The organism is Caldanaerobius polysaccharolyticus DSM 13641, assembly GCF_000427425.1.
Lineage (GTDB): Bacteria > Bacillota > Thermoanaerobacteria > Thermoanaerobacterales > Caldanaerobiaceae > Caldanaerobius > Caldanaerobius polysaccharolyticus.
Window position 1 is genome coordinate 986195 of record NZ_KE386494.1, and the last position, 57671, is coordinate 1043865.

Annotated in this window: 56 protein-coding genes and 1 riboswitch (2 of these 57 running past the window's edge); of the genes, 13 read left to right on the top strand and 43 right to left on the bottom strand. The window is 43.0% G+C overall.

Annotation, left to right across the window (positions count from 1 at the left end; translation table 11 throughout):
• The 9 genes from CALPO_RS0105695 to CALPO_RS0105735 form a co-directional block, all read right to left on the bottom strand.
• Positions 1-167 carry the 5' portion of an NAD(P)/FAD-dependent oxidoreductase gene (locus CALPO_RS0105695; RefSeq protein WP_035172369.1) on the bottom strand. The gene continues 1222 nt to the left of window position 1, outside the view, so 167 of the gene's 1389 nt are visible here — the first part of the coding sequence; it begins with the start codon at positions 165-167; the stop codon falls past the left edge of the window.
• Positions 168-429: 262 nt separating this feature from the next.
• Positions 430-1434, bottom strand: coding sequence for a galactose/methyl galactoside ABC transporter permease MglC (gene mglC / locus CALPO_RS0105700; protein ID WP_035172199.1), 1005 nt, complete (start codon positions 1432-1434; stop codon positions 430-432).
• 18 nt (positions 1435-1452) lie between these two features.
• Positions 1453-2964, bottom strand: coding sequence for a sugar ABC transporter ATP-binding protein (locus CALPO_RS0105705; protein ID WP_026486471.1), 1512 nt, complete (start codon positions 2962-2964; stop codon positions 1453-1455).
• A gap of 59 nt (positions 2965-3023) precedes the next feature.
• Complete coding sequence (locus CALPO_RS0105710; protein WP_051585850.1) at positions 3024-4112, bottom strand: galactose ABC transporter substrate-binding protein; 1089 nt, start codon at positions 4110-4112, stop codon at positions 3024-3026.
• A gap of 150 nt (positions 4113-4262) precedes the next feature.
• Positions 4263-6038 (bottom strand): cache domain-containing sensor histidine kinase, encoded by a 1776-nt coding sequence (locus CALPO_RS0105715; protein WP_051585851.1) that lies wholly within the window; start codon positions 6036-6038, stop codon positions 4263-4265.
• Positions 6035-7681: a response regulator transcription factor gene (locus tag CALPO_RS0105720; protein WP_026486474.1), complete on the bottom strand. Its 1647-nt coding sequence runs from the start codon at positions 7679-7681 to the stop codon at positions 6035-6037. The genes CALPO_RS0105715 and CALPO_RS0105720 overlap by 4 nt, the downstream gene beginning before the upstream one ends.
• Positions 7682-7817: 136 nt before the next feature.
• Positions 7818-9236: a Gmad2 immunoglobulin-like domain-containing protein gene (locus tag CALPO_RS0105725; RefSeq protein WP_026486475.1), complete on the bottom strand. Its 1419-nt coding sequence runs from the start codon at positions 9234-9236 to the stop codon at positions 7818-7820.
• 81 nt (positions 9237-9317) lie between these two features.
• A complete protein-coding gene (locus CALPO_RS0105730) occupies positions 9318-10688 on the bottom strand; it encodes a sensor histidine kinase (protein WP_026486476.1) in 1371 nt (456 codons plus the stop codon).
• A 4-nt stretch (positions 10689-10692) separates the two neighbouring features.
• Entirely contained in the window at positions 10693-11373 is a 681-nt protein-coding gene (locus CALPO_RS0105735; protein ID WP_026486477.1) for a response regulator transcription factor, read from the bottom strand.
• Positions 11374-11589: 216 nt separating this feature from the next.
• Here CALPO_RS0105735 and CALPO_RS13360 point away from each other — a divergent pair, with 216 nt between their 5' ends.
• Positions 11590-12108: an FTR1 family iron permease gene (locus CALPO_RS13360; protein WP_245589893.1), complete on the top strand. Its 519-nt coding sequence runs from the start codon at positions 11590-11592 to the stop codon at positions 12106-12108.
• 38 nt (positions 12109-12146) lie between these two features.
• Here CALPO_RS13360 and CALPO_RS0105750 read toward each other — a convergent pair whose 3' ends face one another.
• From CALPO_RS0105750 to CALPO_RS0105760, 3 genes are read right to left on the bottom strand one after another with little or no spacing between them, the layout of a single operon-like run.
• Complete coding sequence (locus CALPO_RS0105750; protein ID WP_026486479.1) at positions 12147-13247, bottom strand: DUF362 domain-containing protein; 1101 nt, start codon at positions 13245-13247, stop codon at positions 12147-12149.
• Positions 13244-14119 (bottom strand): class II fructose-bisphosphate aldolase, encoded by an 876-nt coding sequence (locus CALPO_RS0105755; RefSeq protein ID WP_026486480.1) that lies wholly within the window; start codon positions 14117-14119, stop codon positions 13244-13246. Before CALPO_RS0105755 ends, CALPO_RS0105750 begins: the two co-directional genes overlap by 4 nt.
• 15 nt (positions 14120-14134) lie before the next feature.
• Positions 14135-15328: an ROK family transcriptional regulator gene (locus CALPO_RS0105760; RefSeq protein WP_051585852.1), complete on the bottom strand. Its 1194-nt coding sequence runs from the start codon at positions 15326-15328 to the stop codon at positions 14135-14137.
• A gap of 150 nt (positions 15329-15478) precedes the next feature.
• Between CALPO_RS0105760 and CALPO_RS0105765 the strand changes: the two genes are divergently transcribed.
• The gene (locus tag CALPO_RS0105765; RefSeq protein WP_026486482.1) at positions 15479-15736 is read left to right on the top strand and encodes a DUF4160 domain-containing protein; all 258 of its coding nucleotides are present in this window, start codon (positions 15479-15481) and stop codon (positions 15734-15736) included.
• Positions 15737-15750: 14 nt separating this feature from the next.
• Complete coding sequence (locus CALPO_RS0105770; protein ID WP_035172202.1) at positions 15751-16062, top strand: DUF2442 domain-containing protein; 312 nt, start codon at positions 15751-15753, stop codon at positions 16060-16062.
• Positions 16063-16104: 42 nt separating this feature from the next.
• Here CALPO_RS0105770 and CALPO_RS14165 read toward each other — a convergent pair whose 3' ends face one another.
• The 4 genes from CALPO_RS14165 to CALPO_RS0105795 all read right to left on the bottom strand — a co-directional run bounded on the left by CALPO_RS14165 (position 16105) and on the right by CALPO_RS0105795 (position 21924).
• Complete coding sequence (locus CALPO_RS14165; RefSeq protein ID WP_051585853.1) at positions 16105-18126, bottom strand: Cgl0159 family (beta/alpha)8-fold protein; 2022 nt, start codon at positions 18124-18126, stop codon at positions 16105-16107.
• Positions 18127-18137: 11 nt separating this feature from the next.
• Positions 18138-19325 (bottom strand): pyridoxal phosphate-dependent aminotransferase, encoded by a 1188-nt coding sequence (locus CALPO_RS0105780; protein WP_026486484.1) that lies wholly within the window; start codon positions 19323-19325, stop codon positions 18138-18140.
• A gap of 598 nt (positions 19326-19923) precedes the next feature.
• Positions 19924-21021 (bottom strand): RNA-guided endonuclease InsQ/TnpB family protein, encoded by a 1098-nt coding sequence (locus CALPO_RS0105790; RefSeq protein WP_026486486.1) that lies wholly within the window; start codon positions 21019-21021, stop codon positions 19924-19926.
• Between the two features lie 153 nt (positions 21022-21174).
• Positions 21175-21924, bottom strand: a complete 750-nt coding sequence (locus CALPO_RS0105795) for an SDR family NAD(P)-dependent oxidoreductase (protein WP_026486487.1) — start codon at positions 21922-21924, stop codon at positions 21175-21177.
• A gap of 718 nt (positions 21925-22642) precedes the next feature.
• Between CALPO_RS0105795 and CALPO_RS13370 the strand changes: the two genes are divergently transcribed.
• The 3 genes from CALPO_RS13370 (at position 22643) to CALPO_RS0105810 (ending at position 24278) form a co-directional block, all read left to right on the top strand.
• Positions 22643-23182, top strand: coding sequence for an amidase domain-containing protein (locus tag CALPO_RS13370; protein ID WP_051585854.1), 540 nt, complete (start codon positions 22643-22645; stop codon positions 23180-23182).
• Positions 23183-23286: 104 nt separating this feature from the next.
• Positions 23287-23862 carry a hypothetical protein gene (locus CALPO_RS0105805; protein ID WP_026486488.1) on the top strand — a complete coding sequence of 192 codons (576 nt, stop codon included), beginning with the start codon at positions 23287-23289 and terminating at the stop codon, positions 23860-23862.
• A gap of 53 nt (positions 23863-23915) precedes the next feature.
• A complete protein-coding gene (locus tag CALPO_RS0105810) occupies positions 23916-24278 on the top strand; it encodes a hypothetical protein (protein ID WP_026486489.1) in 363 nt (120 codons plus the stop codon).
• Between the two features lie 65 nt (positions 24279-24343).
• Here the strand turns inward: CALPO_RS0105810 and CALPO_RS0105815 are convergent, their stop codons facing one another.
• The 3 genes from CALPO_RS0105815 to CALPO_RS0105825 are packed head-to-tail and all read right to left on the bottom strand — an operon-like array spanning position 24344 to position 25945.
• Positions 24344-24844 (bottom strand): nitroreductase family protein, encoded by a 501-nt coding sequence (locus CALPO_RS0105815; protein ID WP_026486490.1) that lies wholly within the window; start codon positions 24842-24844, stop codon positions 24344-24346.
• Positions 24845-24893: 49 nt separating this feature from the next.
• On the bottom strand, positions 24894-25364 hold the full coding sequence (gene trmL, locus CALPO_RS0105820; RefSeq protein WP_026486491.1) for a tRNA (uridine(34)/cytosine(34)/5-carboxymethylaminomethyluridine(34)-2'-O)-methyltransferase TrmL: 471 nt from the start codon (positions 25362-25364) through the stop codon (positions 24894-24896).
• A gap of 11 nt (positions 25365-25375) precedes the next feature.
• Positions 25376-25945, bottom strand: a complete 570-nt coding sequence (locus tag CALPO_RS0105825) for a Uma2 family endonuclease (RefSeq protein ID WP_026486492.1) — start codon at positions 25943-25945, stop codon at positions 25376-25378.
• Between the two features lie 153 nt (positions 25946-26098).
• Here CALPO_RS0105825 and CALPO_RS0105830 point away from each other — a divergent pair, with 153 nt between their 5' ends.
• From CALPO_RS0105830 to ptsP, 6 genes are all read left to right on the top strand, one after another.
• Positions 26099-27853 (top strand): ABC transporter ATP-binding protein, encoded by a 1755-nt coding sequence (locus CALPO_RS0105830; RefSeq protein ID WP_026486493.1) that lies wholly within the window; start codon positions 26099-26101, stop codon positions 27851-27853.
• 66 nt (positions 27854-27919) lie between these two features.
• Entirely contained in the window at positions 27920-28747 is an 828-nt protein-coding gene (locus CALPO_RS0105835) for a BglG family transcription antiterminator (protein WP_084295180.1), read from the top strand.
• Between the two features lie 140 nt (positions 28748-28887).
• On the top strand, positions 28888-30360 hold the full coding sequence (locus CALPO_RS0105840; protein WP_026486495.1) for a PTS transporter subunit EIIC: 1473 nt from the start codon (positions 28888-28890) through the stop codon (positions 30358-30360).
• Between the two features lie 20 nt (positions 30361-30380).
• Entirely contained in the window at positions 30381-30881 is a 501-nt protein-coding gene (locus CALPO_RS14830; protein WP_026486496.1) for a PTS sugar transporter subunit IIA, read from the top strand.
• Positions 30882-30893: 12 nt separating this feature from the next.
• Positions 30894-31154 (top strand): HPr family phosphocarrier protein, encoded by a 261-nt coding sequence (locus CALPO_RS0105850; RefSeq protein WP_026486497.1) that lies wholly within the window; start codon positions 30894-30896, stop codon positions 31152-31154.
• Between the two features lie 14 nt (positions 31155-31168).
• Positions 31169-32890 carry a phosphoenolpyruvate--protein phosphotransferase gene (ptsP, locus tag CALPO_RS0105855; RefSeq protein WP_026486498.1) on the top strand — a complete coding sequence of 574 codons (1722 nt, stop codon included), beginning with the start codon at positions 31169-31171 and terminating at the stop codon, positions 32888-32890.
• A gap of 23 nt (positions 32891-32913) precedes the next feature.
• On the opposite strand, the gene larE is transcribed toward ptsP, so the two are convergent.
• From larE to CALPO_RS0105885, 6 genes are all read right to left on the bottom strand, one after another.
• Entirely contained in the window at positions 32914-33738 is an 825-nt protein-coding gene (gene larE, locus CALPO_RS0105860) for an ATP-dependent sacrificial sulfur transferase LarE (RefSeq protein WP_026486499.1), read from the bottom strand.
• Positions 33739-33828: 90 nt separating this feature from the next.
• The gene (locus tag CALPO_RS0105865; RefSeq protein WP_026486500.1) at positions 33829-35214 is read right to left on the bottom strand and encodes a methanol--corrinoid methyltransferase; all 1386 of its coding nucleotides are present in this window, start codon (positions 35212-35214) and stop codon (positions 33829-33831) included.
• A gap of 115 nt (positions 35215-35329) precedes the next feature.
• Complete coding sequence (gene arsC, locus CALPO_RS0105870) at positions 35330-35758, bottom strand: arsenate reductase (thioredoxin) (protein WP_026486501.1); 429 nt, start codon at positions 35756-35758, stop codon at positions 35330-35332.
• Position 35759: 1 nt separating this feature from the next.
• Positions 35760-36833 (bottom strand): ACR3 family arsenite efflux transporter, encoded by a 1074-nt coding sequence (arsB, locus tag CALPO_RS0105875; protein ID WP_026486502.1) that lies wholly within the window; start codon positions 36831-36833, stop codon positions 35760-35762.
• A 14-nt stretch (positions 36834-36847) separates the two neighbouring features.
• On the bottom strand, positions 36848-37180 hold the full coding sequence (locus tag CALPO_RS0105880; protein ID WP_218915164.1) for an ArsR/SmtB family transcription factor: 333 nt from the start codon (positions 37178-37180) through the stop codon (positions 36848-36850).
• Positions 37181-37245: 65 nt separating this feature from the next.
• A complete protein-coding gene (locus tag CALPO_RS0105885) occupies positions 37246-38061 on the bottom strand; it encodes a histidinol-phosphatase (RefSeq protein ID WP_026486504.1) in 816 nt (271 codons plus the stop codon).
• A gap of 156 nt (positions 38062-38217) precedes the next feature.
• Positions 38218-38361, top strand: a riboswitch (cyclic di-AMP (ydaO/yuaA leader).
• A 5-nt stretch (positions 38362-38366) separates the two neighbouring features.
• On the opposite strand from CALPO_RS0105885, the gene CALPO_RS14620 reads away from it, so the two are divergent.
• On the top strand, positions 38367-39323 hold the full coding sequence (locus CALPO_RS14620; protein ID WP_051585855.1) for a C40 family peptidase: 957 nt from the start codon (positions 38367-38369) through the stop codon (positions 39321-39323).
• Positions 39324-39378: 55 nt separating this feature from the next.
• Here CALPO_RS14620 and CALPO_RS0105895 read toward each other — a convergent pair whose 3' ends face one another.
• From CALPO_RS0105895 to CALPO_RS0105985, 18 genes are all read right to left on the bottom strand, one after another.
• The gene (locus tag CALPO_RS0105895) at positions 39379-40623 is read right to left on the bottom strand and encodes a glucuronate isomerase (protein WP_035172208.1); all 1245 of its coding nucleotides are present in this window, start codon (positions 40621-40623) and stop codon (positions 39379-39381) included.
• Positions 40624-40769: 146 nt separating this feature from the next.
• Positions 40770-41939 carry an iron-containing alcohol dehydrogenase gene (locus CALPO_RS0105900; protein ID WP_026486506.1) on the bottom strand — a complete coding sequence of 390 codons (1170 nt, stop codon included), beginning with the start codon at positions 41937-41939 and terminating at the stop codon, positions 40770-40772.
• Positions 41940-42065: 126 nt separating this feature from the next.
• On the bottom strand, positions 42066-42476 hold the full coding sequence (locus CALPO_RS0105910) for an Hsp20/alpha crystallin family protein (protein WP_026486507.1): 411 nt from the start codon (positions 42474-42476) through the stop codon (positions 42066-42068).
• Positions 42477-42539: 63 nt separating this feature from the next.
• Positions 42540-43166, bottom strand: coding sequence for an SGNH/GDSL hydrolase family protein (locus CALPO_RS0105915; protein WP_026486508.1), 627 nt, complete (start codon positions 43164-43166; stop codon positions 42540-42542).
• 43 nt (positions 43167-43209) lie between these two features.
• Positions 43210-44100 carry a ribokinase gene (rbsK, locus tag CALPO_RS0105920; protein WP_026486509.1) on the bottom strand — a complete coding sequence of 297 codons (891 nt, stop codon included), beginning with the start codon at positions 44098-44100 and terminating at the stop codon, positions 43210-43212.
• Positions 44101-44129: 29 nt separating this feature from the next.
• On the bottom strand, positions 44130-44513 hold the full coding sequence (locus CALPO_RS0105925; RefSeq protein WP_026486510.1) for a PspC domain-containing protein: 384 nt from the start codon (positions 44511-44513) through the stop codon (positions 44130-44132).
• Positions 44514-44548: 35 nt separating this feature from the next.
• Positions 44549-44890: a hypothetical protein gene (locus CALPO_RS0105930; RefSeq protein WP_026486511.1), complete on the bottom strand. Its 342-nt coding sequence runs from the start codon at positions 44888-44890 to the stop codon at positions 44549-44551.
• Between the two features lie 61 nt (positions 44891-44951).
• Positions 44952-45848 carry an ABC transporter ATP-binding protein gene (locus CALPO_RS0105935; protein WP_026486512.1) on the bottom strand — a complete coding sequence of 299 codons (897 nt, stop codon included), beginning with the start codon at positions 45846-45848 and terminating at the stop codon, positions 44952-44954.
• 9 nt (positions 45849-45857) lie between these two features.
• Entirely contained in the window at positions 45858-48725 is a 2868-nt protein-coding gene (locus CALPO_RS0105940; protein WP_026486513.1) for an ABC transporter permease, read from the bottom strand.
• Between the two features lie 16 nt (positions 48726-48741).
• A complete protein-coding gene (locus CALPO_RS0105945) occupies positions 48742-49782 on the bottom strand; it encodes an efflux RND transporter periplasmic adaptor subunit (protein ID WP_169736184.1) in 1041 nt (346 codons plus the stop codon).
• Positions 49745-50419, bottom strand: coding sequence for an ABC transporter ATP-binding protein (locus CALPO_RS0105950; protein WP_026486515.1), 675 nt, complete (start codon positions 50417-50419; stop codon positions 49745-49747). Before CALPO_RS0105950 ends, CALPO_RS0105945 begins: the two co-directional genes overlap by 38 nt.
• 143 nt (positions 50420-50562) lie before the next feature.
• Complete coding sequence (locus tag CALPO_RS0105955) at positions 50563-52473, bottom strand: ATP-binding protein (protein ID WP_026486516.1); 1911 nt, start codon at positions 52471-52473, stop codon at positions 50563-50565.
• Positions 52470-53582: a metallophosphoesterase family protein gene (locus tag CALPO_RS0105960; protein ID WP_156940139.1), complete on the bottom strand. Its 1113-nt coding sequence runs from the start codon at positions 53580-53582 to the stop codon at positions 52470-52472. Before CALPO_RS0105960 ends, CALPO_RS0105955 begins: the two co-directional genes overlap by 4 nt.
• Positions 53583-53671: 89 nt before the next feature.
• Positions 53672-53923: a HEPN domain-containing protein gene (locus CALPO_RS13380; RefSeq protein ID WP_245589895.1), complete on the bottom strand. Its 252-nt coding sequence runs from the start codon at positions 53921-53923 to the stop codon at positions 53672-53674.
• Positions 53924-54060: 137 nt separating this feature from the next.
• Positions 54061-54417, bottom strand: a complete 357-nt coding sequence (locus CALPO_RS0105970; RefSeq protein WP_051585856.1) for a nucleotidyltransferase domain-containing protein — start codon at positions 54415-54417, stop codon at positions 54061-54063.
• Between the two features lie 87 nt (positions 54418-54504).
• Positions 54505-55191, bottom strand: coding sequence for an anaerobic ribonucleoside-triphosphate reductase activating protein (locus CALPO_RS0105975; protein ID WP_026486519.1), 687 nt, complete (start codon positions 55189-55191; stop codon positions 54505-54507).
• Positions 55188-57263, bottom strand: coding sequence for a ribonucleoside triphosphate reductase (locus CALPO_RS0105980; RefSeq protein WP_026486520.1), 2076 nt, complete (start codon positions 57261-57263; stop codon positions 55188-55190). Before CALPO_RS0105980 ends, CALPO_RS0105975 begins: the two co-directional genes overlap by 4 nt.
• Before the next feature lie 165 nt (positions 57264-57428).
• A protein-coding gene (locus CALPO_RS0105985) for a YveK family protein (protein ID WP_026486521.1) crosses the window boundary here: on the bottom strand, positions 57429-57671 show its 3' portion. It continues 702 nt past the right edge of the window; the window shows 243 of its 945 coding nt (coding positions 703-945); its start codon lies off the right edge, out of view; its stop codon occupies positions 57429-57431.

A 57671-nucleotide genomic window follows, 5' to 3' on the forward strand; every position in this document is an offset into this window, starting at 1 on the left:
CAGTTAATGCACTTAACCCCCTTATTGTTTACAGGGCAGTTCCTTTTTTCGATCGCCTTGCCTTTTTCCAGCATCAAAATATTAAGGTCGCTGTTTTTTGTAAGTTCTAGCGCGGTAAAAATACCCGCCGGACCAGCCCCCACTATGATTACATCGTACTTCAAGATTCTCACTCCTTTTTACTGAACCTTCCATAGGTCATATTGGTTCAGTCGTCCCATGTGAGGACTCAAAATCCCTTGTTTATGATACCAGAAGTTTATAGGGATTTCAAGTGTAAATTGTTCGTGTTCTGGACATGCTATTAGGTATATAATTTAAAAATGAATTGTATATTGCGAACTTTATTGCGATAAAAACAGGCTTTCATTTTTCACGTCAACCCAGAAAAATGAAAGCCTGTTTTTTAAAAGCTATTCAAAATGTGTATTACCTCTTAGCAAGATACTTTCTAATATCAAAAGCTATAGCTGCAATAATGATAATGCCTTTTACAACCTGCTGCCAGTATGCAGACAAACCCAATATAACAAGTCCATTATTGAGCACCTCAAAGATAAGAACGCCTGTAATTATACCGGATACCTTTCCAATACCACCCGAGGTCGATACCCCTCCTATTGTAGCAGCAGCTATTGCATCAAGTTCGTACATTAGACCATAGTTGTTGGTCGCTCCTCCAGTTCTTGCCGCAAGCAATGCTCCAGCCAAGCCATAAAGAGCGCCCCCAAGTCCATAAACTGTTATTAATGTGCGGTTTACGTCAACCCCGGAAACCTCGGCAGCATTAGGGTTGCCACCTATAGCGTATATATACTTACCTAATCGCGTCTTATTTAAGATAAACCATATCAGAATCGACACTATTAAAGCAATCATAACTATATTAGGGATAAAAAATACAGAACCTGAAGCGAGATTCATAAAGTCATCCCTAAGGCCACCTATAGGTTGGGCATTTGTGTATATACTCGCTACCCCGTAGGCTATTACCATCATTCCAAGCGTCGCAATAAAAGGAGGTATTTTCAAGTAGGCAGTAATCATGCCATTGATTACGCCTATAATCAACCCTATAAGTATAACTAAAAGAATGGGCACAAAAACCGGCATGTAAGGCAGACTTTTAAACATCTTATAAGCGTAATCTGGCCTTTGAAGAAGGCTGGCGGCAATACAAGCAGTAAGCCCTACGACACGCCCCGCAGAAAGGTCGACTCCGCGGGTGATCAGAATACCGCCTTCACCCAGAGCGATAATAACGCGCACAGATGCTATTATAAGTACATTTCTAAGATTTGCAATAGAGAGGAAACTTTTATCCAAAAAGCCTATCCCTAGAATCAACCCTATTAGCACAAGGTAAATTGCGTTTTTATTTATAAACTCTCGAAGGTCAAAACGGCTTTCTCTTTTAAATACAGCGTCTATCATTTTATCAAACCTCCTGGCTTACATAAATTGCGTAGCATATTTCATGATAAGTTCTTGATTGGCTTCTCTTCCATCCACTATACCGCTAACCCTTCCTGCACACATAACCATTATCCTGTCTGACATGCCTAAAAGTTCGGGCATTTCTGAAGAAATCATTATTATGCTCTTACCTTGTTTAGCCAGGTCAGCGATAATCTTGTATATCTCGTATTTGGCGCCTACGTCAATTCCTCGGGTAGGCTCATCGAGGATCAAAATGTCAGGATCGGTCAATAACCATCGAGCAAAAATTACTTTTTGTTGATTTCCTCCAGATAAAAATTGAATAAGCGTTTTTAACGACGGAGTCTTTACCTGAAGCATATCTATATGTTTTTTTACATCGCTCTTACCCCGCTTCCCATCAACGACAAAGTTGAATTTTGTATAATTATCGATACCAGAAATCAACGCATTATCCTCTACCGACAAAACCGGGAATATACCTGTTGACCTGCGATCTTCAGTTAGCAAAGCAATGCCGTGGCGTTTAGCCTCTATAGGGCTGTGGATTTTTACTTCTTTCCCCGATATAAACAATCTTCCTTTAGATATACTGCGTAATCCAAAAATGGCTTCCACCAATTCCGTGCGCTGTGCTCCCACAAGGCCACCTATTCCAAGTATTTCTCCACGCCTTAGTTCAAATGAAACATTTTTAAATGATTTAGGATCCGTCGACGTAAAGTCCTCTACCCTCATTATCACATCGCCGGGAGTATTCTCCCGAGGCGGAAAGCGGTCGGTTAAATCTCGACCTACCATCTTTGAGATGAGCATGTCTATAGAAACCTGATTTGTCGGCCAGGTCCCAATATACTTTCCATCCCTCATTACAGTTACTTCATCCGATATTTCAAGTATTTCCTCTATTTTGTGAGAGATATATATAATAGCAATTCCCTGTCTTCGGAGGCTTTTTATAATCTTAAATAGGTGTTCCACTTCATTTTCTGTCAACGATGACGTAGGCTCGTCCATGACTATAACCTTGGCTTTACATGAAATTGCTTTAGCAATTTCCACCATCTGTATCTGCGATACCGAAAGTCTGGCCACCAGTGTATCCGGTTTAATATCTATCTGAAGTTCTTGCATTAAAGATTTTGTGTCATTGTACATCTTTTTATGGTCCACCACTTTGATGCCCATGACATCTTTAACCGGAAATCTACCAAGCCATATATTCTCCATAACAGTTCTGTATGGAACAGGGTTGAGTTCCTGATGGATCATAGAAATACCATGATCCAATGCTTCTCTAGGATTTTTAAATTGCACTTTATTTCCTTCTAAAATTATTTCTCCGGAATCAGGTACATATATACCAAAAAGGCATTTCATCAATGTGGATTTACCTGCCCCATTTTCACCCATAAGGGCGTGAACCGTTCCCGGCCTTATCTTTAACGTAACGTTGTCAAGGGCTTTTACACCAGGAAAGTTCTTGCAAATATTGCGCATCTCCAAAACGTATTCTTGTGCCATAGCTCACACCTCTCAACCAGATTCAGGGAGCCATAAAACTCCCTGAATCATATCCTCTTTTATTTGCTGAATTCGCTTAGATTGTCCTTTGTAACAGGTCTATATGGAATCCACACGTATTTCCCGTCTGTTAGATTTTTCACAGACTTGGTAACATCTTCACCTTTCGCCAGACTATACGCCAGATCAAAAATAGCTTGAGCCTGGCCTTTTGCATCGTTTAACACGGTGCCAAGCAATTGTCCTGCTTTTATAGCATCAAGCGCAGGCGCAGTAGCATCTACCCCGATAACAGGCATGTATTTACCACCTTGAAAATAGCCTGCTGCTTTCAGGGCTTCAATAGCTCCCAATGCCATATCGTCGTTATTGGCAAGTACAGCTTCAATTCTGTCTCCAAATGCCGATAACCACGCTGCCATTTTTTCCTGCCCCTGTGCCCTTTGCCAGTTTGCGGTATCACTAGCCAGCTTCACTGCCTTTATACCTGCCTCCTCAAGGGCTTGTATAGAATACTGGGTACGCAAAATAGCATCTTGATGTCCCGGCTCTCCTTCTAACATCACGTACTCTAATTTCCCATCCTTATTCTTATCAGCCTCAGGGTGTTTCTTCCAATAATCAGCGAGGATTTGCCCTTGTAGTTTACCAGACTCTTCAGCCTTAGCTCCTACATAATACAATTTATCCCATTTATTCATGTCTTCTTTTAGCGGCTCTCTATTGAAAAAGACCACAGGTATACCTGCTTGTTTGGCCTTTTGAATAATTACAGAAGCTGAGGTACGATCCACCATATTTACAGCGAGTACATTGTAACCCTGGGTTATAAATGTATCAATCTGATCATTTTGGGTCGCTTGTTGCCCTTGACCATCTGCAGCGTTTATAACGATCTTTTCACCCGTAGCTTTACTTTTTTCCTGTGCCGCTTTTTCAAGGGCATCACGCACATTAGAAATAAAGGTGTCATCAAACTTGTAAAGCGCAACACCAATCTTTATCTCTTTGCCACCGGACGCCTTAGTCGCACCATCAGACCCACTTTCCTTGCTGCTTTGCTTTGCACTACAACCAGCCAATATAGTTGCTACCAACATTGCAGCAACAAGCAGAGAAATAAGTTTCGCTATTTTCTTCCTTGTCATTAATTTAACCCTCCCTTTAAATCTCATGATTTACGTTTTCGATGATAATGTTATCATTTGATCATGTAGAAATTAATATAAAATCCTACGTTTTTTTATAGAAATCCTACTATATTTTCGATAAACAAAAAAAGGCTTTCAAAAGCCCTCTTATTCTTTTACAATGGGAAGCCATATCTCAACAGTCGTACCGACCTCCAGCTCGCTCTCTATATGCAAGCCGTATTCTTTGCCAAAAAACAACTGTATCCTCTCATGGACATTTTTTATCCCTATACCAGAACCCCGTTTGCCTTCTGTCTGGTATTCTAAGATATTTTTTAAAATCTCAGGCTTTATGCCAAGGCCATTGTCACGGACTACGTATAATAGTTTATTATCCACAATTTGGGCAGATACTTTTATAAAGCCTTCATCTACCATGTTTTCGATGCCATGATATATAGAATTCTCAATTATTGGCTGTAAAATCAATTTTAAAGTTCTACACTCAAGGGCCTCGGGCTGGGCTTGGATTTCAAACCTGAACTTGTCTTTATACCTTATCTTCTGAATGGTCAGGTAGCTTCTGGCGTATTCAAGTTCTTCTCTTACGGTAATTATATTTTTGCCTTTGCTTATACTTATCCTAAAAAACCTGGCCAGTGCTGTCACCATTTGTATGACTTCATCCATCTTCCCATTCTCTGCCATCCAAACGATTGAGTCCAATGTGTTGTACAAAAAGTGAGGATTTATCTGCGCCTGAAGCGCGCTCAACTCGCTTTTCCTTTTTTGTTCTTCCTCAAGCACTATTTGGCTCATAAGGTGCTTGATCTTTGAAACCATCAAATTAAAAGCTCTCGACAGCTGCGCTATTTCATTTTCACCTTTAACCTCAAGATGTACATCAAAATTTTCTTTTTCAATCATTTTCATGCAGTCTTCTAAGCGCTTCATGGGGCGAAATATTTTTTTAAAGATCAGGACAGAGCTAAGAATCACAAAAAATAAGGCTAAAACTACCGCAAAAACAATAAATCTGCTAACTTCTTTTTTGGTCGTTATCAATTCATCCATGTACGATACACCTATTATTTTCCACCTGGTGTACGCAACCGTTCTTACAATAACCAGGCGTTTTTCACCGTTTATTCTTTCTAAATAGCTACCATCAGGATGACTTGCAAAGTTCATATTATTTTTTCTGCTCAATTCTAAATGATTTAATTGTTGCGGAGGTTTGTAAATCATGTTGCCACCAGAGTCTATTATATAAATATAGCTTCTTTTGCCGAGATTCACCATCTGGCATAAACGGTCTATTGTTCTAAAATTCATATCCAGCAACAGGACTCCATTCATCCTCCGCCCTTTTCTTTCAAAGGTGACACCTCTGCTCAGCGATATCACCCAGCTGCGCTGCCCTTCAAAAAGGTCCTGAACATGCGGTGGAGAAAAATAGTAGTTGCCAAAATTCTCTAGAGCCAGATTAAACCAATTTTGATTTTGCACATTGGATCCCGCTTTAAGCTTGGAAAACGGCGTTGCCAATAAAAGTTCTCCTTTATCCGAAAAAACCGCAATGGTAACTATGTCATCTTTTGAATTCAGTATCACATTCATCTGGTCTAACAATTTGCTATTAGGGAAATCCTCTCCTACACTTAGCTGATTACTTATGGTGTTGGATATATATATCATGTCTTTAATGTAATACTCAAAATTTAAATTAACTTCTTCCAAAACCTGTCTGAAATTAAATATCATATCTTGCTCTGTTACCTGCAAAAATTTATCATATAGCACAAATCCCACGAACAACATACCCATAAACGCAATTAAAGCGAATGAAAATGTAATTATAAATTGCATACTTCTTACTTTAATTTCTTTAAATACATTCACAAATACGCTTTTAATGTATTCAAAAACCCTATCTCTCAATTTTCAACACCTGCAATTTCCCCATTAGCTGAATTTCTGTACTCTGTTGGAGACATACCCACGTATTTTTTAAAACTATAGCTAAAATAATTGGGCTCAGGATAGCCGACTTTTTCGGCAATTTCAAACACCTTCATATTTGTGGTTTTTAAAAGCTCTTTTGCAACGTTCATTCTAATTTGTAATAAATAATTCATATATGTCATTTTTGTCTCTTTTTTGAATATAAAACTGAAATAGGTAGGACTTATGTGGAGAAATTTACAGATTTTATCAATAGTTATATCGCTTTCACTGTAATGATTTTGCGCGTATTCTTTCGCTTTTTCTACCAGGAGCTTATACGTGCTCTTTCTATCGTTAGAAATGCAATTCATTATTTTAACACAAATATTTTTAAGCCATTCTTTAACTCCTCGAATACTGTCAAATTTATACATCTCATTAAAAACACCAAAGTTCGATCCAAAGACCTCCTCTGTGTTTAAATTTAAAGCCGCCGCAGTCTTTAATATCGCCGTCATAATTTCCATCAAATATACCTTGTAATCGTCGATAGAAACCTTTGTCCAATCAATACCATCAAACAATTTTTCAATTATGCCCTCAACTTCTTCGTGAGTTCCAACTCTTATGCAGCTTGTAAGCATACGCTCTTTCTCATCGTCAAAAACCACTTTGTTTTCACAATGGGGCTCTATATCCTCTATCCATATGACCCTGTTATTTCCGAGAACCAACTTGTAATCCAGTGCAGAAAGCGCTTGTCGATAGGAATCGCTTATTCCCTCAGTGTTACCGCAAACAGTCCCTACTCCAATGGTTACAGTGAATTTGAGAAATTTTTCAACGCTTTTCTTTATCTCTTCCAAAGCCGAAAATGTCCTGTCCATAACCGCATACTTGTCATTTTGATCGCTAACTGTTATTATCACGATTTTTTCATCGTTTAAAAATACTATACCCAGACCGTATTTATCCACCACCTCTTCGCATATATTCAGCAAAGCAAAGCTCAACAATTCACTATCTTCGGGCAAAACAAAACCCAAATTCTCTGCTGATTCTACCATGTTATCAATGCTTACAACCGATACCACAAATAAACTCCCATTTAAATCCACGCCGTAATTATGAGATCTTTCCAATATCTCATTTTTGCCCAATTTGCCCATAACCAATGACGTCAAAAACTTTTCTCTTAATACAGGTAAACTCTTTCTATAATGTTCCCTTAAAGCTTGAATATCTTGCTTCTGAGCAATTTCGTCGTCAATTTGAGCCTTTACTTTTACGAGCACATCAACTAACTCCTTAGAAGAAACAGGTTTTAAAACGTAATCCATTACGTTTAACTTTATCGCCTTTTGAGCATATTCAAATTCGTCGTAACCAGTCAATATAATGATTTTAGCAGTAGGGTACTTATCGCGCAAGAGTTCCGCGAGCTTTATCCCATCCATAAATGGCATTTTTATATCCGTAATAACCACATCTGGTACAATTTTCTCAGCGACGTCCAGTGCATCCCAGCCGTTTTCGGCCTCGGCTACCACGTCAAAGCCGTACTTTTCCCACTGAATCTTGTTTATAATGCCCTTTCTAACCTCTTCTTCGTCGTCCACAAGCAACAATTTATACATACTCTAACATCCCCCATTGCAAATATCGTCAACCCTACGTGGACAATACTATTATAGCTGATTTTGTAAAACTGTTAAAGAAAAAATAAAAAAGGCTTGACTCGTTAGTCTAAGCCTTTTCAAAATTCAAACTTATTTATTTAAGCCTAACCGGTATAACCACCATATCCTGCCTGGAGCCGTCTTTAGGGCTCTGGGAATACACCCTCAACAACCCGTCAACAGGCTTATCTAGAGGTTGATAGGATACCATCGCTTCAAAGTCCCCCCATGAGGGTGCTCCCGCCGTAGCCTGAGCAGCGGTCTGATCCAAAAGTTTGCCATCAGACGTCACCAGTTCGATGTTGACAGTACCTTCAAAAACCCTGGCTGTGCCTACAACTTTAAAAGGGCTCTCCAGCACCTGTTTTTGCGTGGGTTGGATGACCTTTATATTAGGCTCTTTTAGTATCTGAACCGGATCTGATACAATAATAGCACGGGCTTTTTTATCCTTGGTCAAAATTATGCCCAGCTCAGAGCCCAACTTTATATCCTCAAACTTCATGTCCTGTTCCTCGTATTTATACCCGTTATCGCTTATCCCGATTTTTTTCTGAAAATGTATAACCGCATCTTGCAAAACAGGGATGTCAGATCCCACATTGTTTTTTACATCCGCTGAATCCTGATATTCTCTCTCAATCTTTATAACCCTGTTTTGAACGTCAATACTCAAAAGCTTGCCGTATATAAACGTCTCGCCTTTTAGAGGATCTGCCTCAGCTATTTGAGTAAACTTAGCAGCCACGCTGTCAATAACCCATATCCCGCTATCTCCCTTTTTGATAGGCTGCTTGAGGTCAACAGTATACCCTTTCCCCATAGATACCACATCTACCTGTGCCGATCCGTCCTGTTGCCTCACCACGCTGAGCTCATCGTCGGAGTTGAAACCTACGATACCTCCTTCGGTCCTGACCACGGAAAGAGGATCAGTTCGCCACAGCTCTTTTCCCTCATCCACCCGGTCTTGTATTTCCTCAAGCCAACCTGACTGGTAATTTACTTTACCTACAATCACCTCTCTGCTCATGGGGTCCATGCCGATGCTTTTTTGCTTCTGACCTTCAACCAGTAACTGTACGCTATTTACATTGGGAAGCTCTGTAAGGGTAGTCACCAGAGCTCTTACCTGTTCTCTGGTGGCCCGTGAGTACTCGGAAGAAAAGTTGACGTATAACACCCCTTGTTTTAGATCGTAGGATATCACCTGAGTCCCGTCGGGAACCCCTTGCTCTTCAAAGCGGCTTTTAGGCCCTTTTAAAAACTCGTCCAGTACCTGTTTTACACTGTCGCTTTTTTCCGTTACGTTTCTCAATTCTAAAACCAAGCCACCGGCAGTAGAAGGGAAGTACAGCTTTATTTCTCCCATATCATTCTCAGTCGCCACCGGCTTGGGGTCTATGCTTACGGTTCCGCCACTGGATTTTTTAGATCTTTGAAATGGCGCACACCCTGACGAAATCAACGCAACCAACACTATTGACAATATAACAGCCAAAAACCTCTTCATCCCTTCACCTCCTGTTTTATTAAATATTAACACATATATATAAATTTATACTTACATTACATTTACAATAGTGTTACAAAATCAAAAGGTCACTGTAAACCTGGTACCTTTACCTACATCGCTTTGCACGCTTATACTGGCATCGTGCAAATCGGCTATCTCTTTTACAATAGCCAGCCCCAAGCCAAATCCTCCGCTTTTTCTGCTTCTGGCTTTATCGCCCCTGGTAAACCTCTCAAAAATATGGGGCAAGATCTCCGGTTCAATCCCTTCTCCGTGATCTTCCACGATTACAGCCGGCATTCCTCCTACGTAGCCGGCAGCCGCATAAACCTCACTTTTTTCAGGGGAGTACTTTATACTGTTTTCTATTAAATTGTACACCATCCTGTATATAAGGTCCTCGTTGACTCTAACTATCACAGGCCGGTCATCGCCGCGAAGTGATATGCCTTTGGCATCGGCCAGAGGCTTTATGTCAGAAATCACATTGCTTATGATTTTATTCAAGTCCGCTTCCCGCTTTTCCACCTTGATGGCCTTCTCCAGCCGTGTCAGATCTAAAAGCTGATTCACAAGCCTGGCCATGCGGTCCAGCTCGTCATTGATGTCGCAGAGAAATTCCCTGTACGTCTCCTTATCTGCGTCCCCGTATATCAAAGGCTCAACCATAGCCTTGATCGCCGCTATAGGAGTCTTAAGCTCGTGAGATGCATCAGATACGAATTTTTTTCTGGCTTCATCTATAATTTTTAACTTAACGCTCATATCGTTAAAAGCCCTGGCCAGATGGCCTACCTCATCTTTTCTCTTTATGTTAACCACATACCCCAGATTCCCCGCCGACATCTGGTTGGCCGCCTTGGTGAGCTCTTTAAGGGGTCTTGTGATAAAGTTGGCCATCATAAGCCCAATTAGCGTTATAAAAATGCCTGTAGCGGTAAACAGGTAAATCAGTTTGTACTTGATGTTTGCGGCCATAGCAATTACATCTTCGATGCTGGTGGATAACAAAATAGCCCCTACGCTTTTGCCCGATACCACTACAGGAACAGCAGTATACATGACATGGCCTATTCCCTTTAAATAATAAATATTTGCCTGACTTATCCCCTTTAAAGCATTACTCACTTCTTTTATCCAAAGCCTTTGACCTTCAAGGCTTTTTACAGAAGAGGAATCGATAGCCACAATTCCATCTCTATTTAAAAAGAGAACCCTGGAGTTAACCTGTTTTGAAAAAGTTTCTATAGTGGGCTTTAACATATAAGAGTTGCGCCCTATATAGCCTGCCATTATATTCGCTATTATATTGGCCTGGGTGAGATTGGATATCCTCTCAGAAGTCATGTAATCGCTGGTAATGCTATGGTAAAGATAAATGTCCATAGCTGAAAGGGAAACGCACAGAATAATAACGTATATGAGGAAAATCCTCCACCTTAAACTCATGTGATCACCCTTTAAAATAATATCCTGAGCCCCACTTAGTCACGATATACTTTGGGTCAGACGTGCTGTCACCTAATTTTTCTCTGAGTTTGCTAATATAGACATTCAATGTCTTGATGTCTCCATTGAAATCGTATCCCCAGATCCTATCCAGTATCTGGTCTTTTGAAAATACCTTCCCCGGATTAGACGCCAGCAAATAAAGCACATCATACTCCCTGGCCGTAAGTTCCACTTCCTTCCCCTTTAAAAACACCCTTCTGCTGCGCGCGTCTATTTTTAAATCGCCGTATTCCAGCACATCCTGTTTCCTCTCATAGCCATTTCGACTTCGCCTCAAAAGCGCATTTATCCGCGCTATCAACTCTCTCGTGTTAAAAGGCTTTGTAACGTAATCATCTGCTCCCATCTCAATTCCCACGATCTTATCCACATCATCCCCTTTTGCCGTGAGCATAATAAGGGGCACGTTGGAAACCTCCCTGATTTTCCTGCACACGCTTAAACCATCTATCTCCGGAAGCATCAAATCCAGTATTACCACATCGTGTTGATTTCTCCTGGCCATCTCAAGACCTGACCTGCCATCATAGGCCACATCTACCGCAAAACCGTTTTGCATTAAAGATAACCTCAAGCCCTTTACCAGCAATTCATCGTCATCGATTATAAGCACCTTGTCCACTTTAAATCCCCCCGAGAAAAACACCCTATTGTGTATATTCTAATATATATGTCTAAAATGATCAACATTTAAAAAAACATTGACAACTCAATAAATCTATAGTAAATTTATAAACGATAATGACAATCATTATCATAACTATGAATAAAAGGAGGCTTTTTATGTTAGCAGGTATATTAATTACTATCCGCGAAGGACTTGAAGCGTTTCTAATCGTTGGTATACTCCTGGGATACCTCACAAAAATCAACCAAGCAAAAACAAAGCAAGAACATCAAAGGTGAACTTCAAGCAAAAATCGATGAAGCATTATCAAATAACCAGGTATGGGGTATATCAATTTTAGCATTTGCAGCAGTGACAAGAGAAGGAATAGAAACAGCTCTATTCTTAAGCGCCTTAAAAGATGAAAGCTTGTTATTAGGCTCATTTATCGGGTTATTTATAGCTGCAATAATATCTGCTCTATTATACAAAACAACCATAAAATTAAATTTAAGTAAATTCTTTACGATAACAGGGTGGCTTTTAATACTCATTGCAGCAGGTTTAGCATCCCATATGATTGCTGGATTAGGGAAATTGGGTATAATACCTCCGATAATTGAAAAAGTATGGAACCTAGAGTGGTTAAGATACGAGAGTTCACCATCTTTAACGCAGGTCATCGCGTATAGCGCATATGTATTAATCGTAGGAAAAATGTTTATGAACAACTCGAAGGCAACAGCTTAACAACCAGCATGCCTACGCATATGACGGCCTAAAGCACTTTATGCGTTCACATACTCCTTTAAAAATTCCAGAATGTCTTTGGCTTTTGGTGGGCATCCTTTCACACACCGGGAAAAGCCACCAGTACATTTACCTACGCCTATACCCTCTATGGCTTTTCCTTTAAAGCCCTGGCCTATATACACCTTTTCTCTTAGTCTCCCCAGCAATCCCTGTTCATCCAATCTTGCCAGAGCGTGGACAAGGCTGCCGTAACACGCTGAACAGGCATCCTGTTCTATAATCCATTGAGAAAGCCTCTTTACCTTTCTGCCGGCATCAGTGAACTTTTTTTGTACTGCTGTATCTTTGTTTAATTCCACGATTTCGGCCTTTTTAAGATCAGCGCAACCTATCCCAAGCTCTTCAGCCAGCTTTATATAACCTATATCATAAGGATCATAGCCCATAAGCTCTGCGGCGTAAGCATCTATCAACACAGGGTCCTTTCCAGCAATTATCCTGTTCATCTCCACGGGGTTACCTCCCTCTTCAAAATCCAGGTCCCCTATAAGCCCATCCACGATATTAAAAGAAGGCTTTACGATTTTGTTTAAATAGGCAATAGGTCTGTGCAGTCCCATAGTATGAAAACGCCGCTTTTCGCTGTCAGGTATGCATCCTTTCATGTTTTTAAGCGCGCATGTTATTTCCGTCTGACAATGGCCCTTTAATACAGGCAAATTTATAAGGTAATCCACCTCCATGACCTTATCGCAGACGTTTATCTTCATACCGCCGGCATCGTAGGCCTTAAATCCATCCTTTTTGGTATCAAAAAGCTCCACACCGTATTCCCTTGATATCCTATCATATCCACACACTTTAAAAGCCCTCTGGGTGCTGTCCCCTACCCATGAGCCCTCTAGAATGATTATGCGATTAAAGCCGCAATCTTTAAGGTACTCTATTATGCCACAGACCATATCGGTTGAGGTAGTCGCGCCGGACTCAGGAGGTTTGGCAACCACCATGTTGGGCTTTAAACCTATCAGCATATCACCTGTGATCTCGTTTTCTATTTTCACAGCGTGCAAAAGCTCCTTGACCATTCTCTTTCCGTCATTCCCGTATATGACGTAAATACTTTGTCTATTCATATACGCTTCACCTCAGCAGATCCCTTGCCTTGGCTAAAGCACAAACCGATCTTGTGCTTTACTACCCGGGTAACCGCATCCATAGCAGGGGCAAAATACCTTCTGGGATCATCCTCTTCAGGTCTTTCTTTAAACACCCGCTTTAAGGCATCAGCAAAGGGCATTTTAAGCTCTGTAGCTATGTTGATCTTATTGATACCCGTTTTTACCGCTTTTATGATGGATTCATCAGGGACACAGGAAGCACCGTGAAGTACCAGAGGCACGTCTACCCTGCTCCTTATAGCGCTCAACCTCTCAAAATCCAGCTTGGGCTCACCCCTGTAAACGCCATGGGCTGTACCTATAGCAACAGCCAGGGAATCCACGCCGGTTTTTTTCACAAAATCCACAGCCAGATCAGGATCTGTGTACAGCGACATCTCATCTTCTACAGACAGGTCGTCCTCCACCCCTGCTACCCTGCCCAGCTCCGCTTCCACAGTTACATCCCTGAGGTGAGCGTATTCCACAGCCTTTTTTGTCAGCGCCACGTTGTCCTCATAGGATAGCATGGATCCATCAACCATAACAGACGTATAGCCAGCATCTATACACCTTCTGGCCAGTTCCCAATCGGTACAATGGTCCAGGTGAAGTACCACAGGGATATCCGATAACCTGGCAGCAGCACTGGCCAGCGCCACCATGTACTCTATGCCAGCGTACTTAACCGTGCTCTGAGATGTCTGAATTATCACAGGGGAGTCCATCTCTACAGCGCCTTTAATCACAGCTTTTAAGGTCTCCATGTTGTGTACGTTGAATGCGGCAATAGCGTAATTACCCCTTACCGCATCCACAAGTATTTTTCTGGACGAAACCAATTTCACCTTTAATATCCCCCTTTACGCGCCAAAGAGGCGGTTTAATATAAGGGCGTACGCCCCTTTTATCGTAGCATCGTCACCCAAAAGGGATATATCCAGCCTGCAGCCTTTATAGGTGTTCTCTAATGCCCTCCTCTCTACCACATCTCCCAGAATCGGCCTTATAATATCTTTAACCTTGATGATATTGCCTCCCAGCACCACCAGTTCTGGGTTAAATAGGTTTATAAGGTTGGCAATGCCTATTCCTAGGTAGATAGCCACGTGCTTTATGACGTCCACAGCCAGTTTATCACCGGCGTTAGCGGCACTATACACGTCTTCGATGTCCAGATCGTCCACGTTCTCTATAGAGCTCTCCTCGCCCATCTTCAGCCTCTTAGCGACAATATCGCATATCGCCCTCTCCGACGCCATAGCCTCAAGACAACCGTAATTGCCGCAACCGCACCTAGGGCCATTGATATCCACAGTGGTATGACCTATTTCCCCCGAAGAATGGGTTACACCCGTGTAAAGCCTGCCATCCATCACCACGCTGGCCCCAATGCCGTCTCCCACCCTAACCGCCACAAAGTTGTCCACGCCCTTTGCGGCGCCGTACCATTTTTCTCCCATAGCCATTGCCCTTACATCGTTTTCTACGTATACTTCTGTCTTTAATTCATCACTTATAATCTCTCTCAACCTGACATTTTTCCATCCCAGGTTAGGAGCGTATATAGAAATCCCTCTGTCAGAATCCACGAGGCCATGTAAAGCGACCCCTATACCGGCTATCTTTTCCACCGGTACCCCTGCCTGGTCTACCATCTGACCATAGAGCTCAAATAAATTTTTTAGCACCCCTTCCAGCGATTTGTCCTTTAACTTCATCCTCTTGGATGCCAGTACGCGGTTATCCAGATCAGACACATCCAGGCGCAGGTGATTGGAGCTTATATGCACTAAAACCACATAAAAATAGCTGGGGTTAAGCTTTAGCAGCACCGGCCTGCGTCCACCTTTAGACTCTCCTATGGTAGCCTCTACGACAACTCCCTCTTTTATCAATTTTTTAGTGATATTGGTAACTGTAGGCGGCGTCAAACTGGTATATCTGGCTATATCCGCTCTGGATATAGTCCCTTTTTCCCTGATTATCCTTATGACGAGAGATTCATTCATCCCCTTTAAGAGCTTGTAACTTACAGGAATCAAATCAGCCAACATTCATCACCACTAATATCTATTCTACAACTTTTTCATTTTTCCTGCACTTTGTTAACATTATAAAATAATTGATTCTTATTAAATGATAATGTATAATGACTTATGATAAAATAGTGATAAAGGACATCAAAATGAAAGGATGTCGAGAATATGCCTACAATATGCATGTTTTATGGAATAAAGATATCAATGAATTGGAATGATCATATGCCCCCCCATTTTCATGCAGAGTTTAATGATAATAAGGCTATTATAGATATAATAAACGTTAAAGTATTAAAAGGCTATCTTCCGAAAAGACAGTTACGGCTCGTACTAGCGTGGGCCGAACTTCACAAAGATGAATTGATGCAAAATTGGGAACTGGCACGTGAAGGAAAAGAATTAAACGAAATAAAAGGGCTATAAAAAGGGGTGAGATAATGGATCCAAGGTATTTCCCTGAAGTTGATCAAGTCATACCCACAAAAGATTTCAAAGTATATATATACTTTGATGATGGAAGTATAAAGTTGTTTGACGCAAAAGATTTAGTAAAAAAGGGAGTTTTTAAAAAATTACAGGACATAGACACATTCATAAACACGTGTACCGTTATAAACGGAACGCTTGCATGGGATTTAAAAGGCAACTTCAGCGAAACCGACTGTCTTGATCTCGACCCTATTGAGCTGTACAATACGTGTCCTGATGTAGAAGAACCCGAATGGTTATTTAATAAAAATAAACAATAAGGCTGCGCTATGCATAGCAGAATAACGCAGCCTTTTGTGCATCTATTTTATTAATTTTATTAAATAATCCATATCAGATCCCCTGTTTTTTCTTATATGCCTTACAGCCTCCTCTGTAGAGTAATCCCGGTGTATAAGCAGACTTATGGCTTCCGCTATGGCCTTGGGGTCATCGTTTCCAGGATATAACACGTTTCTTCCCACCATGGCGCCTCTTACGTTTTTGCCCGCGCCCAATCCCTTTTCAAATTGCTTTATGGTATCCACGGGGTTACCTGTAGATTCGCCTCCCAGCATGAGTATGGGAAGGGTAGTAGCTCTTACGACCCTATCATATCCATCCACATAGGGTATTTTGAGCCACAGGTTTCTTGAAGAATCCCCTATGGCCGATGCCACGCCAATTACTTTAATCATCTCATCGGCATCCATCTTGACAGGATACCCTTTTTCTGTCTTCTGCACAGGCAGCGCCTCCAAAAATACGGTAAGGCCGTATTTATTGCACTTCGTTACAGCCTCAGCGCAATATACCATTGTCCTGCCTGAATACTTTTCATTTTGCTCCAACCTGAACATCATCTTAGCGCCATCCAGTTTCATCTCACACATAGTTTCAGGAGTATACGCCGTCATCCTGTCATCCATTTCAAAGGAGAAACCTGCAAGGCCTGCCCTGTTCATGCAGCCCACCAGAACCTTCTCGTCCAGAAAGCTCTTGTTGCCTTTTTCTTTCACGATGTAGTTGATTATAAACAAATCTTCCATGATGTCAGGAGTGGTCATAACCCCATCCACCAGATCCGAGGATACAACCCTGATTATCCTGCTTAAGTAGTCCAATCTGTTGCCCATCTTTACCGGATCCGACCCTACATTGGTTACGTATCTGGCAGGATGGTCACAGGCCAAAAGCAGCAATCTACCGTCTTTTGTAAGGGTCTCTCTCCGCCGTCGTGACTTGGCTTCATCTATGACCACATGGGGCTTATTGACCCTTATGTCTGTTATCATGTCAAAGATGTACTCCGGCAGAAATCGCCTTGGAACGTAAACATAGGAGCCCAACGCATAATTGACATCTATCCTGCTGCTGGCCTCGTCAAAATAAGCCTTGGTCATGGATACCAGCGCATCGCTTTGCTCGTCGCCGTGGGGCATTACCTCAAACCCTATACCCTTTTCGTACTTTACCTCATTTAAGACCTTTAGAAACTCCGCAAGCAAATCTTTTGAGACAGCCCCATTGGGGTAATCAAAGCCCACATGGGTATCGCCGTAAAGGGGATCGTCTTTGACAAGTACGCAGTTGCCCACGTGCACGTGATTTAAATATGGCGCCAGCGCTTTAAGCACATCAGGCGTCTCTCCGTCAAAGGAATTGTCCTTTAGCAATGGCATGTGGCTTAAATCGTACATAAGACCGAAGCTCTCGCATCCATAAGTAAACCTGAGCTCTTCCGCCAACTCGATGGCTTCAGTAGTCGGACCTATCAACTGGTTTTTGCATCCCTTGTCATCAAGCCTGTCGAACATCTCTAGCGTCAAAATGAGAGGCTTTACCCCCAGTTTTTGTGCCTTTTCCAGCGAGTAACGGTATAGTTCCATTATAGAGCGCACAAGGGCTGTTTTAGCCTGCTTTCTAAGCTTCAAGCCCGCTGACGTCCCCACGTCTTTTCCGCTTACAAAAGCAAACTGTGTGGCGCCAAAGGCATAGGCATCGTCTATGTGTTCAAAAAGCCTCTGAACTGCCCGCTTTCTGTCCACTTCATCGATGCTGGATATGTCAGTAGGCGGTATCATGTCATCCTTCCAGTTTAGCTGCACAGGTTGAGCGCTGTATATCACGTCCTTTCCGCTGGCCTTTAAAAGCTCTGCAGCCTTCGCTTTCAACACAGGGTCTTTTAATGCCGTTACTTCTACGCCACTGAAATAATCGTCCTTAAGTATTTTTTTAAGAGTTGTCATAAAGTATTTCTCATCAGGCTCGCCCCTGAGCACCGAACTGGTATTCCTCGGCCCGGGATAAGCCATATGATATACTATGCTTATCTTGTTATCCATCAAAATTCCCCCTATCCCTCAATGGTTTTTTTGATTCGCTTTAACCCCTCAACAATATTCTCCTTTGAAGTGGCATAGGAAAGCCTCAGGTATTCCTCCTTCTCCCCTACATTTTTGACTCCAAAAGACGTCCTCGGCAACACCGCCACATCGCCGTGGTACAATAGATACTGCTGCAAGGCTTTTGAATCCTTCAAACCCAGACTGCGACATGCCTCAGTTACATTGGGGAAGACGTAAAATGAACCGCGGGGTTTAAGGCACTTAATCCCTTTGATGTCGTTTAATCCCTCCACTATGAGGTCCCGTCTCTCTTTAAATTCCTTTACCATCCTGTCCACGACATCCTGTGGCCCGTTTAAGGCCTCTACCCCTGCGTACTGCACAAAAGTAGCTGTACAGGATTCGCAGTTGGTCTCAAGGCGCGCTATCTGTTGAGCAAGCGTCGGGTTCATGACCCCATAGCCCAGCCTCCAGCCTGTCATAGCATAGGTCTTGGAAAAGCCGTCTAACAAGACGGTGCGCTCTTTCATACCTGGAATAGACGCTATGCTGCAAAACTCGCCGTCGTATACGATCCTGCTGTAAACCTCATCAGACAATACCCATATATCGTTTTCTATGGCGATCTCGGCTATAGCCTCCAGGTCTTGTTTTGATAACATTCCCCCTGTGGGGTTTTGAGGTGAATTCAATATGATCAGTTTGGTTTTGTCTGTGATTAAAGACCTCAAATAATCTACATCCACGCTGAAATCTTTTTCTTCCAGAAGCGGTAGCGGAATAGGTTTTGCTCCCACAAAGCTTATAACCGATTCGTAGATGGGAAACCCCGGATTAGGGTATATGACCTCATCTCCCGGGTTAACCAAGGCGTGAATGGTGTAAAATATGATAGGCTTTGCCCCTGGCGTTATGACCACTTCCTCAGGAGACACGTCAATACCCCTGGTGCGGGAAATATAACCTGCTACAGCCTCTTTTAGCTCAGGTATACCGGCAGAAGGGCCGTAATGGGTCTTGTTTTCCATTATAGCCCTGATGCCCGCCTGCTTTATATTCTCAGGGGTGTCAAAATCCGGCTCCCCCAGTGCAAAGCTAATTATATGCCTTCCCGCCGCAGCCAATTTATTCACTTCTGCCAGGACCTCAAAAGCGTTTTCTGTTCCCAGCCGCCACAGGCGTTCTGCCATCAGCATTTAAAATCCCCCCTTGTTTATAATATAAATATACAACAATTCACACAAAATCACAACACCTCAAATAAATAAAAATCGAGGTGTTCATCACCTCGACAAAAGCAACTTATTTAATGAGCGATTTTAATGAATTTATAAGGGATCTAACTTCTTCAGCTTTTTTATCATCCATATATATCTCTGAACGCTTCTTTCTCTCTTCTGGTGCCAACGTTCCCATTTTTAAATAAATTTTATCCAATATGTCGAAATATCTGTCAATATACGGCGGTACGTTGTTTTTAAATATAGTCAATTTCATTTGGCCTATTTGAGCAATTACTTCATCAAATTATCCAATTCCATTATTGCGTTGTGGTATTGTACCCTGTCAACTTCATAAATATGTGAAGAATAACTGTAATTAAGAAAAAGTTCATATATCAAAGTTACGATAATCAGTATATGGGCATTTCTTTGTGAACCTACTCCATCCTATAGAGGATGGAGCTTCCTACTTCATTGACCGCTGCCTGCTGTTATTCACAGCAGGTCTTACACAATCTCCATAGGCGTAACTTCGGGAGGAACCTTCCCTACGAAAAATATCATCACGTTTTTATGCAGCTATCCCCAATTGTCTTAATCCTTCATGAAGTACATTTATCGCTGCATTTATATCTCTATCTATTTCTAACCCGCATTCACATCCGTGTACTCTTACTGATAAGTCTTTTTCTACTATTTTCCCGCATCTTGAGCATCTCTGCGATGTATACGCTGGATTTACTTTTATGAATATTTTTCCTTCTCTTTCCGCTTTATACTGTAAATACTTATCTAACATTCCCCATCCTACATTTGCTATTGATTTTGCAAGTTTATGATTTTTCATCATATTTTTCACTTGCAAATCCTCAACACATATGATGTCATTGTTTTTGACTATGTTATAGCTTATCTTGTGCAGATAGTCCCTTCTCTGATTTGCTACTTTTTCATGAAGCTTCGCTAACCTCTTCTTTTGCTTTTCTCTATTTTTGCTTCCTTTCTTTTTCCTTGACAGCTGCCTTTGCAGTCTTTTTAGTCTCTTTTCTGCTTTCTGCAGCCATCTCGGGTTTAAGTACAATTTTCCTTCTGATGTCGCAGCTATTGAGTTTATCCCTTTATCTATTCCTATAGCTTTTTTTCCTGTGGATACTTTCTCTTTTTCTTCTTCTATTTCGACTGACAAGTTTATATACCATTTCCCAGCATGGTATTTTATGTTTATTGTTTTTACCTTTTTCGGATCAAAGTCTCTGTGTGCTTTTATTTTTATATGCCCTATATTTTTTATATACACATATCCTTCTTTGCTGAAATTTCTTTTTGCTTCGCATTGAGGAAGTGTTATCGATGTGTAGTGATATTTGTCTTTGAATTTGGGATAATTTGCTCGTCCTTCAAAGAAGTTTTTATATGCTCTGTCCAACCTTCTCAATACATCCTGAAGTATTTGCGAATGTACTTCTTTGTATTCCGGATGTTCTTTCTTAAATTCTGGAAGCATGTTCTGCTGATCTGTGTATGTGAGTCCTTTGCCGTATTCTTTGTAATGTTTTATCTTCTGTTCCAGTGAATAGTTGTATAATTTGCGGCACAAATACAGTGTATAAAACAGTTTTTCTTCCTGCTCTTTTGTCGGCTCTATGAGAAAATGTTGACATATCATCATCTTTTCTCACCCTGGCTTTCTAATGATAAAATCCGCTATATTTATTATGACATATTATTCTATTGCATACAATAGAAATTCGTCTCCCACCTGTAGAGGATGGGAGACGAATTTCAAGTCTTTGTTAAAAAATCGCGTATTTTAATCACCTTTCTATGCCATGGTCCAGCCGCCATCTACCGGAAGGGCCACGCCTGTTATATATGAAGACATATCCGAAGCCAAAAAGAGGGCTGCATGGGCCACATCTACGGGCTGTGCGAACCTCTTTAATGGTATGGGTGCCAGGAACATCTCCCTTATTTCCTTATTTTCCAGCACCTCTCTGGTCATGCCTGTCTCTCCAGTGCCAGGGCATATGCAATTGGCTCTTATGTTGTCTTTGGCGTGATCTACAGCTATCGCTTTGGTCAACGACAGCACACCGCCTTTGGATGCTGCATACGCTACAGCATCAGGAAATCCTATTAAGCCTGCGGCCGATGCAGTGTTTATAATTACCCCACCGCCGTTTTTCTTCAAATACGGAATAGCATATTTGCACCCTAGGAATACTCCTTTGAGGTTGATATTGATCACCTTATCCCAATCTTCTGACGCCAACGCTTCTGCATTGCCCGGTATGTATATACCTGCATTGTTAAATATAATGTCCAGTTTACCAAAAGCCTTAATTGCTTCGTCTACAAACCTCTTGACATCCTCTTCCTTTGATACATCGGCTTTCACGAAGATAGCCTCTCCATTGCCAGCCTTTATATCATCGACGGTTTTTTGCCCGCTCTCGCTGTTGTAGTCTACTGCAACGATTTTTGCTCCTTCTCGAGCAAACAGCAGTGATGTCTCTCTGCCAAATCCGGAACCTGCGCCTGTTACTATGGCGACTTTGTCTTTTAAAAGCATATTAAAACCTCCTATCTGATTTAAATTTTGCCTTCATTTGCTATTATTATATCATGATTACAACTTATACCCAACGTAACTCAAAGAGGAAAAATAGTTGCTTCAAACCTTGTTAATACCTCCATTGAAATAGTATGGATTTTTTTGTATAATGTGGATAAAGATTGGAGGTGATAAAATAAAAACAGGAAATATACAAATATTTAAATTATGCACCTTTTATTCGTCGCTTGTGTAATCTATCACTGTTCCCGTTCAAAAATATTATAGCGATACTGTTACTGATATTACATCGATTAGTTTATCAAACTGCCATCAACTACCCTCTACCAGTTTGGAATACATTAACTTCTTTCCAAGATACTCTCATGCAGTATTAAAGTATTGTCATACAGTATTGAATGCTACAGTAAATGAGTAAAAAATTATATATTTAAAGGAATTTAGATTAATGATTTTGATCAGTATATTGTTAAGAATGACTCACTTCGTAGGTAGACAAAAGACATTTTTGGGCTGATTTCACATCGTATACGTTGTAAAAAATTAATAGATAAAATACTGTTTCTTCTTATTTCACTAACGCATTTATACATAGTAATGGGAACAAGTTCGTATTACCGATTTGACAAAGGTTTAATGAAAGCACAAGCAGTAATATTTTACCATGATTTTTTCATCTACAATAATAAATTTTTATGATTGGGGGAAAATGTATATGTTAAAATTAAAATTGTTTTTATCATTTCTGCTCTTGTTTATATTTTGTTTAAATTTTAATACGTATGCATCTGTTTTTGATAGATCCGCTGCTATTTCTTATGCTGAAAAATATGTCTACTCATATAATCCAAATTACCCTTCATTTAGTAGTGATTGTGCAAATTACGTATCGCAATGTTTACATGCTGGTGGTATTCCAATGTCAACGAAGCTTAATAATGAATGGTACTGTATGTATATAGGTGGCTCACAAATATGGAATTATTCGCATAGTTGGACGGTTGCTGAAGATCTTTATAACTGGTTAGAAAATAGCAATATAGGAAGTTGGATAGATGTATATGATTATGACATATATACAGCTTCAATACCAGAGCCTACAGATTCAAATTATAAATTATGGCCAGCGGATGTAATATTCTATGACTGGGATAGTAACGGCATAATTAATCATTCAAGTATTGTTGTTGGTTCTGGAACAGATAGATCCCGATTCAGGCAAAACTGGAATATTAGTAAATCAACATACATCTGATCGCAAACATGCTATTTGGACATTAAGACCATATAATTCTAGGTGGCCTACTACAACTATTTATGCCGAAAGAATTAATTATTAAAAAAGGGGGACGGATCAAGATGACAAAAATAAGAAAAACACTTTTATTTTTAATTTTAATAACTATAATAATATCAGCAACTGCCATATATGTTAATAAAGCATCTGCAAACACTGCTGATAATATAACACAAATTGAAAAAGCTAAAATTGAAAAAACTATACGATTAAGTATCGATTTGGAACAAAAAGGATTTGTCGTACATCAAAAAAATACATCAAATAATTTGTTTACTCTAGACGAAAAAAACAATGTCAAAAAAGAAATCTTGGAGAAATGTAAAAATGTCTTTAGTAATAAGAAACAACTATTATCAAAAAGGCTAGGTCAATTATCAGGAATAGTCGATATGCAAAATGATAAGTTTATAGTATTAGACGGAGGAGCAAGATGGGTAAAAATTAATGATATAACCATTAATGGTGATAATGCTACAGTAATAGCAGAAGTAAGATTTTGGTCAAAGTTTATAGAAGATGGCAAAGTATATACGCCAGAAAATACAATGAAATTAACATATATATTAAATAAAGAAGGAGACTTATGGAAGATCGTAGAATATGATGGCGATTTTTTACCTGATGATGAACCATGATAAGAATTGCAAAAGTTATTGAAAAAACAATTATTATGAATAGAGGGCTCAAAATGGTTAAAAAGGAAAATTTAATTGTTTTTATTGTAGTTTTAATATTGATATCCTTTCTGCTGTTTACCTTTTTCTACCCAGGAATTAACGCAGTAGCAAAAAAGGTATCCATAATTTATGGCGAGCGCAATCCGCAAATCGTAAGAATAATAAAAACAACCGATGACGCTACCAGAATGCCTATGTATATAGTCACATTGAAGGGAAACTTTTGTAAAGGCAACGTAAAAGCACCCAACCTTATATTCTCAATGACAGCATTTGGATTAAAAAAACAGGTCTGGAGTATAAGGTTATATAATGCCCAAAGCAAAAACAATATAATAGAAGAAAATAAGAATTTATATTTTAATCCATTTTAAAAGGCTGTAAGGGGTTTTAGTTTAATCAATAAACCCCTTACAGCCTTTTAATACCATACCGGAAATCAGTACCTCTCCCAGTGGATGACCTCGTCAAGGGACCTCTTCTGCGGCATACGAGGTTCTGCAGCAGGATAGCCCATGGGGATTATGGATATCATCCTGAGATTTTCAGGTATCCCCAGGTATTTGTTTATGGCCTGCTCATAAGTCCTATCGTAGCCTGCCACCCAGCACGTCCCTATACCGTACGCCTTTGCGGCTATTATTATATTTTCCGTGGCCGCCGCTCCATCTTCCAGGTGGTGGTTGTTGTCTTTCTCGCAGTACACTATTATACAGGCAGCAGCGTCCTTTATGAACTTGCCGTAAGTGGCTTGCTCAGATATATACCTTAAGGCATCCTTATCAGTAATGACCACGAAATGCCACGGTTGACCGTTTCTCCCCGATGGGGCCAGCCTGCCGCAGTCTACTATATCCTCCAACACCTCTTTGGGTATTGGCTTATCTATAAAAGCCCTTACGCTCCTCCTGGTCTTCAAAAGCTCAATAAATTCTTTCATAAATATCACCTCCTAGAATATTATATCACCGTTACATTTTATATCCAAATCAGCACAAGCTGGGAAAACCCAGCTGCCTTAAAGCCTCGTACACGATGATAGCTACAGAATTAGATAGGTTTAAGGACCTATCCGGTATTTTTTCGCTCATGGGTATCCTTATAGCGTCTTGCTCACGCTGCTGTATAAGCCACCGAGGCAATCCTGCCGATTCCTTGCCAAACAGGATAAATGAATCCTCCTCATATCGAACATCTGTATAATACTTTTTCCCTTTGGTTGTTGCAAGATACAGCTTTTTATCTCCGTACTGCTCTAAAAATTTATCAAGGCTGTCGTGAACGGTAAGGTCCAGGTACGGCCAGTAATCCAGTCCCGCCCTTTTTATGCGCTTCTCGTCCAGTATAAAACCAAAGGGCCTAACCAGGTGCAGCCTGCTGCCCGTAAGCACACACGTCCTGGCTATATTCCCTGTATTTTGGGGTATCTCGGGCTCTACCAAAACTACGTTTAGCGGCATGTCCTTCACCTCTAATACAAAAATACGCTTTTTAAATCGATTTCCAGATCCTCAAATATACTTACTTTTATCTTATCTTCTTCTGAGTAGGTGTGGGGCCGCCCATACCTGCCATCTTCCAGAAGAAAAACCATTACTACTCTTTGGTCGGGTTCTACAATCCAGTACTCTTTAACCCCGGCAGCTTCATACATATTGAATTTCTGGATCTTATCCTTTCTGGCAGTAGCAGGAGAAGTAATTTCTATGATTAACGTAGGAACACCATAAAAGCCTGTACCTTTCAACCTTTTTTTATCGCATATCACAACGATATCTGGTTGCACCACATTTTTAGTATCTTCATCTTTCTCGCCTTCACAAGGGATTCGCAAATCAAAAGGGGCAGCAAAAACCTCACAAGGCTTATCCTTAAGATAGCTTCCAAACTGGACCATCAGCTCCCTGGATACCGCCTGATGCTGCCACGAAGGCGCTGCCAGCATATACGGAACACCGTCTATAATCTCCCATCTTTCATCCTCAGGCCATGTTAGATAATCTGCGTAAGTGTATTTTTTCTTTAAATCGGGTATAGGCATACAAAATCACTCCTGCATTTATTATACAAAATGTGAGCTCAATATAAAAGCGCCTATAAGATTTAAAAATCCCCCCTTGTATAAGAAGCGTTTTTCGCATAATATATTTATATATCAAAAACTTTTGGCGATAAAAATAAGGGGTGTAAACGCATGGAGTATTTAATCAGGCTGACCAGGTACGCCAGGCCTTTCTGGAAATACCTCTTAATTGCGGCTATAAGCACGATATCCATTACAGGTCTAAACCTTCTGGGGCCTTGGCTTATCAGAAACCTCATAGGGGTTTTAACCAATGTAAAGCAGTACCCCCATCCCAGGGCGTACATAATAAATCTTTCTATTATCCTCGTCCTCTCCTACGTGGCCAGGACGGTTTTCCAGTTCCTGAGCAGCTACCTTTCCCATTACGCCGCGTGGAACCTGGTAGCCCACATGAGGATACTGGTATACGACAAATTGCAGCAATTATCCCTGAGGTACTACCACGACAAGCAGACAGGCCAGCTTATGTCAAGGGTTACTAATGACACAGCCACCTTTGAAACCCTCATAGCCCATGCGCTGCCAGATCTGTTTACCAATGCCTTAATACTATTAGGGGTGGCTATTATACTGTTCATCATAAACCCCACTCTGGCGTTTCTGTCTCTGATACCTATACCTTTTCTGATATACAGTGGTACTGTGTTCACAAAGCACATCCTGCCCAGTTTCAGGTACGCCCAGAGAGCACTGGCGGACTTAAACGCTGACCTGCAAGACAATATATCGGGGATACGGGAGATCCAGGCCTTTAACCAGCAGCAAAGGGAAATGGAGAAAATAACAAATAGCGCATACAGGCACGCCTCAGCGCTTATAGGCGCTCTCAAGTTAAGCGCTATTTTTCACCCCACTGTAAACTTTTTCAGCTCTATAGGAACGGTCATCGTGGTCGCTTTAGGCGGCGTGATGGTATTAGACGGCCGTCTGCCTGTTGAAGACATAGTAGGGTTCATTCTGTACCTGAGCATGTTCTACCAGCCCATAACAGCGCTGGGCCAGGTATTGGAAAACCTGCAGCAGGCGCTGGCTGGTGCAGAAAGGGTTTTTGAAATCTTGGATACCCAGCCGGACGTCAAAGAAAAAGCACACCCTGTGGTGCTCAAGGACGTAAAGGGCAAAATAACCTTTGAAAAGGTCAATTTTTCATACAACCCGGGAGTTCCTGTGCTGAAGGATATATCCTTTACTGTACAGCCAGGGCAGATGGTGGCTTTTGTAGGACCTACAGGGGTAGGCAAGACCACCATCATGAGCCTTATAAACCGGTTTTACGATGTGGACTCGGGAACCATTAAAATCGACGATGTAGATATAAGGGACGTATCCTTAAGGTCATTAAGGGACAACATAAGTATGGTTCTGCAAGACGTTTTTCTTTTTAATGGCACCATCGCCGATAACATAGCCTACGGCAGCGAAAACGCCACCATGGAAGACATAATAAATGCCGCTAAAATAGCTTGTGCCCATGATTTCATCACAAAACTTCCCGATGGGTATAACACGTATATAGGCGAAAGGGGCATAAAGCTCTCAGGGGGTCAGAAACAGAGGCTGTCCATAGCGCGGGCTGTGTTGAAGAACTCTCCTATATTAATCCTCGATGAAGCCACATCATCGGTAGATACCGAAACCGAAAGGGAGATACAAAACGCCATAAACAATCTAGCGGGAAGCAGGACCATACTCATAATAGCCCACCGCCTGTCCACTGTGAAAAAAGCTGACAACATCATCGTTCTTCACGATGGCGAAATCGTCGAGATGGGAAATCACCAGGAGCTTTTAAAGCGCAAAGGGCTTTACTATTACCTGTGTTCCATGCAATTTATGCACCATAATGACACAAAATTGGCGTAAAATTTTGTTGAAAATTGTATTGAATAATAAAATCAAATGATATAAAATAAGAATGGTGTAATATCTATGGGTAAATTGTATGAGATATTAAAACCCCTGAGCAACAACGTGGTCGTCGCTGAAAAAGGCGACGATATCTATGTGCTTTTAGGCAAAGGAATAGGTTTCGGCAAAAAAAAGGGTGACGTGATAACCGAAGAAAAAAAGATTGAAGAAAGGTACATCAAGATTGACCCTCTGGAAAAAAACAACTACAGAAAAGTGCTGCAGGATATAAAAGAGGAAGTATTGGCGGTTTCCGAAGAGATCATAGCCATGGCAGAAAGCGTATTGGGTGAGAGCCTCAATTCCCATATCCACGTGGGTTTGGCCGATCACATAGATTTTGCTATAAAGCGCGTAAATGAAGGCATTGAAATCGTCAACCCGTTCATGTACGAGATCCAGGTCATGTACCCTAAAGAATACCAGATCGCTCAAAGGGGTTTATCGCTGATAAAGGAAAGGCTGAATGTAGAGTTACCCGAAAGCGAAATAGGGTTTATAGCCCTTCACATACACTCAGCAAGGGTCAATCAAGATGTATCCGAAAGCCTTAAGCGCACCAGATTGATAAAAGACATCACCGATAAAATACGGGAACTGTTGCACGTAGACATGGACAAAAAGTCGATGGAGATGTCAAGGCTGATATCTCACCTCAGGTACTCCATAGACCGAATAGAAGCCGGCAAGCCTTTGGAAAACGTGCTGCTGCCATCGGTAAAGCGACAATTAAAGAGAGAATTCAAAATAGCGCAGCGCATATGCGAATACATCTCTGAAAAGTTGGGCAAAGAGGTCCCCGAAGAGGAAGTGGGTTATCTGGCACTCCACATACGCAGGCTTATATAAGAATAAGAGCATAAGGCGTGTTACTGATTCGATCAGGCATGAGCCTTATTGAATGTCTTTGTGACATTTAATAGGTTCATGCCTTTTATTTTTGAAATTTTAACACACACTATTTTATAATTAAGGAGGTTGAAACACACATGTCAAGAAAAAATCTCTTTAAGACATTGCAGAGGATAGGAAAAGCCATCATGACTCCTGTTTCCGTTCTGCCAGCAGCGGGTATACTGGTGGCACTGGGCAGGTGGCTCATGCAAAACCATGGACTTTTAAACGCTATAGGCCAGGTCATGAACAATGGTGGCCTCGCGGTATTCGCAAACCTCTCGCTGATATTCGCCATCGGCGTAGCCATAGGGTTTACAGGCAACATCGGCGTCGCCGCATTGGCTTCAGCGGTAGGCTATGAAGTAATGGTAAACGTGCTGGACGTCATGGGTAAATTGCTAAACATCAAAGCAAAGGGCATACCAAATATAGACACAGGTGTATTTGGCGGCATAATAATCGGGCTACTCGCCGCAAAGATGTACGACAGGTTCCACGATACAAAGCTGCCTCCATACCTTGGATTTTTCGCCGGAAAAAGGCTTGTGCCCATCGTAACAGCAGCGGCTTCGCTGATAATAGGAGTGGCATTCGCCCTTATATGGCCGCCCATACAGATAGGCATAAATAAATTCGCGTCCTTTGCCACCACATCACCTATTGGATCAGCTATTTACGCTGCAGGGAAAAGGGCTTTGATCCCCGTAGGGTTGCACCATGTCTTCTATCCGCCCTTCCTGTACCAGTTCGGCAGCTTTAAAGACCCTGCTACAGGAGAAATACTCAGAGGCGAAACCGCCAGGTATTTCGCAGGAGACAGGACCGCAGGGTACTTCATGGCCAGCGAGTTTCCCATCATGCTCTTTGGCCTTCCTGCAGCTACCTTGGCGATGTACCTGGCTGCCCCAAAACAGAGGCGTAAGAGCATAGCAGGCGTCATGCTTACGGCAGCGATAACATCTATATTGACAGGCATTACAGAACCCATAGAATTTTCCTTTATATTTGTGGCACCGCTGCTGTACTTCTTCCACGTAGGCGCTGCATTTGTATCAGGTCTGCTGACAAAAGCACTAAATATAAGGCTCGGGTACACATTTTCAGCCAGCTTGATAGACTACGTACTGGGCATATCCAACGCCCAAAACGGCTGGAAGCTGTTTTTGATTGCAGGGCCTATAATGGCAGCCCTGTACTTCGCGGTGTTCTATTTCTCGATAAAGGCCTTTGATTTCAAAACCCCTGGCCGCGATATAGAGGAAGACGAGGAAGATAAAGGCGAAAGTGGAGCTACAGCTTCAACAGAGAACAACAGGTATGCAGATAAAGACACAAAAGCTGCAAAAATACTGGCTGCTCTGGGCGGAAAAGAGAACATCGATGCCATCGACGCCTGCATAACACGATTAAGGCTTACAGTAAATGATGTATCCAAAGTAGATAAAGCAGCTCTAAAACAGTTAGGTGTTGCGGGAATACTGGACGCTGGGGGCGGTAACCTGCAGGTGGTAGTTGGTACCGAAGCGGAAATGCTAAAAGATGAAATAGTAAAACTCATGAAGTAAGTTGGGAAAGGAGTATGTTTATGTTCAGGCTGTTCAAAAAAGATAAAAAAGATCAGAAAAAACCTGAAAAAGTCATAATAAAATCACCTGTAAATGGCAGGTGCTTTAGCGTAAAAGAAGTGCCCGATGAAGCTTTTTCTACTCTAATGATGGGAGACGGTATAGGGTTTGAATCCAGCGATGGAATATTGTACGCACCGGTAAGTGGGGAAATCCTGCAGGTTTTCCCCACCAAACACGCTGCTGTAATAAGGACCCATGAAGGTCTGGAAATACTTCTCCACGTAGGCGTAGAAACAGTATCGATGAAAGGAGAAGGCTTTGAAGCTTTCGTCAAAAAGGGCGACAAGGTCTCGCCAGGAGATAAGCTTATAGCCTACGATATCCAGTTGATCAGGCAAAAAGCCAAATCCGACTTAAGCCCCATGATAATAACCAATATGGACATGGTGGATTCTATTGATTTCCATTACGGAGAAGTAACCACCGACTCTGTAGTCATGGAAATCACTTTAAAATAAGGAGGAATAGAAGTGGTTGAAAAAAAAGCTATTGTGCGCAGTGAAAACGGCATACACGCCAGGCCTGCCATGAAAATCAACAAAGTAGCTTTGCTGTACAAATCAAACATCATAATCATAAAAGACGGCAATGAATACAACGCCCGCAGCATTGTAAGCTTGATGACGATGGCTGCAGAAAAAGGCGACGAGTTAATCGTGCGCACCGAAGGCGCCGACGAGGAAGAAGCTGCCACAGCCATCGTACAAGCCCTGGAAAACATTGAAGGTTAAGCAGGAGGATTTTTATGTTAAAGGGTATAGCCGCATCAGGCGGAATAGCAATAGGTAAAGCTTTTATATACCAGAAAAGCGAAGCCAAAGTGCAAAGGCGCACCGTTCAAAACATAGCCGCAGAGCAAAAGCGACTGGACGATGCCATCGACGCCGCAAAAAGACAGTTAAAGGCCATATACGAAAAAGTAAAATCCGAATTAGGCGAGGATAAAGCTGAGATATTTGAAACCCATATGTTCATCCTTGACGATCCTGAACTCATAGGCGGCACAAAGGAAAAAATGCAAAAAGAAAATGTAAACGCCGAATACGCTTTAATGTCCACCGCAGAAAAACTGGCGGAGATATTTAAGCATATGGGCAACCAATACATGGCAGAGCGGGCTACAGATATACTGGATGCCAGCAAAAGGGTAATAAACATCCTCGAAGGCAACAGCAATCTATCTCTAAGCGATATAGAAAACCCGTGCATAATAGTCGCCCGGGATTTGGCTCCTTCAGATACCGCCAAGCTAGACAGAGAAAAGATATCAGGTATAGTGACAGAAACAGGGGGGCGCACATCCCATTCCGCTATAATAGCCAGATCGCTGGGAATCCCAGCGGTATTGGGAATTGATAATGCTACGTCCTATATAAAAAGCGGAGACCTCTTAATAGTAGACGGATACAAAGGGACCGTGCATATAAACCCTGATGAAAACCTGTTAAAAACCTATGAAGCGGAGCGTAAAAAAGACATAGAAGATAAAAGGCTTCTTCTGCGCTACAAAGACGTAGAGTCGATAACAGCTGACGGCAAAAAAGTGGAAATCAATGCCAATGTGGGCGGTATCGAGGATGTAGAGGAGATTCTGAAATTTGGCCCTGACGGAATCGGCCTTTACAGGACAGAATTTCTATACATGGCTAAAGACGAGCTGCCTTCTGAAGAAGAGCAATTGGCTGCGTACAAGTCTATCGTGGAAAAGATGAAGGGCAAACCGGTGATCATAAGGACGTTGGACATAGGAGGCGATAAAGACCTTCCAGCTCTGGGCATAACAAAAGAACTCAACCCCTTTATGGGATACAGGGCTATAAGGTTGTGCCTTGACAGAAAAGATGTATTCAAGACCCAGCTCAGGGCTTTACTCCGGGCCTCAGCCTACGGCAATCTGAAAATAATGTTTCCCATGATCGCAAACGTCCAGGAGGTCATAAGAGCAAAAGAGATACTAGAAGAATGCAAAGTCGAACTTGCGCGCCAAGGGATAGAATTTAACAAAAACTTAAAAATAGGCATAATGATTGAAGTGCCTTCCGCTGCTCTTATATCAGATATCCTAGCAAAAGAAGTAGACTTTTTCAGCATAGGAACCAACGATCTAATGCAATACACCTTAGCTGTTGACAGGATGAACCAGAAGGTATCGTATTTATACGATTTCTTTGATCCTGCCGTTTTGCGCCTCATCAAGATGACCATAGACAGCGCCCACAAGGCTAATAAAACCGTAGGCATGTGCGGGGAAATGGCAGGTTTTGTCCCTCTAATACCCGTTCTGCTGGGAATGGGCCTGGACGAATTCAGTATGAGTCCTTCTTCTATCATAAGCGTCAGAAAGCTGATAACAGGTCTGAAATACAGCGATTGTAAATTACTAGCAGATAAAATACTGAGCATGGGCAGCTCCGATGAGATTAAAAAACATCTCAAAGCGTTTAAAACGTCAAATTATAAAATTTAAAAAAAGCTCGTACCGCACAGCGGTTATCGAGCTTTTTCTTTTAACACCTCATTCATGCTCCCTGTCCTGTACCCTTCCATATCCAGAGCCACATAAGTAAAACCAATATCCTTTAACTTGGCTGCTATATCTCTCATCAGGTTTTTATCCAAAATCTTATCGTATTCTTTTTCCCCGACCTCAATCCTGGCGATATCCCCATGGTGCCTCACCCTTACTTGCCTGAATCCCAATTCTAAAAGGAAATTCTCTGCTCTTTCTACCATAGACAGCTTTTCGCGGGTTATCTCCTGTCCATAGGGTATACGGGAAGACAGACATGCAAAAGACGGCTTATCCCACGTGGGAAGGCCTATATCCCTGGACACAGCCCTTATATCCTCTTTAGTAAGTTTGGCGTACTTGAGAGGGCTAACTACCTTGAGCTCCTGCGCTGCTTTCAAGCCTGGTCTGTAGTCATTTAAATCGTCAAAGTTAGAGCCATCTGCCACATGCTCTATGCCGTTTTGCTTTGCCACTTCCCATATCTTTTCAAAGAGCTCTCTTTTACAGTAATAGCACCTGTCCACAGGATTTCTGGAAAAGCCATCGATATCCAGCTCTTCTGAGGTGATAACCACATGCTTTGCCCCTATATCCTTAATGTACTCCAGCGCCTCATTAAACTCCCTCTCAGGGTATGTAGAAGAACGAGCTGTAACAGCCAAAACCCTGTCACCTAACACATCATAGGCTACTTTTACCAAAAACGTGCTGTCCACGCCGCCAGAATAAGCTACTGCCAAACTCCCCAGCTCTTTTAAGTACGACTTTAAAACTTCCAGCTTATGCTGCAATATATCATTCAATTTATTTCCCCCTTATCCCCATAAACTACAACTATTACTACTAGTTTAGTATAAATTATATATACCCCATTGTCAATGGCATAAAAAACCTCATCTTATGCCGTATTCCTCCACAGCCACTTTGGAACAATCTATATCGTCTTTCAACTGGTACCACAGCTCTTGCTCGTCATCAGGGGTATCTTCTAGCTGCGCCTCCATTATGTCAAGCCACTTTAACTCCCTCTCAGGCAGATCAACCTCTTTGTCATTAGCTGCTCTCCTAAGCTCCTCTATAGCGGCCTGAGCGCCTACTTTGGCCCTCTTCAGGTCGCCCTGTGCCCTGACGATCTTATCGCTGATCCTCAAGACCACATCAGGCCTTAACACATATGCCTGGGGATCCAGATAACTATCGGAGTCCGCCAGCCAATCCCTCAGCTTTAGCGCGCCTTCCTTTCCCGATGCATATGCCCTATTCATAAGCCTGCAATCGTATATGAGCTGTTCCATGGAAACCGTTGGAGCCATATCGCTTAACAGCTTTACGTTCTGTATGGACTCGTTGCTCCACAGATCCGCGACAGCTGCTGCCACATTCCCCACAGGGCTCAAATGCGCCCCTGCGCTGGACTTGCCTTCCATGGATATGGGCATACCCGTTATGGCTTTAATATAAGGGCCTTCATATGCGCAGTCCTTGCTGGGCCCTACAGCTCCCATCTCATAAGCCACCAGCGAACGACCTACCGTCACGACTCTCACCACCGCTGCAAACACCCGCGGTATAAAGCCCTGATCAGCTAGTACCATGGCCGTGTTGGCAAAACCACAAGCGCTATCTCCCGCTGGTACGGTACCTGTCTCCTCGGCAATAGCCACTATCCTCCCCCACAGGTACTCCATATCCTTTGAGCCCAGCACCCCCAATGAAAACAACACCTTTTTTAGATCGGCGTTTAACAGCGCATCGTCATTCACCTCTTTGCCACCTGTAGATTCAATAGCTAGAAAATCAGCCCCTGCCCTGGCACATCCTTCAAAGGTCTTATACATGTTTTCCACATACGTTCCTGAGCGCATCTTTGGCGGCCTTACCATATCCCTGGTGTCATTGGGCGTTATCCGCAAGAGGCTCTTTAAACCCCGCTTCTGCTCGTAGTCGTACATCCTGTCCCTGATTATTTTGCATACCTCTATACCCCATTCAGGTACCGCAGTCATATCAGGCAACAGCTCTAATTCCACTACCACGCCGGGAGCGTGCAATTCTACAGCACGCTTTAATACCCCTTGGATCATCTCCTCATATTGTCTCTTCACCTCGGGCATCGTGTCTTTGTTGATGTTCATGGAAGGCAACGTAAAGTTGATCTCAGGATAAACCACACCCCCGCCTATGACCATGCCGTTTTTCATCTTCAATGGCCTCACAGCACTGCCGTAAACAAAATCATCTACCGATGAGTAACTGAGCTCGGTAAATCTCTTCCTCATATTCCCATCCCCCGTAAACATTTTTGTAATAAAATTGTATCACATCCTTTAAAAACGCTCTTTAAATATACTGCGTTTTTTTTTCAAAAATCTCATTTGCAATAAAAAAGAGAGGTTAACCCTCTCTTATGCAGTCCAACAGCTCCTTTACCCTGCGCTCTATCTCATCCCGCACCTTCCTGAACGCATCCATAATCTCCTCATCTGTACCCGTAGTTTTTGCCGGATCTTCCAACCCCCAATGCATGCTCTTGACAGATGGCGGCAACACCGGACATTTGTCTCTGGCATCTCCACAAAGGGTTACAACATAGTCTGACTTAAAGAGCAGCGATTCGTCTATGAGTTTTGACTTGTGGCTGGATATGTCAATGCCCTTTTCAGCCATGACCTCAATAGCCTTGGGGTTAACCCCATGGGCTTCTACCCCTCCGCTTATCACATCTACCACGTCACTGCCGTAATGCCGTGCAAAGCCTTCAGCCATCTGGCTTCTGCAGGAATTGCCTGTGCATATAAAGTATACGATTTTTTTCTGGCTCATTTCAAAACCTCCCTGCTGAACTGTGCTTTTTTACAAAAAACCTGTTGCGCAATTTCCATGCTACATTTACCAGCGCTATCATCACAGGTACCTCTATAAGCGGCCCCACTACTGCCGCAAAGGCCTGCCCTGAGTTGAGCCCAAATACAGCTACTGCCACCGCAATAGCCAGTTCAAAGTTGTTGCTGGCAGCAGTAAATGACAGGGTCACCGTCTGCTCATAACTAAATCCCTGTTTATAAGATAGCCAGAAGCTAATAAAAAACATGAGCACAAAATACAGCAACAGTGGCACGGCGATTCTCACCACATCCAACGGCAAATTTACTATATAGTGGCCTTTAAGCGAGAACATGACCACAATAGTAAACAAAAGGCCTATTAGTGCCGTCGGCGAAATCTTCTTGACAAATACGCCGTCATACCATTCCTTGCCCCTCGCCTTTATAAGGCTAAAACGCGTGGTTATACCTGCTGCAAAAGGAATGCCCAGGTAAATAAGCACACTGGACGCCACTTCCGATATGGTGACGTGAATCGTTTTTTTCACAAATTCTAATCCAAGCCATCCTGGCAACAGATTTACAAAAATGTAAATGTATACTGAATAAAAGAAGATCTGAAATAGCGAGTTTAAAGCCACCAGTGCTGTAGCGTATTCGCTGTCACCATCAGCTAGCGAATTCCATACGATAACCATGGCTATACACCGGGCAAGACCTATTATGATAAGCCCTACCGTATATTCAGGTTTATCCCGCAAAAACAGCACCGCCAGCGCGAACATAAGCATAGGACCTATAATCCAGTTTTGTAAAAGCGACATCAAGAGAACGCGCCGTGACTTAAAAACCCTTCCCATCTCTTCATATTTTACCCGTGCCAGTGGCGGATACATCATCCAGATCAGACCTATAGCTATAGGCAAAGATACTGCCTTTATTTGATATTTATTCAATACATCCGCAAGGCCAGGAACAGCGAATCCAAGGCCTACGCCAACCACCATGGCCAGAAATATCCACAGGGTAAGGTATTTATCCAGTATACTTAAACTCTTTGATTTATTCTCCAAAACCCCCTCACCTCCTAACAGCTGCTCTTTTTGTATTCTCCTACTACATATATTTGATCCTTTACAAGATCATGCAGTTGATCCAGGACCTGCTGATTTAAAATGTAATGAGACCATTTGCCATTTTTTTTGCATATCACAAAACCGGCATCCTCTAGTATTTTCATATGATGAGATACCGTAGGCTGACTTAAACCTAAATTTTCTGTTATATCACATACGCACATTTCGCCCGAATATAGCATTTTAAGGATTTTAAGCCTGTTTTCATCAGCCAGCGCTTTAAATTTATTCGCCAGTTCTTTTATATTACCACCACCTATATAGATACATTTAAATTTATCTATATATTATATAAAAAAATAAAAGCTGTCAAGCTAAAAACGAGCAATCGAACAATTGCCTGATATAACTACATTTCCTCAATACGGCGAGATAGCTTTTCAAATTTGCAAAGAGACGTGTAGCCGCATTTTTTGATATAATCTATGCCTTTATCAAACATATAGCCTACGTGTTCAGGATAGTGGGCATCTGAGTTTAAAATAACAGGAACGCCGTATTTTGAAAGTATCTCCAGAAATACCTGCGACGGGTACATCTCACCTACAGGCTTTCTAAGCCCTGCCGTGCTCACCTCTACACACTGCCCATTTTCAGCTATGACCTTTGCAGCGTCTTCGTAGAGTTCTGTTATATCCTCCCAAGGCTTGTACCCAAAAACCTTAATGACATCAGGATGCCCGAGAAAGCTGAATATCCTGCTCTTAGCAGCTTGTTTTAATATCTCAAAATATCTCTTATAGGCATCATAAACGTCTTTATCCTCCCAATCTCTTGGGTCCAGGTCGATTCCCCAATCCCCCAACCAATGAATAGAGCCAATGACGTAATCAAAAGGATACTGCTTAACAAATTGCCTGATTTCTTCCTCTTTCTCCGGTATATAATCCAGCTCAATGCCTAATTTTACCGAAAATCCTCGATGTTTAGCCTTTTCAATGAGGCCTATATACTCTTCTATATCCTCTCCGCCGTGCTTCTCAACCCAGCTGCCTCTATAGCCATCAGTGCATATAAGGTGATACGCCTGTTTAAACCTGTACCCGTGCTCTGAAAACCCTATTTCTGCCACATTCCTGCTTTGACCATGCCGGACAAATTCGCTTAGCCATTCTATAGTATAAGGCCCGTTTTCAAGGTGTACATGGTAATCCCAATAATGCATTTACATTCCTCCAATTCAGCTTTTTTATTCTTAAATTATATCATATTCAGACATCTTCCCACCGTATTTTGTAACATTAATTTAACATAAAAATCCCCCTGAAAATTTGACTTTTTAAATACATTTGTAATATAATTTTAATATACTTAATAATTAATTAATAAATAGCCTAATCCATATTCTATATGGAGCGGGGGATAAACCTTGGGGTGAATCCACTTCGCAAAAATTTCGAAGTGGTAGGGTTTGCTCTTTACCGAACCCGTCAACTAACCTCGCAGGCTAAAAGAGAAAGGATGGTTACATTGAACACAAGAAAAATCGTGGCATCTGCGCTGATCGCCTACACGCTGATGCAAACACCTTCTGCTTTTGCCGCCAGCCTTCTGCGCTACGGTAGCAGTGGACAAGCTGTGGTAACCTTACAAAAAGAGCTGAAAAGCCTAGGATACTTCAACAGCAGTATTGACGGCATATTCGGTCCCCTCACTTTAAACGCTGTAAAAAGATTTCAAAGCAGCAACGGCCTTACCGCTGACGGCATCGTAGGCCCTGCTACATACCAGCGCATTCAACTGCTGCTAAACGGCAGAAACGCCCTGGCATCCAGAGGGAGTATAAACAGGACATCGCCTGGGGTAACCTTATCCACTACAACTCTTAAAATAGGCTCGAGAGGCGATGCCGTAAAGAACCTGCAACAAAGTCTCAGCAGATTGGGCTATAGCACAGGGGGAATAGACGGCATATTTGGGCCAGCCACAGAAAAGGCCGTAAGGGCCTTTCAGGCTAGACATAATTTAACTGTAGACGGCATTGCTGGACCCCAAACCATCAGCGCTATAAATAAAGCCTTATCCAATTCAGCTTTATCGTCCAGGGGCTCCTACGAAAGGCCTACATCAAACACCAGCGTGGTGGACATAGCCAAGCAGTACCTGGGCACCCCGTATGTGTACGGAGGCACATCTCCAGCAGGGTTTGATTGCTCAGGCTTTGTACAATACGTATTTAAACAGGCTGGCATATCCATAGAGAGGACAGCTAGTGCCCAATACTCTGGGGGTACATATGTGAGCAGCAATGATTTGATGCCAGGTGACATAGTGTTTTTCTCTACATCCGGAGGTAATCCTACTCACGAAGGCATTTACATCGGAAACAACCAGCTTATACATATGAGCAGCTCCAAACAAAAGGCGGTAATATCTGACTTCAGCGGCTGGTTCAGACAATACTATATAGGCGCTAGGAGGTATTAACTAAAACAAAGGCTATCGGGATGTATCCCGATAGCCTTTTATGCCCCATGAGCTTTTAAAACTTCCTCTCCAGAAAACCCCAGAAATTGCCTCCAAACAGTTTTTCCACGTCCCGCCTTACTTCCTGGGACTCAATAGCCCACCCTGTTCTGGCGAGGTCCGTGTACTTGTCTACAAGAACATCCGCTATGATCTTTCTTGAGTGTTCCCACTTGTAGATCAGCTGGTCCAGCACTCTGGCATCAGAATGCTGAGGTATGAAGCTCACCCCTAAAAGCTCACACCTCATGCGGGTTATCTCGTCCACAAGGCTGGGGTTATTTAAAAACCACCAGCAGCCGAAGGGCATAAGGTTTCTGAATTTGCGTGCAGCTACGGCCAGCTCGTGCTGGTTTTCTCTGGACAGCAACGTCACCATGAATTTATTGTGGGGATAGCGAGAGCATAGGTATTCCACCGCCCTGACATCAGCCCTTCCAACCCCATCACCGGCATCTTTGAGCCCAGGATTTAATTGTCTCTTTACGCCTATCATAAGTGCAAAGGGCTTGTTTAGCTCGCCAGCTACAGGCAGCACGCATTCCTCTATAATGCGACTTCTAGGAGAATCCTCAGGATACGCAAAATCCCATGGCAGCGATACCGCCATGTACACAGCTTCAATTCTGTCCATCCACTCCCTCAAAAACTTACGTATTTGTCCTGCGGTGTCACCGCTAAAATCCTCCGACACCTCATAGCCCCACTGCCTTAATTTTGCGCAAGCCTCAGGCCAATTATTTAAAAGGACATCAAGCCTTAAAGCCCCTTTAAAGCGGCTATCTTTGAGCCCTTTAAGCCAGTAACCTCTTTCCTCCTCGTTAAAAGGATCGTTTGTCATAACCACGCATTTTATACGCCCTTCTTTAAAGATCCTGTCTACATACTCTTCCAGCGATACGCTGTCAAAGTATTTTCTGTACTTTATAAGATCCCTGGATGCCACATCAAAACCCAGTTTATGTAAGTTCGTAAGCACGCCCCTGCACGCTTCGCTGTACGGAGAATTGTCAACAAACAGCGTTTTCCATATGAAATCCGCCTGTTCTCTTTTGCTCATGGCCCAGAAGTCCTGATAAGGAATATCCGCCCAGCGCATGGCCTCTGCTACAAGGTAATGGTAATTCAAGAGCTCGTCAATGCCCCATAAAAGCATATTTCCAAAAGAAGGCGGATACAGGTGCGTGTGCACATCCGTTATCTCAACGTTTTCCACGGCCTCATAAACCGTTTTTTTGATTTCGCCTTCGCTCAAAACCATAACCACATCCCCCTTGTGTTTAAATGTTACGTATTTATTATAGCAAAAACCACAAAAATAGTATATACCCAACAAAAATAAAAGCCAGCTTGAAAGAAAGCGCACTTTCTAACAAGCTGGCTTTTGACTAAGACTAGGTATTTTTGCTATTTGGCCAAATTCAATATGCTGAGCACATCCTCCCGCTTCAATGGCACAAACTGGCCAATGGTCTTTTGGCCTTTATTGGTGGCTTTATCGGCCATCTCCTCAAATCTCTCCGGCGTAATGTTCACTTCGCTCAATCTCACCGGAAGCCCTATAGACCTAAAGAAATCCTCCAGGCGTTTTATGCCTTCCAGCGCGGTCTCTTCCACATTTTCAAAGTTTACATCCACGCCCCAAACCCTGTTGGCAAACTGGGCAAACCTGTTTATATCGTGCTTATACACGTATTTCATCCAGGCCGGAAACACAATAGCCAGCCCTGCGCCGTGGGCTATATCGTAAATGGCGCTAAGCTCATGCTCAATGGCATGAGAAGACCAATCGCCAATCCTGCCCGTGCTCAAAAGGTCGTTATGGGCAATAGTCCCTGCCCACATTATCTCCGCTCTTGCCGCGTAGTTTTGCGGGTCTTTAAGAACAATGGGCGCATTATGTATCACGGTCTTGAGCGTGGCTTCACAAAGCCTATCGGTTAGCTCCACATCGCGGGTGTTGGTAAAATACCTCTCCATAATATGAGCCATTATGTCGGCAACACCACAGGACGTCTGATACGGCGGTAAAGTAAAGGTGAGCTCAGGGTTCATAATGGCAAACTGCGGCCTTATGATGTCCACGTTGAGCCCACGTTTGTACCATCCATCTTCATTGGTTATAACAGAACTCTTGCTGGCTTCGCTGCCTGTAGCCGCCAGCGTAAGTATAACACCTACAGGCAGTGCTTCTTGTGGCACGGCTTTCCCCGCATAAAAATCCCACACATCTCCCTGGTAAGGCACCCCTACGGCTATGGCCTTGGCCGAATCAATGGCGCTGCCGCCACCTACTGCCAGGATAAAGTTAATCCCGTTTTCCCTACAAATCTTTATGCCTTCGCGCACCAAGCTGAGCCTGGGATTGGGCTGCGCCCCTGGCAGCTCTATGAACTCCACGCCCGCCTTTTTCAGAGAATTTACCACTTTGTCGTAAAGCCCTGTGCGCTTTATGCTACCCCCACCGTAGTGAAACAGGATTTTGCTGCTGTACTGCTTTACCTCTTCTCCTACCAAATCTTCCGTGCCCTTGCCGAATATTATCTTAGTTGGGCTTTTAAATGTAAAATTATCCATCGCAACCACCTCTACTATAATTATATCACACACTTCCATACATCCAACACTTCAAGAAAATAAAAAGGCCGGCAAGTTCTTCCCGCCAATGCCGACCTGTACCACCTATATTGTACATAACTGTACTCATTGAATAGGAATTCTCCTGCCCCTTGGCTTATCAGGCTGGACTTTAGGCATCCTTATGGTGAGAACGCCGTTTTCAAACGTAGCCGTAGCCTTATCCGCATCCACTTCCGCAGGCAGGACAATTCTCCTGTGAAAAGCACCGTAATACCTCTCTGACAAGTAGTAACTTTGCCTGTTTCTTTCTTCCTTTCCCGCGGTCTGCCCTTTGATCTCAAGTATGTTATCCTGTATATTTATCTCGATGTTATTTTTATCAATGCCAGGTACCTCAGCTGTTGCAATGACCTCTTTTTCGGTTTCAGATACGTCCATCCTTGGCCTGTTAAAATTCTGTATAAACGAGGGGATCCTGAAATCAAAGGGAAAGTCCAACCAATCTTCAGCAGGATTCCATCTTATTAAGCTCATAAAATCCCTCCTCTCGATAATGTTGACATAAATATTATCTGTCGAAAGGAGGAAAATATGCGATTATATAGCTCCCACCGTCTTAAGCCATGCCTGCGCTATAAGGGCATGCCCTGCAGGAGTTGGGTGTACACCGTCTGCCGCCCAAAAAGCTGGTTGTCTCCTGGTACAGGCTTGAGCCATAATGCCATCCAGAGGTATGAGCAAGGCACCGTATTCCCTTGCCAGCTTTCTTACCGCCTGTATTTTAGGATCCAGGTCTTCCCTCCATTGCACCCTGTCCTCTGAAGTAGGAAGGACAAAAGGCTCTAGGATTATAATTTTAGCATCCAATTCTTCCTTCACTTGATCCAGTATATACCTGTAATCAGCCTCAAAAGCCTCTACCGATGTAGGATCATTGCTGTCATATCTCCTCCAGCAATCGTTGATTCCTATGAGTATAGAAACCCAATCGGGTTTTAAATCAAGGCAATCCTGCCTCCAGCGCGATTTAAGATCCCTAACCCTGTTGCCACTTACCCCGCGATTTATAAAGCGGACATTTACATCGGGGTACATCGCAGAAAACCACGACGCTACAAACATGGGGTACCCAAAACCCAGATCGTTTCCGTCGTCCCTATTGCGCCCCACGTCTGTAACGCTATCCCCTTGAAATAATACCAATTCCCCTTGCTTTAACAACATAACAGGATTCCTCCTTTTAATAAATTTGCCCTTTCGGGCCTCATTAGCTAAAAATATCAGGATCTATGACGTATTCCTGTGCTCCCATAAATCCTATCTTAATTGCCGCCACGCGGCTGCCAGCCCATACCGCCTCATCAATACCCTTGCCCTTTGACAGTGCAAAGACCAGCCCACCTATAAAAGCATCACCAGCACCGGTGGTATCCACTACGTTGGTGGCCACAGCTTCCTGCCTTTTTATCGTATCGCCACTATTGTACACGCACCCCTGGGCCCCTAGCGTTACGACCACATTTTTTACTGATTTATCTATTATCCTTTTTATGATGTCTCCATATTCCATACGGTTTGCTTCTGGTTCCAGTAGAGCTTTGCACTCTATCTCGTTGGGAACAATCACATCCACATTACGCCATATATCCTCATCCAAAGGACGAGCAGGAGCAGGGTTTAAAACCGTTATAACACCGTTATCGTGGGCTGTTTTAAGGGCCCATTTCACGGTCTCATAAGGTATTTCCAGCTGGGTAAGCAGTATTTTAGCGCCTTTTATAATATGGGCGTAAGGCTTTACGGTATCCACCGTGCAGTGGCCATTGGCACCGCTGTAGAGGATTATGGTATTCTGGCCTTTGAACACGTTTATAAAAGCTATGCCGCTGCTGTCATCAACCTCCAGAATGTAATCGGCGTTTACGCCGTTTTCTCTTAAATTCCTGACCAGCCTTTTACCGTAATCGTCACGGCCTACGCATCCCAGCATCAAAACCTCAGCACCCAGCTTGCCCAAAGCCACAGCCTGATTGTTTCCCTTCCCGCCAGGATGCATCTCAAAGCTCTGGCTGCATATAGTTTCGCCAGGAGAGGGATTGCGCTCTGTCTTGAGCACCAAGTCCATGTTAAGGCTTCCCAACACCACCACGTCGGCCATCTTAATCCTGCCTTTCCCTTAAAATTACCTCATTTGTCACCCCTGTACCTTAAAATAAGGCCTATTCCTAAAGCTATAAGCAAAAGAGGCCAAAAATACCTGCTGAAAAACCACGGCACTACAAACTTAAACATGAGCAATGCGCCTACGGCGATAAGTATCCAGCCGAATACCTCCGCTCCTGCCCTGGTGTTAAACAGACCTTTGTCAGACCCATCTATCACATCCACGGGATTTTCGGGTATCAGTATCCACGCGACGATGTACGCCAGTATTCCTGCTCCTCCTGCAAAAATGGTTATAATCCAGACTATCCTCACCAGGGTCGGGTCTAACCCAAAGTATTCTGCAATACCTGCGCAAACCCCACCAAGTATTCTGTTGTGAGTTGAACGGTACAGCTTATTCTCCATCAAACAAACCTCCAATTCTTTACCGGTTTAAATCACTACATCAATTGTCTGTAAACCGGCGGACGTATAATATGGCGTATTTCTCTATTAATCCTTAAGTCCACACCGCCTGCGTAAAACTGCGCAGCCATAAGCACCACAAAAAAGGTAAATAAGATAAGGCCATAATTGACAGAACCGCTATCAAACCTCCTGGCCGTGATGATTACGTCCAGCCCTACCAGCACAAAGAAAGCCGGAATCATGTAAGAACCTATATAGGGAATAAAAACAAACTTGCCGGTCTGCGCCATAAGGCCTAATATTCCCACAGCCATCAGAGACAGCGCGCAGCTTATAGTCCCCGCCTTTTTTATAAAAACCACCCTTTCTTTCAACCTTTATTCTCCACTCTCTAACATTATAGCACAAAACGGGTAAATCTGACACTGCCATAAATCAACCCGTTTTCTTTTGTTTCCCCTCGGGAGGCAATAACACAATCTTGCCATCATCCAGCTTTATCTTAAGCCTGTTGCTTATCCCCAGGGACTCAAGATAATCCCTGGGAATCTGCACACGCCCGGCCCTGTCTACTATTGCCAGTTCCTGGTGAGACATCTCGCTCATGCGCGCCTCCATCTCTTCTTCCTCAAAAGTCCTCACATCACCTGAATCAACCCTTCTAATAAACTCGCTGCTGGTCTTGCCATCCCTTATGGCCACAACCCTGTCTACCTTGCGGGCAAGCCTCAAGTCGTGGGTCACGATGATCGTAGTAAGCCCCAACTGCCTGTTTAATTCCCTTATTACGTCCAGTACCACATTGGCCGTAGCGGTATCCAAAGACCCCGTAGGCTCGTCAGCCAACAGCAACTTGGGGTCATTGGCCAGGGCAATAGCTATAGCTACCCTCTGCTGCTCACCCCCTGATAGCTCTAAGGGCTTGCGGTCCGCTTTATTCCCCAGGCCCACCATGTCTAAAAGCTCTCTGGCCCTTTGCCTCCTTATCCTGCCCTTAAATATCATAGGCAACTCCACGTTTTCCAGAGCCGAGAGATATGGTATAAGGTTCCTAGCATTGTTCTGCCACACAAACCCTACCGTCTCCCGCTTGTAGCGCACCAGGTCCCTTTCGCTCATTTTAAGCAAGTCTTTCCCATCCACAAACAGTTTGCCTGCCGTAGGTCTGTCCAACCCACCCAAGAGGTTTAAAAGGGTGGATTTGCCACTTCCGCTGTTGCCGATTATGGCCATGAGCTCGCCTTTTTCCACGTACAGGTCCAACCCCTGCAGTGCCATCACCTCTATATCAGCTACTTTGTAGATTTTTACCAGTTCTTCACATTCTACCATGAACACGGCTTAATCCTCTCCCATCTTTATAGCCTGATTGATCTTGATCCTGGACGCCATACATCCTACCACTACAAGGCCAGCTATAAGCATCATCAGCACCGAAAGCAGTAGCTTTACCTGGTCGCCTACCTCTGATACCACGACAAAAGGCGGAACCTGGTTGGAAGCATTAAACGCCATCTGAAACAGAGGCACATAAAGAGCACTGGCCAAAAAGCCTACTGCGATACCCATAAGCAGAGCCATTCCGGACGTCAATATCTGTTCCCAGATGATCATGGCTATAAGCTGCCTGAAGTAAAGACCTATTGCCCTTAAAATGCCAAACTGGTATTCACGGCTGATCAGGGATAATATCCAGTATATTAAAAATCCCATAAAGCATACTACAATAGAGATCATAAAGCTTAAGGTAAGGGCTCCGTTTAGCCCCAACTGAAAAGGATCGTTTTTAGCTGCAACCAGTTCCTGCCTGGCATTGATTACACTTATCACGCCTACATGGTTTTTCTCTATGGATTTATACAACTCTTCAGAGGTAGCTCCGGGTTTTAATTTTATCCACACGTTGTAGGGCTCCAGCGGGAAATTGTCCTGTACATAAGGTAGGTTGGCCACCACCAGCGCAGGGATACTGACATCCACTTGATCTGACGGCTTCTTTGGATTCCACGAAGGCCAGTAATTCACTATGCCGTAAACCGTAAAGGTAGCCTCCTCTGTTCCCGGCACTTTCACTTTTATTTCGTCACCAGGGGATATGTGGTACTTTTTGCTCAACGACTCAGAAATCAACGCCGCTGAAGGATTGCTTGAAAGCAGATTCAAATACTGGTTTATGTGATAGGGCAATAGCCCATTCCTGAACCACAAAGTCATACCAAAATCGTAAGGATCTACGGCCATCATCCTCACGTTGTCCTGTACGCTGTTGTTGTATATTAAAGTAGCATCATCGCGGTCGTAGACCCTGGCAGCATACTGAACCCCATCTAGCTTCTGGTATATAGAAAAGGAAGGCTCGATATAGTGTGCCACTGAACCGCCCTCATCCCCGCTGGGCGACGGCGTATAAGAAGCAGGGGGTGAAGATTTAACCGCCTCCCAATAAGGGGTAAGGACAATATCTGTCCCCACTTGGTAGTATACCCTGTCGTGCACATTGGCGTTTATGGTCCTAGCCGAATTGGCCCCAAATAAGCCTGTGGATATGGTTATAACCAGAAACAGCATTAAAAATTGGTAACGTCTGGAGCCCCTCCCTATCTCGATGAGGGTGATATAAAGAGGCGTAGGCCACACGCTATTGCCCATCCTGTATATGAGGTCTACGATATAAGGGTAAATCCTTATCAGCAACAACCCTGAGCCTATGATGAACAGCGTGGACGCAAAAAACAACAATGGGTTTATGCTCAGATTAGTAGTGTTGATATTTGTCTGATTTAACACCTGTTGTCTCTGGTCAAAGGCGTACAGTGCGTACAGGGATATACCTATAAGTACCACATCCAGAAAATACTTTTGCCAGAAAGTAGGCTTTGCCATCCTTGCGCTTTCCTGTTTTTGCGTGACAATGCTGTAATTGCTGGCATAGTAGGCCGGGATAAGGGAAGTTATAATAGCGACCACTGTCGCCAGCAGAGCATATCGGTAAGAAGTTGCCGTTATACGCACCGGTATAGCCGTCCTGCTGACAAATTCCATAAACCCGTTGGATACCCCCAGCACCTTGCTTATAAAATACCCCAGGATAGGGCCTAAAACAAAAGCTATAGCGCACAGCATCCCATTTTCTATGAAATAGCCCATTAAGATATGCCATTTTGTGGCACCCCGGCTCCTTAACACGGTGATCTCATCTTTTTGCTTTTCCACCAGCAATCCCGAAACCATAAATATATAAAAAAGCAGCATAAGCATCACCGGGATGTCCAGCGTAAGCAGCATTATCTTGAGCTGGCTCTGCCTCTCCATGTAGCTTTCCAGGATAGGCGTGTACTGACTGTAGACTCCCATGTCTTCAAACCTGTTTACCGTATTCCTCTGGATATACTGGTCGGCGTAGACTAGATTATACATATTCTCCAGATTGATGCGATGGTAATCGAATATATAGCTCCACAGGGCAAATTTCAGCTTGGTAGGATTGTTATTTATAAATTCCCTTTTAAATAATTCCTGGGTTACAAACACGCTATCTTTAGTAGAAGGTACATCAGAAGCACCGATCCAGTACCTATCATTATAATCCTTGGGCTGAAATACCCCTACGATCCTGATCTTTATCACGTCTTTAGAATTGGGATCAGAGGGGTCGGTAAGGTAAAACTCATTGCCCAATACCGTGTCGTACGCATCCAGTGCCGACTGGTTTACGATGACCTCATAAGCTCCGTCAGCAGGTTTATTGGACGGCATTTTACCGTCGATGATTTTAATGTGTTTTTCTAAATTCGACAGGGCCTGTACCGACGCAAAGCGCTGTTTCCCCGGATCCACTTTTTTATAATCCACAGGCTGCATTCTGTACTTGTCTGTGGAATAATCCACTATAGCCGCGTCCATGTGTAATCCAAAAGCCTTCTCCCCGCTCTTTTTCATAAAGAGATCTACTTTATAAAAGACATCCTCTCTCTTTTCCATAGCCGTCTTATCGGTAAAGTAAAGTGTAACGGTATAGCTTCCAGGGTACTGATCGGTTTTCTGTTGGCTGTTTTCAAACTCCTTTATTAAAAATTTTTGCAACACGCCATCGGTGTATATAGGTATGCTGCTCACCAGCCCCACTGATATGATCAGGCCTATAAGAAGGCACAAAGTCAGCCAACGGTTGTTATTAATTTTTCTTAAAACCATAATAATAACAGTCATGAGTTTCGGCCCCTTTCTAGCGAAGAATCACCTGCTGACCTTCTTTAAGCCCCGATACGATTTCAACCTGGGTTGCCGTCTGGATACCTATCTCTACATCGATCTCCCTTTTTTTATCCCCCTCCATCACCTGAACGTACGTCCTGCCCATATAAGACCTTACAGCGGCAGCAGGTAGCAGTAAAGCGTTATCCTTTTTCTGAAGCACTATGGTAAAATCCGCTATATGACCCATCTTTACATAGGACGGTAAATTGTCCACCTTGATAAACATGGCATTTTTCCTGTTGTCATCGGCGGCTTCCGCCGTATCCGCTGGAGACACCGTTACAGTTCCCGTATAATGCTTGCCGTCTATCACCACATCGGCTTTCATACCCGCTTTTACGTATTTATAATTGCTCATGTCCAGAGCTTGATAATACAGTTGAACGCTGTAAGGATCCGCGACTTTTATAAACGCCTGGTACTTAGCTATGTTGCTCCCCTGTTTGACGTTCTCATCCACAAATGTCACCACGCCATCCATCGGCGAAAACATTTTAGTCTTTTGAAGCTGCTGACTTAAAACGCTGTACTGCAGCTGGGCTTCTTCAAGATCCAGCTTTAAAAGCTCTATGGTGTACTTGTCCGCTTTGTTGTTCACGGCCTGTTCCAGCCGAATTTTAGCCTTCTGCACCTCATACCCCTGTGTTTGCAGCCTGTAAGGCACATCTCCCGGTTCCAGCTCAGCCAGCAATTGCCCTTTTTTTACGCTATCGCCTGCTTTAACGTATACGTCTTTTAAACGGCCTTCCATATCCTTAAAAGACAGAGGCACCTCCCGGCTTGATACAAAAGTGCCCGTACCTGACACTTGCCTCACGATACTACCTCTGGTCACCTTTGCGAAGGTATATGTGACCTGAGGAGGTTTTATCAAAGGCGGCGCCAGTGCCTGCTCTTCTTTGGGCATGATAGAGCTACAGCCTGCCGTACTGGCCGCGATCAAGGCAGACAATACCCACAGGCTAAGCATCCTATACAATTTGCCCGTCCTCCAACGTGTACACAACATCTGCCACCTCCATAATAGCGGGGTCATGGGTAGCTATGACCACTGTTAACCCCTCGTTGTCCACCAAATTCCTAAACAACTTTAAAACCTGAAGCCCCATCCTGCTGTCAAGCTCTGCCGTAGGCTCATCAGCCAGCACCGCTGCTGGCCTATGCGCAATGGCCCTGGCTATAGACACCCTCTGCTGCTCGCCCCCTGAGAGCTCTAATGGCCTGTGATCCATGCGCTTTGAAAGCCCTACCACAGCAAGCGCTTCCCTGGCCATCTTCTTTCTCTGGTCTTTTGGCACGCCCGCTATCCTGAGGCCAAATTCAACGTTTTCATAAGCCGACATAAGGGGCAGCAAGCCAAAAGACTGAAAAACGTATCCTAATTTGTACCTCCTTACGTCATCTCTTTCTCTTTCGCTAGCCTTAGAAATATTTTTACCTTGAAACAACACATCGCCAGCAGTAGGATAATCTAGCGCACCCAGGATATTCATGAGAGTAGTCTTGCCAGATCCTGAACGGCCTTTTAATGCGACGAGTTTTTTTTCTTCAATGGTTATGCTCACATCCTTGACAGCGTGTACCACTTCTCTGCCTGTTGTAAAATCCCGGCAGACGCCATGGGTTATAAATACGTATGAAGACATTTCCCTCCCCCTTGTCGTCTATTTGATTTTTATTATAACACCGGGGTTTTGAAATATCAAACGCCTTCAAATTAACCTTACAAATACGATGACAGTACCAACATGCTTATGTTTACAAAATAGCTCCGGGCATCCCGGAGCTATCATATTCTAATAATACTTACGCTACCGCCATTTAATTTTTCTACCACATCAATTTCCCTTTTATGACACGTAAATAAAATCACCTGACGCTTTTTCCCGTACTCCACCAAAAAGCCCAAAGCATTTTCAAGCCTTTGGTCGTCATACTGTACCAGGGCATCGTCGAGGATCAAAGGGGGATTTTTATCGCAAGACACCATGTCGGCCAGAGCTATTCTAAAGCCAAGGTAAATCTGATCCGCCGTTCCACCGCTCAGCTCAAAAGGGGATTTAAACACGCTGTACTCCGGAACAACAACCGACAGCTTAAAGCCATCGCTGTCAATGCCCACTTTCTCGTACTTACCTGTTATGGATTTTATAGCCTTCCCCGCTCTGCGTACAAGGGATGGGGCAAAGTCTGTATTGATCTCTTCAAGGCAGCTGCTCATAACGTTATAGGCCAGCTTACAGGCCCTGTACTCAAAATTCATCTTATCCAGCCGCTCATCCAGCAAGGCAATCTCCTGCTTCAACTCAGGTATCCTCTTGAAAACCTCGCAATCCTTCCAGCGCTCCTGTATAGAGGCAATCTGGCTTATTACTTTCTCCTTTTCCTCCGACTTTTGACCTATTACCTTATTTATCAAGCCATTTAGGTCCTCGCCACTACCCGCTATATCGCTTATACGGTATTGTCTCGCGTACACAAAAAACTGGCTCATGAGACCTTCAATGCGCCTTTGTAGCTGTTTTGCGCTGCTTTCTCTCTCCTCTTTAGCGAATCTCAGGCGATCTACCTTTGATTGCATTTCGCCTAATCTGGACTTTATCCCATCAATCTCTGATATAAGCTGCGCAAGCCTTAGGTATTTGCCCTTACATCTATAACCTAAAACGGTCAACGCAATGCCGGCCGCTGCCACCACAAAAGACAAAGGGTTGAAAAAAACAGCTACCAAGCCTATGGCCGCGAGCGCCGCACCCAATGACAGATATGCTCGATATACCGAAAACCGCCTCAATGCACCATCCACATCATCGACTTTGCCCGGCAACAGCCTCTTGACTTCCCTTTGCCTTTTGTTCAGTTCCTCTCTTGCTTTTTTTAAAGAAGAGTCTTCCAACTCCTTTATTTCGCCGCTCAATGTCTCTATCTCAGATTTCAACCTGGCAAGCTGTCCTTTGTACTCTCCTACGACAGCAGCTACAGGTTTGAGCTCATCCAATCGGGCAATCTCTTCATCCAATTCTTTAAGCTGTTCTTTAAGTTCCAGCAGCCTCGATTCATCTTGCATCATAAGCCGATGCTGGTTTATAAGCTCGTTTAACTCTTTTTCTAAAGAGTCTCTTTGCTCCATTAGGCTATTTATCGATACGTCTTTCCTTCTGCTAGAAAGTTCTTTTATGCGGCTTTCAAGATAAGACAGGGCATTGGAAGCATTCACATCCTCTTGCCCCGTATGGACGAGGTTTACTAGTTTGTTGTATAAGTCCCCCGTGTCATCCGACACCTTTGTTACAGAAAGCTGCCTTATAAAGACCGTATTGTCAAAAGCATTTGACGTTAAACCTGTTATGTCTTCACCTTTAATATCCAGCTCCTTGCCCCTTACCATATCTGAAATCTGGCAAAAATCCCTTTTGTAGCTTTCCCTATCAAATTTTCTGTGTATCATGATTTTTCTCTCGCCATCGGCTACCACCATATACCCCTCGCACTGGCTGCCGTCCCACGGCATATACGCCACTCTGTCAGGTGTCCTGTTTTTCTTTTCGCTGAGGCCGTAAAGCATAGCCCTTATAAAGGCGATTAACGTGCTCTTGCCGCTTTCATTGGACCCAAAGACTATATTTAGGCCATCTCCCAGAATAAGTTTTAAATCCCGCAGCTTGCCAAACGACTTCACGTAAAGCTCTTTTATGATCATAGGCCAGATCCCTCCAGCGCCTTTATGCCTAGCCTCAGGGCTTCCTTTATCACCTTTTTTTCATCCTCTCCTGCACTGCTTAGCATTTCATTTAGCTTTCTGGCATAAAGGCCCTTTATGCCCGGTTCTTTTTCCAGAGCAGAGGGATCTATGTCTACATCGGTTTCATCCACAATATCCACATAAAATAACCCATCTTTTACTCTGTCAGTGAGTTGATCCACCATAAAGGGAATATTTAGCCCATCTTTGTATTGTTGTTCCACACAGCCTTTGAGATATACCCTCAGTATGGCGCTTTTTTTACCGGCCCTTTTCACCTGGCGCATCAGCTCCTGAACATCCGGCATGTCCGTCACATCGATCTCCACCACAACGTATTCCCTGGCGCATATTGGGCGAAAATCCACATCGCACCCTTTCTCATCCAGCGTGCATATCACAAAACCCCTGGGACCGCACTCGCTGAAATCCCTGCCTTCTATATTGCCCGGATAGCACCACCACGTCTTTCCCGCCCGCCTCAGGCCTGAATAAGTATGAATATGGCCCAGTGCAGCATAATCCAGCCCTGAGCTCTCCAGATCCCTAGACCTTATGGGGTTATAAACGCTCTCCTGTGCCACATCTCCGTGAATAGCCATGATGTTTATCCTGCTGCCGTCTTCCACCTTAAATCCTTCCAGGGCGGGTTCTTTCGCATAAGATTCATTAAAACCCCATCCGTACACCGAAACATCTAAACCCATCAAGTCAAATCTCTCTATTCCGTGGGAGAATATATGCACGTTTTCAGGCCAATCTGAAACCCTGTAGTACGACTCTCTGGTGTAAGGATCGTGATTGCCCGGCGCTATAAAAACTCTTACAGGGTACAGTTCACCTAGCTTTGAAGCAACGTGTTTTACAGTGCTCCTTAAAACCGACTGATCGTCAAAAAGGTCGCCGGATATGATGAGCATGTCAACCCCTTCGGCTTTTACTGTATCAATAGCCCTGTCAAAGGTCATCATCATTTCTCCCCTGCGGATGGACGAAAGGCGGGGAGGTAGCCCCAAAAACTCTGAATCCAGATGTATATCAGCCATATGAGCGATCTTTAAAGCCATAATCAATGTAAACCCCCTATATAGCCAAACATGGCATAGATCCCTAGCAATCTATGCCATGTCTAGCATAACATAATTGACGTATCAGTTCAAGAACTCAGTTTATTAACATACTTTTCCATAGCATTAATAAACTTTTCTGCATTTTCCACTTGTTTTTCAGCATCTTCCCTACTCGCTATATAAAAATCATTGTAATCACTTTTATTTCTAATTCTTTCTGCGCTCATCAATATTTTTGAATAACATCTATCAAAAATTCCTGTATTAACAAAATGCTGGTTAAAATAAGCAATAACACTAGAATGTTTTTTAGAATCAAAATGCTCGAATGCCAACACAGCTCTTACAGCATGAAATATTGAATAATATGACCTGTTAAGAGATTGAGAATATATTATTATCAAGAAGTAATTTAGATGCTTTTAAATCGTTTTTAGCTTTTTCTATTCTATATTTAGCCAATTCCCTTGTAGCATCATCCATAAATCCTGATACATTCTTTCTCAATGTTCCTGAAGAGAGGAAGTATCTCAATATACTTTTTATAGCTCTGAACGCTTTGGACATACAAAGAAACCAATATACCATGTTTTAGCGACAAATCGACCATAATATCCGTTATCTTATCATCATACTTTTTAAGATCTTCTTCTCCTTCATTAACTAACACCATGATATCTACATCCGAATCACAGGAATAATCTCCGCGTGCATAAGAACCGTATAAAATAATGTTCTCCAGTTTATTATTAAAAAGGCTTACCATATTATTTTCGATTTCTTTTAATATTTCTTTTAATCTTTTATTAGTAATAGCAGATATACTCATCATAAAGATCTCGTCCTCACTTTAAATATTTACCATCCCATATTAAATTATAACATATTATTGTGTCAAACAGTAACTTCACACCTTCATCTACAGCCTTATTTCCACCCGATCAAAATACCCCACAACCTCATCCCTGGCCTTTTGCAGATACGCTTTATCGCAGTTTTGCCTGCCACACAACGCCGGGTTTAAAACTCCATCGCTATACCTATAGCCCTGAAGCACATATTTTCTGGCGCCTTTAAGCCATTGACCTATCCTCTTTATATCCTCAATGCTCAGCAGGCGAGGGTGCACCGTAGTCCTGAACTCGTAGTCCACGGGCGAGCTCTTTATAATGTCTACACTTATATTTACTTTTTCTATATCTCTTACCTGTGTCAAAAAGTTCCTGTAGCCGTCCAGTGGTGCCTTTACATCCATGGCAATATAGTCCACCAGCTTCTCTTCAATCAGCTCTTGCACCACCTCAGGTCTCGACCCATTAGTATCCAGCTTTATCAAAAAGCCTGATGATTTTATTTTGACCATCAGGCTTTTTAACCCATCCCAGAGGGTAGGTTCTCCACCGCTTATACATACACCGTCTATCAGGTTTTTTCTCCTGCCCAGATACCTCAAAATGTCCTCATCGGTAAGGTTGGCTTTTTTGTTTATGACAATGGAGCTGTTGTGACAATATGGGCAGCGAAAATTGCAACCACTTATAAACACGGTTGTGGCGATTTTGCCTGGATAATCGACAGTAGAGACAGGCATAAAGTCATATATCATACGGCGAATTCCTTTCTGTCTTTAAATTCCTCTTTCTTGCCGTTGTTCCAACACTGCACCGGCCTGTAATATCCTACTACCCTGCTGTAGACCTCGCAGTCATTCCCGCAATAAGGACATGTAAAATGCTCTCCCGAAATATAACCGTGATCGTTGCACACGGAAAAGGTTGGTGTAATCGTATAGTACGGTATCCGGTAATTGTAAGCGATCTTCTTAACCAACGCCTTGCAGGTTTCCACGTCGTTTATCCTCTCACCTATGAAGCCATGCAATACCGTTCCTCCCGTGTACTTGCACTGCAACTCTTCCTGAAGGTCCAGCGCTGTAAATATGTCGTCAGTAAAGTCCACAGGAAGCTGAGTGGAATTGGTGTAATATGGCTCATCGCGGCCACAAGTTATTATATCCGGAAACATTTCTTTGTCCTTTTTGGCTAGCCTGTACGATGCCCCTTCTGCAGGCGACGCCTCCAAATTGTAGAGAATCCCCGATTCCTGCTGGTATTCCTCCATCTTTGCCCTCATAAAATCCAGTACTTCCAGCGCAAAAGAGCGACCTTTTTCTGTGGTTATATCAACGCCCATAAAATTCAATAGCGCTTCGTTCATGCCTATAAGACCTATGGTATTGAAGTGGTTCTGCCAGTAGGAACCAAACCTCTTGTATATATCCCTCAGATAGAACCTGGCATAAGGATACAAACCTTCTTGGGTCAACCTCTCCAACACCTCACGCTTTATCTCAAGGCTTGTCCTGGCTATGTCCATGAGCCTTCCCACTCTCGATAAAAACTCCTCTTTTGTCTTGGAAAGATATCCTATCCTTGGCATATTGATTGTCACGACACCGATGGAACCGGTCAGTGGGTTAGCCCCAAAAAGCCCGCCCCCGCGCTTTCTCAGTTCTTTGTTGGAGAGACGAAGTCTGCAACACATTGACCTGACATCTTCAGGCTTCATATCGCTGTTTATAAAATTGCTGAAATACGGAAGGCCGTACTTTGCTGTCATCTCCATTACCTTATCCACTACAGGGCTGTCCCAATCGAATTCCTTCGTGATATTGTAAGTGGGTATGGGGAATGTGAATATGCGGCCACTGGCATCTCCTTCCATCATCACCTCGGCAAAAGCCGTGTTGAGCATATCCATCTCTTTCTGAAACTCTTTGTACGTCCTATCCATAAGCTGCCCGCCTATTATCACGGGCTCATCGGCTAGTATACCAGGTACAACCAGATCCATGGTTATGTTGACAAAAGGAGTCTGAAATCCTACCCTCGTAGGGACGTTCAGGTTGAATATGAACTCTTGCATAGCCTGCTTGACCTCTTTATACGTGAGGCCATCGTAGTATATAAACGGAGCCAGGTATGTATCAAAATTAGAAAACGCCTGAGCTCCCGCCGCTTCTCCCTGGAGGGTGTAGAAAAAGTTTACGATCTGTCCTAACGCCGTCCTGAAATGCTTTGGCGGTTTGCTTGCTACCTTACCCTCAACTCCTGTAAATCCGCTTAAAAGCAGATCGCGCAAATCCCAGCCGCAACAGTACACAGACAGCAAGCCTAAATCGTGAATGTGAAAATCTCCGTTGACGTGAGCATCCCTTACCTCTTTGGGATATATCTTGTTGAGCCAGTACTTGGAGATCACAGTAGTAGATATGTGGTTGTTGAGCCCCTGAAGGGAAAATCCCATGTTGCTGTTTTCGTTTATCCTCCAATCTACCTTGCCAATGTACTGATCAACTGTCTCCTCTATGTCCAGAAACAATTTTTTAAAATCCCTGATATCCTGATGCTGCTTTCTGTACAGTATATAAGCTTTTGCCGTCCTGGCATGGCCGTTTTCTATGAGCACTTTTTCCACTACATCCTGGACATCCTCAACCGACGGTATGGAATCATTGAACCTCTGTTCGATAACCTCTACCACCTGCAACATAAGCGCATGGGCTATGGTTCTGTCGCTTCCTCCAACCGCTTTAGCCGCCTTAAATATGGCCTGTTCTATTTTGCCCTCTTCAAAAGGCACGACGGAACCATCCCTTTTTCTAATATATGTAATCACAGCTGTATACCCCCAATATATAGTATACTAATACAATTATCATACTATATATTCTACCACCACAGAACTAAAATCTCAAGAGATGGTTTTAAAAATATAAGGTAGCAGAAGGATTTTTCATGGATTTCCTCTGCTACCTTTTGAAACAAGTAAAAATATGCTTTTTCATTGTGGCGTATTTAATTTAACAGAATCGCTTGAATTTTTCCAATACTCCATAAAAAATACGACAAATACGCTAACCATAATACCAAGTATAAAAGCTATTGATATATTCAACAATTTCTTAGGCGACACAGGTTGTTCAGGGAGTAACGCCTTATTTGTTATCAAAATACTTTGTTCTCCTAATTTTGAGGCTTTAATTAACTCCAGCATATTGTATTTCTCCATCATTATGTCTCTGGA

Excerpts from the sequence above, each read along its gene's own strand:
- CALPO_RS0105830 (WP_026486493.1), top strand. The coding sequence starts at position 26,099 with ATGGAGTATTTAATCAGGCTGACCAGGTACGCCAGGCCTTTCTGGAAA.
- CALPO_RS0105840 (WP_026486495.1), top strand. The coding sequence starts at position 28,888 with ATGTCAAGAAAAAATCTCTTTAAGACATTGCAGAGGATAGGAAAAGCC.
- CALPO_RS0105760 (WP_051585852.1), bottom strand. The coding sequence starts at position 15,328 with ATGTTGGCTGATTTGATTCCTGTAAGTTACAAGCTCTTAAAGGGGATG.
- CALPO_RS0105815 (WP_026486490.1), bottom strand. The coding sequence starts at position 24,844 with ATGAAAGAATTTATTGAGCTTTTGAAGACCAGGAGGAGCGTAAGGGCT.
- CALPO_RS0105940 (WP_026486513.1), bottom strand. The coding sequence starts at position 48,725 with ATGACTGTTATTATTATGGTTTTAAGAAAAATTAATAACAACCGTTGG.
- CALPO_RS0105925 (WP_026486510.1), bottom strand. The coding sequence starts at position 44,513 with ATGGAGAATAAGCTGTACCGTTCAACTCACAACAGAATACTTGGTGGG.
- CALPO_RS0105750 (WP_026486479.1), bottom strand. The coding sequence starts at position 13,247 with ATGAATAGACAAAGTATTTACGTCATATACGGGAATGACGGAAAGAGA.
- mglC (WP_035172199.1), bottom strand. The coding sequence starts at position 1,434 with ATGATAGACGCTGTATTTAAAAGAGAAAGCCGTTTTGACCTTCGAGAG.
- CALPO_RS0105915 (WP_026486508.1), bottom strand. The coding sequence starts at position 43,166 with ATGTTGTTAAAGCAAGGGGAATTGGTATTATTTCAAGGGGATAGCGTT.
- CALPO_RS0105885 (WP_026486504.1), bottom strand. The coding sequence starts at position 38,061 with ATGCATTATTGGGATTACCATGTACACCTTGAAAACGGGCCTTATACT.
- CALPO_RS0105945 (WP_169736184.1), bottom strand. The coding sequence starts at position 49,782 with ATGTTGTGTACACGTTGGAGGACGGGCAAATTGTATAGGATGCTTAGC.
- CALPO_RS0105895 (WP_035172208.1), bottom strand. The coding sequence starts at position 40,623 with ATGGTTTTGAGCGAAGGCGAAATCAAAAAAACGGTTTATGAGGCCGTG.
- CALPO_RS0105900 (WP_026486506.1), bottom strand. The coding sequence starts at position 41,939 with ATGGATAATTTTACATTTAAAAGCCCAACTAAGATAATATTCGGCAAG.
- CALPO_RS0105705 (WP_026486471.1), bottom strand. The coding sequence starts at position 2,964 with ATGGCACAAGAATACGTTTTGGAGATGCGCAATATTTGCAAGAACTTT.
- CALPO_RS0105910 (WP_026486507.1), bottom strand. The coding sequence starts at position 42,476 with ATGAGCTTAATAAGATGGAATCCTGCTGAAGATTGGTTGGACTTTCCC.
- rbsK (WP_026486509.1), bottom strand. The coding sequence starts at position 44,100 with ATGGCCGACGTGGTGGTGTTGGGAAGCCTTAACATGGACTTGGTGCTC.
- CALPO_RS0105835 (WP_084295180.1), top strand. The coding sequence starts at position 27,920 with ATGGGTAAATTGTATGAGATATTAAAACCCCTGAGCAACAACGTGGTC.
- CALPO_RS0105765 (WP_026486482.1), top strand. The coding sequence starts at position 15,479 with ATGCCTACAATATGCATGTTTTATGGAATAAAGATATCAATGAATTGG.
- CALPO_RS0105790 (WP_026486486.1), bottom strand. The coding sequence starts at position 21,021 with ATGATGATATGTCAACATTTTCTCATAGAGCCGACAAAAGAGCAGGAA.
- CALPO_RS0105780 (WP_026486484.1), bottom strand. The coding sequence starts at position 19,325 with ATGCTGATGGCAGAACGCCTGTGGCGGCTGGGAACAGAAAACGCTTTT.
- ptsP (WP_026486498.1), top strand. The coding sequence starts at position 31,169 with ATGTTAAAGGGTATAGCCGCATCAGGCGGAATAGCAATAGGTAAAGCT.
- CALPO_RS0105720 (WP_026486474.1), bottom strand. The coding sequence starts at position 7,681 with ATGTATAAATTGTTGCTTGTGGACGACGAAGAAGAGGTTAGAAAGGGC.
- CALPO_RS0105955 (WP_026486516.1), bottom strand. The coding sequence starts at position 52,473 with ATGATCATAAAAGAGCTTTACGTGAAGTCGTTTGGCAAGCTGCGGGAT.
- CALPO_RS13370 (WP_051585854.1), top strand. The coding sequence starts at position 22,643 with ATGTTAAAATTAAAATTGTTTTTATCATTTCTGCTCTTGTTTATATTT.
- CALPO_RS0105960 (WP_156940139.1), bottom strand. The coding sequence starts at position 53,582 with ATGGCTTTAAAGATCGCTCATATGGCTGATATACATCTGGATTCAGAG.
- CALPO_RS0105975 (WP_026486519.1), bottom strand. The coding sequence starts at position 55,191 with ATGATATATGACTTTATGCCTGTCTCTACTGTCGATTATCCAGGCAAA.
- CALPO_RS0105805 (WP_026486488.1), top strand. The coding sequence starts at position 23,287 with ATGACAAAAATAAGAAAAACACTTTTATTTTTAATTTTAATAACTATA.
- arsC (WP_026486501.1), bottom strand. The coding sequence starts at position 35,758 with ATGAGCCAGAAAAAAATCGTATACTTTATATGCACAGGCAATTCCTGC.
- CALPO_RS0105795 (WP_026486487.1), bottom strand. The coding sequence starts at position 21,924 with ATGCTTTTAAAAGACAAAGTCGCCATAGTAACAGGCGCAGGTTCCGGA.
- CALPO_RS0105725 (WP_026486475.1), bottom strand. The coding sequence starts at position 9,236 with ATGAAGAGGTTTTTGGCTGTTATATTGTCAATAGTGTTGGTTGCGTTG.
- CALPO_RS0105970 (WP_051585856.1), bottom strand. The coding sequence starts at position 54,417 with ATGATGAGTATATCTGCTATTACTAATAAAAGATTAAAAGAAATATTA.
- CALPO_RS0105770 (WP_035172202.1), top strand. The coding sequence starts at position 15,751 with ATGGATCCAAGGTATTTCCCTGAAGTTGATCAAGTCATACCCACAAAA.
- CALPO_RS0105810 (WP_026486489.1), top strand. The coding sequence starts at position 23,916 with ATGGTTAAAAAGGAAAATTTAATTGTTTTTATTGTAGTTTTAATATTG.
- CALPO_RS0105730 (WP_026486476.1), bottom strand. The coding sequence starts at position 10,688 with ATGAGTTTAAGGTGGAGGATTTTCCTCATATACGTTATTATTCTGTGC.
- CALPO_RS14165 (WP_051585853.1), bottom strand. The coding sequence starts at position 18,126 with ATGGATAACAAGATAAGCATAGTATATCATATGGCTTATCCCGGGCCG.
- CALPO_RS0105710 (WP_051585850.1), bottom strand. The coding sequence starts at position 4,112 with ATGACAAGGAAGAAAATAGCGAAACTTATTTCTCTGCTTGTTGCTGCA.
- CALPO_RS0105950 (WP_026486515.1), bottom strand. The coding sequence starts at position 50,419 with ATGTCTTCATACGTATTTATAACCCATGGCGTCTGCCGGGATTTTACA.
- CALPO_RS0105935 (WP_026486512.1), bottom strand. The coding sequence starts at position 45,848 with ATGGTAGAATGTGAAGAACTGGTAAAAATCTACAAAGTAGCTGATATA.
- CALPO_RS0105865 (WP_026486500.1), bottom strand. The coding sequence starts at position 35,214 with ATGAGGAAGAGATTTACCGAGCTCAGTTACTCATCGGTAGATGATTTT.
- trmL (WP_026486491.1), bottom strand. The coding sequence starts at position 25,364 with ATGCCGCTAAACGTAGTTTTGGTAGAGCCCGAGATACCCCAAAATACA.
- CALPO_RS0105825 (WP_026486492.1), bottom strand. The coding sequence starts at position 25,945 with ATGCCTATACCCGATTTAAAGAAAAAATACACTTACGCAGATTATCTA.
- CALPO_RS14830 (WP_026486496.1), top strand. The coding sequence starts at position 30,381 with ATGTTCAGGCTGTTCAAAAAAGATAAAAAAGATCAGAAAAAACCTGAA.